This window comes from Paenibacillus sp. J31R98 (genome assembly GCF_056269245.1).
In genome coordinates this window covers 1-57671 of the sequence record NZ_JBWDNO010000014.1, presented here as the reverse complement: position 1 = coordinate 57671, position 57671 = coordinate 1, and the positions used below count along the sequence as shown (strand labels likewise).

Sequence of the window (57671 nt, the reverse complement as noted above, 5' to 3'; positions counted from 1 at the left end):
CCGAAATCGACGATAATAAGAGGCGCGCCATATTTCTCAATGCCCGCGATGGAGTTGACGATACGGTCCGCTCCTACTTCGCGAGGATTCTCATAACGAATGTTAAGGCCTGTCTTAATGCCAGGTCCCACGATAAGCGGTGATTTGCGCATATATTTCTGGCATAGCTGCTCCAGTGTCCGCATCAGCGGCGGTACAACGGAGGATATGATGACACCATCAATCTGATCCAGCCTCACGCCTGCAATTTGGAAAAGGTTATGAATCATAATGCCGTATTCATCTACGGTAGCCGAACGATTCGTGCTCAGCCGCCAATGATACAGCAGCTTCTTCGACTCATAGATCCCAAGCACAATGTTCGTGTTTCCAACGTCGACAACAACGATCATGGCTTAAGCGCCTCCTTTCTTGCCATTCAAGTCCAGACTAATGTCCAGCGACTGGAACGAGTAAGTTAGGCCGCCTACCGAGATTACGTCAACGCCGCACTCCGCAATGGAACGGATAGTCGTCAAATTCACGCCGCCGGAAGCTTCGACAATGACATGAGGCGAGTGAGCTTTAATCCGCTTCACTGCTTCGCGCATCAAGTCATTCGGCATATTGTCGAGCATAATGATGTCGCTGCCGCATGCGAGCGCTTCTTCCACTTGCTCCAGCGATTCCGTCTCCACCTCGATCTTCATCGTGTGCGGAATCACTTGGCGCGCTGCCTGCACGGCGCCGGTAATGCCGCCTGAGCCTTTAATATGGTTGTCCTTAATCATAACGGCGTCATACAAGCCGAAACGATGGTTATGTCCGCCACCCACACGAACGGCGTACTTCTCCAGCAGCCGATGGCCGGGCGTTGTCTTGCGCGTATCAACAAGGCGCGTAGGCTGCCCTTCAATCGCGCTCACGAAAGCCCGTGTCTTCGTGGCAATGCCAGACAGACGCTGCAGCAGGTTGAGCGCAAGACGCTCGCCCGTCAATATGCTATGCGTGCTGCCTTCAACCTCAGCCAGCACCGTTCCTTTATCTACGGCATCTCCGTCAGCAGCAAGCGGGCGGAATGTAAGCGATGGATCGACGACGTCGAACACGAGGGCTGCAATCGGCATGCCCGCGAGCACGCCCGCCTCTTTCACATGAATAACCGCCTTCGAGCGGCTGCCCGCTGGAATGGTCGCCCAGCTTGTAATGTCGCCTGTTCCGATATCCTCTGCGAGCCACGCTTTAATTTGCGCCCGCAACGTATCCGCGCTTCCGCCGCCTACTGCTGCAAGTGTAGCCTCATACATATTCAATTCGCTCCTCTGTTAAACCATACTCCCGGTGGAGTACCGTATGCTTGCGCCAATGCAGGTCATCCCGCTCTGGAAAATCTTCTCGACTGTGTGCACCGCGGCTCTCTTCGCGAGAAAGCGCCGATTGCGTCGTCAGCAGTGCACAGGTCAGCAAGTTGGCAAATTCATATTCTTCACGCTTCGTAATGACCGAGCTGAAGATCGAACGAAGCCGCTTCAGCTCGTCCAATCCTTTATTCAGCCCGGTAGCATTGCGGCGTAGCCCTACATAGCGCACCATAAGCTTCTGCAGCTTCAGTCGCTTCTCTACAACCGCTTGGATCGGAGCCTCGCTCCTGCCCTGCGATTCCAAGCGCACATGCTCATGGCCTTCCATCGGTGTGAGCGTATTAATTCGCTCCACGATGCGGCGGCCGAATACAATGGCTTCCGATAGCGAGTTGCTCGCGAGTCGGTTTGCACCGTGTACGCCTGTGGATGAACATTCGCCGCACGCGAATAGACGATCGAGATTCGTCTCACCGTTCAGATCGGTCTTCACCCCACCCATCATATAATGCGCCGCAGGCGCGACCGGAATCCAATCCGTTGTCAGATCAAGCCCATAATTGAGGCAGAACTCATATATATTCGGGAAGCGATGCCTCACCATATCCGCCGGCTCATGCGTGACATCCAGATAGACGAAGGTCGACTTCGTCGCTTCGATCTCGCTCAGTATCGCGCGCGCGACCACGTCACGCGGTGCAAGCTCAAGCTGCTCATGGTACTTCTCCATGAACCGCTCACCCTTGATATTGCGCAGTATTGCACCTTCTCCGCGAACCGCCTCCGAGATGAGGAAGCGCGGCGCGCCTGGATAGCACAGTGAGGTCGGGTGGAATTGAATAAACTCAACATCTTGTATGTAAGCACCAGCTCGGTATGCCATGGCAATGCCGTCAGCGGTAGCAATCTCCGGGTTTGTTGTATAACGGTACAACTGTCCAGCGCCACCGGAGCAAAGAATCGTCGCTTTGCCTCGCACGAACAACCGTTGTCCATCTGGCTTCTGCACAAGCGCACCGTAACAAACACCGTTATCCGTAATCAAATCAATGACAAAATGGTCGTCCCACACGGTGATCCGCGGATTCGCGATCGTCTTCTCTGATAGTGCCCGGACGATCTCGAAGCCCGTCGCGTCGCCGTTGGCATGCAGGATACGACGCTGGCTATGCGCCCCTTCCTTCGTCAGCGCGAACTCGCCGTTCTCTTGGTCGAATTGCGTGCCCATCCGAATGAGATCCTGTACACCCTGCGGTCCTTCGTGCACGAGCGCATCCACCGCTTCATGCGAACAAAGACCCGCACCGGCAATCAACGTATCTTGACGGTGATAGGCAGGCGAGTCATCCTCGGAGAACACTGCGGCAATGCCGCCTTGCGCGTAGCGTGTATTGCTGTCCATGAGGGACTTCTTCGTAATCATAAGGACATCATTGTTTTCACTTGCTTTGATCGCTGTAAAAAGACCGGCAATGCCGGCCCCGATCACAATGACGTCTTTATGAATGACTGGCAGCCCTTCCAAATCGGTATCAACTAAATAACGTGGAATCATAATGGCAGCTATCCTCTCTGCGGTTTGTGCGGAAAGAGAGTAGCGCATGCTACTTCACTTGTAACATGCGCTCCAGGGATAAACGGGCTTTGCTTGCGACTTCTTCCGGAACGTAAATTTGCGGTTGCATCGTTTCCAGACATTTAACAAGCTTCTTCAAATTGTTTACTTTCATGTTCGGGCAAACCAAATATTTCGTTGCAAAATGGAAGGTCTTGTTCGGGCTGTCGAGACGCAGCTGATAACCGGTTCCGTCTTCCGTACCGACAATGAATTCCTGACAATCGGATTCTTTGCAATATTTGATAATAGCGGTTGTACTGCCAACGAAATCGCCGAGCGCCACAACTTCTGGACGGCATTCCGGGTGAACGACGAACTGCGCGTTCGGATGCTTCGCTTTCATTTCTTCAACATCTTTGACGGTCAGCATGTCATGCGTGTTGCAATAGCCTTCCCAGAGAATCATCTTCTTGTCGGTCTTCTGTTGCACATAATGACCCAAGTTCTTATCCGGTACCCAGATGATCTCATCGGAATCGACCGAGTTCACGACACGAACAGCGTTCGCCGACGTACAGCAAATATCCGTCTCCGCTTTAACCTCAGCCGACGAGTTGATATACGTAACGACCTTCGCGTTCGGGTGCTGCGCCTTGAGCTTACGCAAGCCGTCAACATTGACCATATCCGCCATCGGACAGCCCGCACGCTCATCCGGAATGATGACCGTCTTGTTCGGTGCCAGAATCTTCGCGCTCTCGCCCATAAAATGAACGCCGCAGAACACGATGACATCTGCGTCCGTCTCCGCTGCCTTCTGAGCAAGCAGGAACGAGTCTCCGCGGAAGTCCGCCACTTCTTGAATTTCATCCCGCTGATAATAATGCGCGAGTATAATTGCGTTACGCTCTTTCTTCAGTTGCATCAAACGTTCCCGCAGTTCGCGGTTTTGCTCCGCTTTCCGCTCGAGAGCCAATGCTTCCATGGTTCATTTCCCCTCTTTTCACTAACTTTGTGAACAGATGCACAAACTTGGTTGTTCGTTCACCTTATTTATCGAGAATAACAGTAACCTTGCATGGCGTTCTTCTGTAGCATACCCATGCATTCTGCCGCTTGATTCGCGCTTACTTTATTAGTAATTAACATTTAATTTACACAAGGTATGGTATGCTGTCAACCAACTGTAAACGGCTTCTCGGCTGTCTCTAGCTGCAAAAGTCACCGTTTCTTAATGAATTGGAGGCCAAGGCTGACGATACCTTGCCTTTTCGTGAATTTTCGCACAAACATCGGTTTTCGATAAAAAAGGCTGCCCGCGCAGCAGTTTACCTGCAGCGGACAGCCTTTAAGGCGTTATTAAGCTTGTGGTGGTGTTCCCGTTCCGGATCCTGTTCCCGATCCATCATCGTCATTGCTTCCGTTATCCGAATCAAGCGGCGGTGGTGTAATCTCGCCAGCTTCCTTCGAACCGATGCGTACCTTCACGCCGCCGATTGTATCGATAATCGGTTCAGCCTTCGGCTCTGCCATCACAGCGGATGAAGTGCTCTCACCCTCGCCGCCTTCTGCAGTACCGCCCTCAATGAGGCGTTTGATCTGCTCAAGCTCGAGTGTTTCTTCCGTGAGAAGCGTCTGTGCAATAAGATGCATTTCTTTGCTCTTCTCCGTCAGAACCTGCTTCGCACGTGCATAGCAGGATTGGATAATGCTCTGCATCTCTTGATCAATCTCGTAAGCGATCGAATCGGAATAATTCTGCTCATGTCCGATATCGCGGCCGAGGAACACTTGACCTTGCGAGCTGCTTCCGAACTGCATCGGTCCAAGCTTGTCGCTCATACCGTATTCCATAATCATGGCACGAACGATGCTTGTTGCTTGTTTGAAGTCGCTATATGCACCCGTACCGATCTCGCCGATGAAAATTTCCTCGGCTACACGGCCAGCAAGGAGACCCGTTACTTTATCGAGCAACTCTTGCTTCGTCGTCAGCATACGGTCGCCATCCTTAGGAAGCATGATGACGTATCCGCCTGCGCGTCCGCGTGGGATAATCGTTACTTTGTGTACTTGGTCGGCGTGCTCCAGGAAGTAACCCGCAATCGTGTGGCCTGCTTCGTGGTAAGCAACGATACGCTTCTCACGGTCGCTGATCACGCGGCTGCGCTTCTCTGTACCAACGATTACGCGGTCGATCGCTTCGTCAACCTCGACCATCGCAATGTCTTTCTTGTTGCGACGAGCGGCAAGAAGCGCTGCTTCGTTCAGCAAGTTCTCGAGATCCGCTCCTGTGAAGCCTGTCGTACGCTTCGCAATGACATCAAGCTTAACGTCTTTGGCAAGCGGCTTGTTGCGTGAGTGTACTTTCAGTACCGCTTCGCGGCCTCTCACGTCTGGACGGTCAACCGTAATTTGACGGTCGAAACGGCCTGGACGGAGCAAAGCAGGGTCAAGAATATCAGGGCGGTTCGTAGCAGCAACGATGATGATACCTTCGTTCGCGCCGAAGCCGTCCATTTCAACGAGGAGCTGGTTGAGCGTTTGTTCCCGCTCATCGTGCCCGCCGCCTAGACCGGCGCCGCGCTGACGACCAACTGCGTCGATCTCATCGATAAAGATAATACAAGGCGCGTTCTTCTTCGCATTCTCGAACAAGTCACGAACACGGGAAGCACCGACACCGACGAACATCTCAACGAAGTCCGAACCGGAAATGCTGAAGAACGGAACGCCTGCTTCGCCTGCAACAGCACGCGCAAGCAAGGTTTTACCGGTACCTGGAGGTCCGTTAAGCAGTACGCCTTTCGGAATACGAGCGCCAACAGCCGCGAATTTGCGTGGATCCTTCAAGAACTCAACAACCTCAACGAGCTCTTGCTTCTCTTCGTCTGCACCCGCAACATCCTCGAATGTTACGCGTTTCTTCTCTTCATTATAGAGACGGGCACGGCTCTTGCCGAAGTTCATCACTTTGCCGCCGCCGCCCTGCGCCTGATTGATCAGGAAGAAGAACAGAATGAAGATAATGACAAACGGGATAATGGATGTCAAGAAGGTCAGCCAGATGCTTTGGCCTTCCATCGGCTTAACTTCCATCTTAAAGCCATTCTTCGTCTGTGCGTCAGTTATTTCCTTGACGACATATTCCTCAACGCTCGTATGTGTGTAGAATTGGGCTGAATCCGCCTTTTCCGGTTTGGTCTTGTATTCACCGGTAATTAGATAGGAGTAATTATCAAATTGCAGCTCCAGCTGCTGGATGTTGTCACTCGCCAGCTCTTTTCTAAATTGATCGTAACTGATTTCTGTGGTGGAGTCATTTTGGCTGCTAATAAATTGGAAGATCCCGACGGTCACCAAAAAAATAATTAAATAAAAGCCAGTATTACGGATGATCCGATTCATCCCCTACCTCCTCTCAAGACGCGAAAAAATAAGATGACCCCGCACGAGAGGCCCCCCACTTTAAGCGGGAGCCCGTCGTACACGGCGAGCCTGCTTGCTTGCGTTACTTCTCGTAAACCTCGGGCTTCAGAATGCCGATAATCGGCAAGTTGCGGTATCTCTCCGCATAATCCAGCCCGTAGCCGACGACGAATGCGTCTGGCAGTACAAACCCTTTATAGTCCGCTTCCAATTCCACTTTGCGGCCGGACGGCTTATCAAACAGCGTCACGAGCGTAATGGACTTGGAATTGCGGCGCTCCAGCACATCAATGAGATAGCTGAGTGTAAGTCCACTGTCGATAATGTCTTCGACAATGATCACATCTCTGCCCTGCACGGATGTGTCAAGGTCCTTAATGATCTTCACTACACCGCTTGTTTTGGTCGATGCGCCATAGCTCGACACCGCCATAAAGTCCATTTCCAGCGGGATCGTAATAGTCTTGACCAGATCAGCCATAAAAATAAATGCGCCTTTAAGCACGCAGATTACGAGCGGGTTGCGACCTTCAAACTCACGGCTGAGCGTCTCGCCAAGCTCTTGAACCTTCTGCTGAATTTGGTTTGCGTCGTAAAGCACTTCTTGAATGTCGTTCAGCAACTAAGGGACCTCCTAAATGTATCTTGCCTATACTATGAATGGATTGCAGCATCTTATTCAAGGCGCTATACGCTTACGGCAATGCCGACAATGTCCGCAGCGTCATGCGAATGACGCGGCTTGTTGAAGCTTGCACCTGCGCATGTCTTGATCTTCGAATGCCCGGTATCCAAAGCACGAAGCCATTGGCGTCGACAACGAGCGGCAGCACGTCACGTCGTGACGGAGCGATGCGTTCATCAACGAACATATCTTGTACCTTTTTGGTACCATTTAAACCAAGCACTTGCATTCGGTCACCCGGGATGCGATTTCGTACCGTGAGCGGGTATTGAAGAGCCTCGGCATCGAATACTGCTTCCAGCCGATTGCCTGGCATTGAAGCCTCTGATGCAGCCATCTCTTCAAGGGCAAGCTCGTACTCTGATTCAGGCAGAGGAAGTACGGCTGTGCCTTCCGGGACAACATATGCGTATCCGCCTGGCCGGGATGTCATCCCTGACTGATCTTGGCGGATAAAGACGAGATTGTCATACTCACGCAGAAACTTTGCACCGCTGCCAACATCGAAGCTCCACGTCGATGCTGCGCCATCTGCGGCCGCAAGCCTGATCGTCTCTACGCTTTCGAATGAAGTGGGTTCCGTTTCCAAGCCAATATAACTCAATATTAGTTTAATCAATCTCCTTTGTAAAGCGACATGCAAGCCAAGCAGCGCTTTGCGGTTTAATTGGCATCCATCGCGCCGCTTCGTCGTATAGCGCTCAAATACCGCCCTTGTTTCTTGCTCCAGCCAATCATCCTCGGCCGCTGCAAGCTCCGACAGCCGAACGAGCGACTGGGCGATCTGGGGGTTAAACGACGCCAAATACGGCAGTACCTCTAAACGGACGACGTTGCGAGTATAGTACTTCTGTCCGTTGCTGCTATCGTGGCTGTAAGGCACCGCCCACTGTTCACAGTAGCGCAGGATGTCTGCCTTGTATGTACGCAAAAGAGGGCGAATAAGTTCCACGTTTTTTTCGGATCGTTTCATTGCCATGCCGGCAAGGCCTCCAGGGCCCGTTCCGCGCAGCATGCGCATGAGCACCGTCTCCGCCTGGTCGTCGGCGTGATGGGCAAGCGCAATGCGCGCTGCCCCGTAATCGGCGGCCACTTGATGCAGGAACGCATAGCGCTTCTCCCGCGCCGCCGCCTGTGCGTTCATTCGTGTTTCTTCTATATAAGCAGGCAAATCCAGCAGCACCGTCTCGCAAGCAATGCCAAGCGTTGCCGCATACTGGCGGACGGACTCGGCTTCCCGCGCCGACTCCTCTCCACGGAAGCCGTGGTCGACATGCGCGGCCACCAAGGTGAGGCGCTCTTGTTCTGCGAGCCGGTAAAGCATATGGAGCAGCGCCATCGAATCCGGTCCCCCGGATACGGCGGCAACGACCGTATCGCCTGGTCGCCACAGCTGCTCCTGCCGGGCTAACGCTAGCAGACTGCTCAGCCAATCGTCCACGCTTAACCTCATCCTCTCTCTTCTCTCCCTTTATGAGCCTGTTCGCAGCAGCAAATAAATCGTCGTCGCCAGCACCGCGGCGGATACAGCGAACAAGCCCTTCAGCCAGCGCGGCGCAGGCGTCGACGCCTTGGACGGCGCGCCAGACCGATGCATCCAATGCTGCCAAGCGGCAGCTGCCTCGCGGGCGCTCGCGAACTCGCCATAGAGCGCCTTGCGCAGCCACCCGCTAAGCGGCTTCAGCGCACTGCTCGTCGCAGCGAGCTTCGCCAGCTCATCCGGCGTCCGCGTCTGCGGCAGCAGCCCGGACGACAGCTGCGCCAAGCGACGCCCCTCCTGCAGCTGCAGACAGAGGACGGCGAAGGAGAATAGGTCGTATTGCGCATCAGAAATGCGCGATCCAGCATTCCAGTAGCCACGGTCGTAAATCTCCGTAAACTGCCGCACTCCTTTGCCAAATGCCGTCGCGCCGCCATAATCGACAAGCTCCGGACGGCCATAATCGGCGACCAGTATGTTCTCGATCTTCAAGTCGCCGAACGACCAGCCCGCTTCATGCAGCTCCGCCAGCTTGCCGAGCAGATTATAGAGCACAACGGGAAACCACTCCTTGCCCTGCGACTGCAGGTAGTCCGAAAGTGTCTTCCCTTTAATATAACGCATGACATAGAAAGGATATTCCTTTCCGTCTGCAGCGCGGTAATCATCGACATCGACAAGGAACAAGCCTTGTCCCGCTCCAGCGCCTCGCTTCTGCTTCTGTTTATAGATGGACTGAAGCACATTGACCTCAGACTGCAAGTCGACTGCGTCAGACCCGAGCTTCAGCGCATAGTAATACTTCGCGCGCTCCACCAAGAACACTTTGCCATTGGCACCTTCGCCAAGCGGTCTTTCGACGCGGTAGCTGCCTTGCTTCCACTTCCCGCTAATGATCGAACCGCGAGGCAGGCTCCATTCAAACGACGTAGTCACTCATCATCCCGTCCGTTCCATCATTCTTCCTATTACCATAATCGGCTTTTTGGTAAAAATCAATGACATGCAGCAGCGCCGGACCGGTTGGCGTCGTTCCGCGCATCTGCAACCGAGGGAAGATCGAGTGGATACCGCTAATATTGCCCGTCCAATCGAGGTCCATCTGACAGTCCTCGCCATACGCCGAGCCTGGAAAATGGAACACAGCCAGCTCGCTGCTACCCTGCCGCGATTGCAGACTGAGCGCAAGGTCGCGAATCGCTTCCTCGACTGCTGCAAGCTTCGGCTTCATGCTGGCGCTCGCATCAATGAGCAGCGCCACTCGCAGCTTGCTCGTCTCGGTTAAGTCGTCGATGACGCGCACCACCTCGCCGCGCTTCTCCGGCGGCAGCTCCTCAATCGACGAGTGCCCGAGCACCTGCTTCAGCTCTCTGGAAACCGCATGCTGAATCGTCTGCACGACTGTCTTGCGCGTCATCATCTGCACGGTTTGCGACAATTGGCGCGTATGCGACAATCGGCTTAAACCGCCGCCTGCACGAGCAATCTCCTCGATCTCCGATGAGCCGAACTCACCAAGATCACCATGATCAATTACCCCGACAACGTTAACTGTAATCCCGACAGCATGCGCCTGCGCCGCGGCCACGACCGGACTTACTCCGACGTTGGAGCAGCCGTCCGTTATCAATAGAATTTGTCTCATCGTCATTCCTCCAAAAACTTGGAATCTACTGCTAGTACTAGCTCTATCAGCATTGCCATTTTTGAGAGGCGATAACCCTGAAATAAACGCAAAAAAGCCTGCCGCGCGCGCCGGGCAGGCCTATCACATGCTATCTATTATTGGTCATTCACAAGGGAGGGTCTTCGCTTAAACTGCTGGGAGCGCCTTATTCGCTTGCGAGCCTTACGGCGGGACATCGGCTCGCGGGCCACCAGCCTCTCTGCACGTTTCCGAGCATTTACCCTACGCGCACGTTTAGCTGTGCTCCGTCCTTTCGCAATTGACTTGTTTGCACCGTCACCGATCACGGCTCCACCTGCAACCCCGGCCACAGCTCCAACCCTAAATCCAGCTCCAGTTCCCGTTCGAGCACCAGCTTCCGCTTCAACTACAACGCTACCAATATGATATCTATTCATCAATCAGCTCACCGTCCTTGGACGCTCGACCGTAGGTCTCCCTGGCCAGCGGAATGTAGCCCACTCGGGCTGATGCTTGTCCACCTTCGCAACGACAACCGTCATATCATCCACAATGTCGCCTTTGTGGTATCGCACTACGGTATCCAGCAGCGCGTCTGCAATTTCCTGCGGCTGATCGGACCTGATCTCCTGGATCACCCGTTTCATCCACATTTCCTTATTCACCGCATGGCCCGGCGCGTCATAGATGCCATCGGTCATCATAATGAGCGTATCCCCCGGATGCAATTGCACGCGGATCAAGTCTATGTCAATGTCCTGCAAGATACCTACCGGCAAATTGTTGGCCGAGATCGGGATCACTTCGTTACCGCGCTTGATAAAGCTCGGCGTTGACCCGATTTTCATAAAAGTCGTCTTCGCACTGTACATGTCGATGAGCGCTACATCGACTGTCGCGAATATTTCGTCAGATGAACGAAGCAGCAGGACGGAATTCACCGACTTGATCGCCAGCTTCTCATCCATACCCGACTGCAGCAGCTGCTGCAGGATGGTCAGAGCGGTGCTGCTCTCCTGCTTGGCCCGCTCGCCATTGCCCATTCCATCGCTGATCGCGACAGCAAACTTGCCATTGCCCAGCTCCACGGTGCTGAAGCTGTCTCCCGACAGCAAATCACCGCCTTTGGCGAGACCGGCGACGCCAGTCTCCACCTCATACGCTTTGGCCGTACCGAAGATGACGGTGGCTGCGCCCTTCTCCGGGTACTTCTCCGACATAACGGCGATCGGTTCGCCGAGAATGTCGGTCAGCATCGGCGCTATGATTTTCCGGCATTCATCATAGCCCCGGCCGAACGTATGGTACACTTCGATTTCGACGTTTCCCTCCTCCAAATTAATAATTTCAATGCCTTGTATCGATAAACCGAGCCCCTCGAGCGCCTCCCGGATTTGTTCTTCCTGCATATGCAGCTGCTGCCCTTCCCGCTTGATCTCGCGGGCCAAGTCCTCCATGACTTGCGATACGCCAAAGAGCTGATCGGCAACGAGCTGCCGCGATTCGTTCAGCTGTTTCCTCCAATGCTGATCATGCTGGAACAGCTCATACTGCTGCTGCATGACATTCAGTACCTGCGGTGTCTTAATACAGTGCGTGCTCCATTCGCGAGGCACTTCTTTCGGCGTGGTGCGGCGTCCTTCCTGAACGGCGCTCATCATGCCTGTCATCATTTTGTACGTCTCATAGAATTTACCATCCCAGCAAAGCTCCCTCCGGTGACAAGAATCGCAGGTGCGGTCGGCAACCACGTTCATGAAGTGATTGACCGCTTCCTCCTGCTTCTCTTTCTCATCTGTGGTGGTGCCGGCGACTGTGCCGAACTGCCCGAAGCTTCGGGACAGCTGGCGGAACACCTCTGAGAACTGCGTGACACGCTGTGCCGTGACATCCCGCACCCTTCTTGCATATTCATGCTGTGATTTCACATGCTCCTGTGTGCCAGGCACGTATTTGGAGATAAGCCGTATCATCGATTTCGGTGTCAGCATCAGCATCGTTGCCGCAATGACCGACTCCCACGTCGAGGCCATCACATCGGTCTGATTGCCCACATAGATCGCAAGAATCGAAGAGCCTAGCAGCATCCCGAAGGCTACTGCAGCTTTGCCGCCTTCCCGCAGCAGTCCCGCTAACAGACCGGCGAAAGCGAGCAAGCTCATCTGTACGATTGCACTCGTATCCGCAAGGCTCAAGATTAGCCCTGCCACAACGCCGACCGATGCGCCAAGCGGTGCTCCGCCGACTAGCGCGAATAGCAGCAGCATGTAGCGTGAGAGGATATGCTCGATAGAAAGGCCATAAGCGAACCAGCCAACAGCACCAGTCATTATCGAGGCCAGCATAATCATGAGGCAAATAATCTCCTCATTCTTCAGCGCGGACGTCTTCTTCGTTAACGTCAGCACCGGAATCGCTTGAACGAAGACGAGCGTAAGCACGAATCCGAGCGACGCTTCTACGCCAACCATCATCAGCTCATACCAGCCCAGCTTGTCCGCAATGACATTGTCGAACAGCCTGACCAGCATCGTGGAGAGGAAGACGAGCAGCGGCGCATACGATAACTCGGCCCTTTCGTAAGCTTCGAGCCCCCGCATCAGAAGGTAGACGACCACGACCTCCATCGCGATCCACATCGGCTCCGGTGCGACAGCGAGCCAGCTGCCGGCGATAATGGACACTGCCACTGGCAGAATCATATCCCGCCTCAGAAAATAAATAACGGTAAAGTAAGCGACAGCGAAGGGAGTTAGCGACTCCAGAATAACAGCCCGGCCTAGCAGGAAGCCGACGGCCATTAACACGAAGGTCCACTTGCGTGAGGCAATCATTCCGGCTAAGCGAAGCAGTCCTGTACGCTCGAGCCCTTTATGAAGGGCTGATTGGACGAAGTTCTTGGGGCGTACACCCGGAAACATAACAACTTTAGGTTTGTCCACCATGCGTGAATGACACCAGCCTTTCTGAAAAATTAGTGTAGCCCCATTATAGAAGCACCTTCTTCGGAAAGTTTGTCAGAAAGCGTTGCCAATTCAAAAGTTTTTTCCGACAATTCGCGTACGGTGGGCGGCGCCTTGTCAATTGTGAAGCGCGCCAGTGCCAGCAAGGGAATGACTTCCTTTCGACAACTGACATGACGCCATCCATTCAACAAAATCTGTTGCGTGGGGTCGCGTATTCGATAGCGAATCGCCGTCCGAACCTGTCGGGATTGAGTGAGAACAGGAGAAAAGTTTTTTGCGTGGGCGGGTATAATAATGCGATGGGCTGCATAGAGTGCTTAAAACAACGGATATGCATAAAAAAAGACAGTGTCGTAAGAGACACTGCCTGAAATGACGTTCTATAAATTAATCGCGCTTAGCGCCACGGCCACCGCGTTTCGATTCCGTATTCTTCTTCAAGGAGGACATGCGCTCTTCGCTGTCCTTCAGGAAGCGTGACACTTTATCCTCAAAGGATGGTTTACCGAAAGCAGGTTTGCCGAATGCAGGTTTACCGCCGCCGCCTTTGTTGAATGGACGTCCGCCGCCACCACCGCCGCCGCCTTGACGATTAAAACCGCCGCCACCGCCTGGTCCACGATCTCCGCTTGGTCCACCAGTCCGGCCGCCAAAGCCACCTGGTCCGCGATCCGCACTGCGTTCACGCTGAGGAGGTGGTGCAGAGCCTTCAGGACGATCGACTGCCTGTTTAATGGAAAGTCCGATTTTTCCGTCTTTGTCCACGTTAATGACCTTTACTGTAACAACGTCTTCCAGCTTCAAATGGTCTTTAACGTCTTTGACGTAGTTATCGGCAATCTCTGAGATGTGAACTAGCCCTGTGACACCTCCCGACAAATCGACGAATGCTCCGAAATGCGTAATGCCTGTCACCTTGCCCTCTAACTTGGCGCCCACTTCAATTGCCATAGATAAAAATGTTCCTCCCTAACCGTTATGAGAAGCTGATCGCTTCGATTTCTCTCAGCCCCTTAGGCTGCGAGGTAAATATTATGACGGTAAGCCGTTAAAAATGCGGTTACTTAAGCTGATTATACCCGAATGAGAGATGCAAGGCAACAGACGTATACCCCGTGTGCGAAGCCCAACTATGGCTGTTTCACGCCTACGATTTGTTTCTCGCCTTTGCCTACCATGCCCTGCTCTTTCGTAGCAAGCTGGCCGATATACTCTTTATCGCTCAAACGCCTTACTTGAAGCTGCAAATCCTGGACCTGTTTCGTCGCTTCCTCGATTTGCTTCGTCGCGTTCGCAAGCTTCGTCTCCGCGTCGCCTTGACGCGCAAGCTGCATCAGCAATGTATACAACGCCCAGCCCATGAAGAGGGCGACGAAGATAAACCAAATTCTCAGCCGGCGTTTCGTGCCTGCATAGCTTGCAGCGGCGGGTGAATTGGGACCTGTATGCGCCATCGCCATTTCATGGACCTCCTGACGTAAGTAGAATCTATTCGTCTTTCTTATGATCTTCATCGGCATCCTGCTTCCGATTCTTAAGTCTCTCCCAGATGCGAACGATGCGATCCTTCACTGCCAGAGCACGTTCTTTCAATCGCCACTTCGCGATAATTGGATTTACCCGACTTGTCCAATAACGAACCACAGGCTTCCATATCGGCTTCGTCATCCAGGCGAACAACCGCCAAAAAGGACGAACCAATTGTAACACAATTTTGAATATGAAAATAGTAAATGCCCTCAAAAAAGCTAAAATTACCCTGCTAATCCGATAGAGCAATAGGAGCGGCTTTATGACCAGCAGTACGAATGCGCGTATGACAAAATGGATGATTGCCCGCACCGTTCCGATCAGCACATGCACAATCTTCATCGTAATCTTGCTGAACAGCCAATAGTAGAGACAGATGCCGATGAGCAGACCAAGAAATACATAAGCTCTCACTTCCCCCTCGTTGCTGGAAGAGAGCACCTGAAACACGATAATCGTCGCTGCGATCCAGTAGAGCAAGTCGAGCACAGGAATCCACAAGCGGTTAATCTTCAGCTCGTCCGATACGACCCGATAGCCGTCGAAGACGATGCCCATCCCGATCCCAGAGAGCAGCATCGTCATCATCGTCAACCATTGTACGCTGAGGCTCACTTGAATAACTTCCCGAACAAGCCGCCCTTCGACTTCGCCGCGGGCGTATTGCCATCCAGGTAGTTGAGCGAGTGGACGAGCCCCTCAATCGCTACCAGCCCTTGCTCAAGGCTAAGATGCTTCATATGCAGATTCTGCCCGCGAATGGCCAAGAAACCAAGCTCGGTCTCAAGCAGAAACTCTTCATTGTCGAAGCTCTCCACATTACTGACGCCGGTTATCTCAAGGATCTTGCGGTTAAGCATTTTGATTTCCTGGCGTTTCTGGCCTTTGCCTTGCTCGATCATTGCCCGTCCCCTCCTATAAGCGGTCCTATTAAGTGTAAACGGCTGTCGCCATCTTCACGGCAAAAGCTTACGTTTCACGGAGACATTACAGAATTTCATACAAGTGAAGCTTATAAATTCTATAATGTTAACTAAGACTAGCTTATGGGTATAGGACAGGTTTTAGAACTTCAAACAAAAAGGCTGCCCCGCACGCAGCGGAAGCAGCCATTGTTCATATTGCCAGTTACGGGAGCAGCCAAAACCCTCTTAGAATTCCAGCTTGTTCTCGGACTGACGCGCTTCTTCTTTCAACAAAGTATACATACCGCTAGCCTCGTCCTTCTTGGTCGTCTCCACAATCCGCTCAACACGAATGGTGACGATTTTCTGGCCGTATTGAATCTTCAGCTCGTCGCCGACTTTGACGGTGCTGCTTGCTTTGGCTTCGCGATCGTTAATCCAGACGCGCCCCTGCTCGGAGACATCCTTGGCGACGGTACGCCGCTTGATCAAACGCGATACTTTGAGAAATTTATCAAGACGCACTTACTTAATAGCGTCCTTAAGTTTATTGCCGGCTTTGAACGCTGGAACCTTGGATTCTGCGATGGTGATTGGGTTGCCTGTTTGCGGGTTGCGACCTGTACGGCCGGAACGCTTGCGCGTCTCGAACGTGCCGAAGCCGATCAGTTGTACTTTATCGCCGCTTGCAAGCGCGTCTGTTACTTCGCCCAGGAAGCCATTCAATACGGATTCCACGTCACGCTTAGTGAGTCCGCTCTTAGCTGCAATGTTGTTGACCAAATCAGTTTTGTTCATCCTTCAATTACCTCCTAAATGAATTATACTTTTAGGCAGCCGGAAAGCCGCCGTATAGCTGATTCCCTCAAGTGGTACTATTCTGCCTTCTAGCAAATAAATCCTGCTTTCTGGAAAATATTTTCGGAGTTTGTGAGGAAAAAAGCCGAATTTTGACGAATCTCTTTCTCTATTTACTAGGGTAGCCGTTTGGCTTCCTCCCAGTAACGATCCATCTCTGTTAAATCAGTTTGGTCAAAGGAACGGCCACTTATACGAAGCTGCTCCTCAATATATGAAAATCGTTTCTTAAATTTCTGATTCGTACGTGCTAGAGCTTCTTCCGGATCTGCTTTAATGAATCGCGCTGCGTTGACAGCCGCGAATAAGAGATCACCAAGCTCGCCTGCTTGCTCCTCCGCGTCCTTGCTCGCAATGGCTTCGCGCAGCTCGCCAAGCTCTTCTGCTATCTTGTCTAGCACTGGAGCGAGAGTATCCCAATCGAAGCCGACCTTCGCCGCTTTCTTCTGAAGCTTATAAGCTTTCATCAGCTCTGGCAGACCTGGCGGAACACCGTCCAGCTGCGATGCTTGCGAGGTGTCTATGCCTTTGCGCTGCTTCTCTTCAGCCTTCATCTGTTCCCAATTCGCAAGCGCCTCGGTCGCATTGCCTGCGCTCGTATCCCCGAACACATGCGGATGACGGAACAGCAGCTTCTCATTCAGGGATTGAATGACGTCATAGACGGAGAACGTGCCAACCTCTTCTTCCATCTGGCTGTGCAGCATCACTTGCAGAATAACATCGCCGAACTCTTCGCGCATGCCGTCCGGATCATCGTTGTCGATGGCCTCAATCGCTTCATACGTCTCTTCGATGAAGTTCTTGCGAATGGAGAGATGCGTCTGTTCACGATCCCACGGACACCCTTCGGGACTGCGCAAAATAGCGACGATCTCGTGCAGACGTTCAAAAGTGCGGTTACGCAGGTTCTCATCCGTGGAGCGCGGAAGGTAGATCAGCGATAGGTTTCCGTAACCAGGCGTGCGATCCAGCTCGTAGAGCGGCACCGTTAGAATCTGCTCTTCGCCGGGAACGCCAAGTGCGTGTCCAATAACGATCGGATAATCATCCGGCAGCAGCTCCATCAGCGACAGCTTCACGTCGGAAGCGGTGTACTCGTCGTACACTTGTCCAATGACAGTGTGCAGATCAGTACGGATCAGCGACGACTTCAGCTCCGCTGCGTCCAGCAGCTGGAACCCTTCGATCGGGTCAAAGCCGAGCCTTGTGAACGATTGGTCGAGGAAGCTCTCGCCACCGAGAATGTGCAGCTCGATATTATGCTCCGGGCAGCGCTCTCTCAGAAGCTGCACGGAACGCTCCGCCACCATCGGATGACCAGGGACCGCGTAGATAATATTCTGCTTGGTCTGAGCGTGCTCGATCAGCTGCGTTGTAATCGCATCGTAGACATCCGGGAACGAGTCCATCTGCTCGTAGATAACGTCGAACGACTCGTAGCTCAGCTCGTTGTCGTGAAACAGGCGCATCATCGGATGCTTGTCCGTTCGCACATAGCGATGCTCAGCCTGCTGCAGCCTGCGCCAGACGCCAAGCGTCAATTGGTCTTCGTCACCGGAGCCGAGTCCGACGACGGTTATGGTTGATTGCATATATGTACTCCTCCTTGGTTCGTGTAGAGATAAGGCTAGTCGCTCCAGTAAGCTTGATGGGCAAGACATTGGCTAGTCGCTCCAGTAAGCTTGACGGTCAAGACATTGGCTAGTCGCCGGAAGGGAGCAGCCGCCAGCCTTGCAGCTTGGCGGCGAGTGCGCCGCCGCCCGGAAGCGCGCGCAGCTCGCGCGCCGTGATGCCGCCGAAGCGAAGCACGGCGGCGAGGAAGAGCGCTCCGCCGAGGGCGACGCCGCCGAGCGCGAGCGCTGCAGCTGCCGCCCGCGGCGGCAGGGAGCCGAGCAGCGAGGCAGCGCCGCGCTCGGCCAGTACGAGCACCGCGGCCATGACCGCGAGTGCGAGTACGATGCCCGCGGCGCGCCGCGCGGGCATCGCCGCGCCGGCGGCGCGGCGAACGGCGCCCGCGCCGAGCAGAGCGGCGGCCGTGAGCGCCGCGATGCCGGCGCAAGCACTGCCGGCGATGCCGAACGCCGGCACGAGGGCGGCGTTGAGCGCCGCCTTCAGCGCTGCCGCGGCGAGCATGAACAGGGCGGGGGCGCGAACCGCCCCGAGCCCTTGCAGCACCGCCGCGGTGAGCGCACTAACGGTGCCCGCGAGCGCCGTGCACCCCACAAGCGCGAATGTACGCGTGCCCGCATCGTCCGCGTACAGCATCATATTGATGGGCTCGGCCAGCACCGCGAGCCCCAGAGCCGCGGCTGCGCCGATTGTCCAGGCGGCCCGCATAACGATGGCCGCCTGTTGCCGCACCGCAGCCTCGTCGCCGCGAAGGCGCGCAGCCGCAAGTGCGGGAATAAGCGCGGCGCCCATCGCGCCGGCAACCATGACGACCAGCTGCACAAGCGGCTGGCCCCGGCTGTAGAGGCCGAAGAGCGCCATCGCTTCGGCTTGTCCATCACCCGCTTCGCGAAGCAGCCGCGGCACGGTAAAAGCATCCACCGCGCCAAGCACCGGAACGGCAAGCGCCCCAAGCGTCACGGGCACAGCAAGCAGTGTAAGGCGCTTCATTAAAGCACCGATCGACTGCTGTCGGCTCTGATCTCGCTGCCCGCGCAGCTCGCTCCATTTCACTACCGTCGTCCGATAACCAGCTCGCTCACGCGCCCATATCAGGACGATGACCGCAAGCCCTGCCGTGCCGCCAATGGCCGAGCCGGCGTTAGCCCCAGCGGCAAGCTCCGCGTCCGCCCATCCGTAATGCCAGCCGAGCGCAAGCAGCGCAAGCATGCCGGCGACGCGAACTGTCTGTTCCGATAGCTGCGACACGGCAGAGGGCAGCATCTCGCTCCGTCCCTGATAATATCCGCGCAGCGCGGCCATGACGGGTACGACCCATAGCGCGAGCGCGGACATTCGCACGGCTTGCGCTGCTTCCGTATCGCCTATCCATGAGGAGATGACGTCGGCCCCGCCCCACATGAGTACAAAACAAACCGCGCCGTAGCCGAACAATAACAATGCGCTGGCGCGTAATATCCGATTCGAGCCGCCGCGAGTACCATGAACCTCCTGCTCGGCGACCAGAATGGAGATTGCGACCGGGAACCCGGCCGTCACCAGCGCCATCAGCAGCTGGTACAGCGGATATACCGCGTTATAGATGCCGAACACGCGGTCACCGGCTATATTTTGCAGCGGAATCTTCTGCAGTGTCCCGAGCGCTTTGCTGACGAGCATCGCCGCGCCCATAAGCGCAGCGCCTTTATATACAATCAGCTTTTTCCCATGAGCACTCGCTTGGCTGCCGGAACCCACTTGAATCCCCTTTACACTTTTCAACCACGTGCACCTGCCTATCTCTTCTCCTGCCCCCATTATACCCCAAAGTCAGTCCACACAGAAAAAAGCTCCCATGAAGACCTCTCTTCAAGGAAGCTTATCATTGTCTACTGCTCCATTTGCTTAGCGAGGAAACCAGCTGCCGTCTCCGCCATCTTCGTTTCCATCTGCGACATCTTTATATTCTCATCCTTGCTCAGCAGCACGACCGTACCGATTGGATCACCACCGGCCACGATAGGCGCCGCCACGAAGGAGCTGAATGCCTCACCGATATCCTTCACGACTTCATAGGAGCCGCCTCCGGACTCCATAACTGTCTTGCGGTTCTCCATACAATTCTCTAGCATGGAGCCGATCTGTTTCTCCAGATAGTCCTTCTTGGACGCTCCCGCTACTGCAATAATGTTATCTCTGTCCGTAATCAAGGTAATATGATTGGTGCTTTCCGAGAGAGATTCCGCATATTCCTTGGCAAAATCGCCAAGTTCCCCAATAGGAGAATACTTCTTCAAAATCACTTCTCCATCGCGATCAACGAATATTTCCAGCGGGTCGCCCTCGCGTATACGCAGTGTTCGGCGGATTTCCTTCGGGATAACGACCCGGCCGAGATCATCAATACGACGGACAATTCCAGTTGCTTTCATGTTCTAGTTGCCCCACTTTCCTTGAAGGTTTTGAATTGGACTGGACGCAAACGCGCTTGCTGCAATTTCTATGGTTCAAGAGGAGAGGATCCTTGAATAAGGTGATTATCGATCTGACCATAGTATTCATCCCCTCCCATTTTCTTATTCACGTGGAAAAGGGGCTAAAACCTTGATTCACCGCGGCTGGAGAGATCTACCACTTCAGTTTGCGGCTGGCGAGCGCGGGCCTCCATTACCAGCTAGCCTGCACTAATTAATTGGAAATATCCAAGAGCTAGTTGTAAACAAAAAAAACTGCCGCTCTAACGAAGAGCGGCAGGATGACGGAAAAACATGATTCTCACGATAGACCCAAGCAGTGCCAGCAGCCGATTGTTGAACCTTCTGGGCATATCTGCACCTTCACGATTTGTTGCACTCTTCTCTGGCATGGACCCGTCACCCCTTCGTGATTTGTGATTAATTAATGCTTCAGCAGCAGACCGAGCTCCCGCTTGAGCGCCAGAAACTCCGGCAGCTCTCGCACTTCAGGAGTCCGCTGTGCCCGCAGCTGTACATCGAATGTCTTCAATATTCGTCCAGGACCAGCACCCATAACAATGATCCGCTGCGATAGAAATACCGCCTCGTCAATGTCATGCGTGATGAAGAGAACGGTCGTCTTCTCCTTCTCCCACACCTCGAGCAGCATCTCCTGCATCTCGAGCTTCGTCTGCGCATCAAGCGCGCCGAACGGCTCATCCATAAGCAGTACCTTCGGGCGGTTCGCAAGCGCTCTTGCGATGGCGACCCTCTGCTTCATCCCGCCGGACAGCTGCTTCGGGTAGGCGTTCGCGAAGGCTTCAAGCTTGATCACCTTCAGAAAATGACTGCTGATCGCGCGCCGTTCAAGGGTAGAAATACCTTTCAGCTTCGGACCGTACTCAATGTTCTCGCGTACCGTCAGCCAGGGGAACAACGTATAGCCCTGAAACACCATGCCCCGCTCCGCACCCGGTCCGATGACTTCTTCGCCGTCCAGCGTCACCGAGCCTTCGCTCAGCTCATCGAGCCCCGCCACGATACGCAGCAGCGTAGACTTGCCGCAGCCGGACGGACCGACAATCGTCACGAACTCATTGGTCCGCACGTGCATGTCGATGCCGCGCAGCGCCTCGAACCGGCTTTTCTTCGTTTCGTACACTTTGCTAAGACCGTGGATCGCAATCTCGCCCCGCTGCGCTGCCGCTTTGTCTGTCTCTACCGCGTGCACGCTTCTTCCCGCCTTCTCCTGCATCGCAACAACTTCCGCCGTACGTTTTGCCGCTTCCATGGCTCTCACTCCTTATTCACTCGTTCGTGTGATGTCGAACTTCAGGGCACTACGCTACGCCCAAGGGAACAGCCTACGGTTCAAGAACGCGAAGATCCGGTCGCTGATAAGCCCTAGAAGTCCGATGACGATGATGCCGACGAAGATCTGATCCGTGTTCAGGAAGCGCTGTGCCTTCATGATGGCATAGCCGAGACCACTGTTGACGGCGACAAGCTCCGCGACGACGAGATACGTCCATGCCCAGCCGAGGATGAGTCTTAGCGTATTCATCAGCTGCGGCTGAATGGCCGGAATGAGCACGGTCTCAATCGCCTTCCACCGTCCTGCGCCGAGCGTGAACGACGCTTGCAGCAGGTCTTGGGAGACACGGCGCGTATTGTCGGCTACCATCAGCACGAGTTGGAAGAAGCAGCCGATGAAGATTAGCAAGATTTTCGCCCATTCCCCGATACCTGCCCAAACCATAATGAGCGGAATGAATGCGACCGCAGGCATATAACGGATAAATTCCATCGGAGGTTCAACGAACGCCTCGCCGTACTTGAACGTGCCGGCGAAGATACCAAGCGGAATGCCGATGACGCAGGCAAGCAGGAAGCCCGCCGAGACACGGAACACGCTGATGCCGATGTGATGCCAATACTCACTCGTGCCAAGCATATGGATCATCTCGACAAATACTTTATCTGGGGTCGGCAGGAAGATGGGATTGACCGATTCCGTATAGCTGAGCAGCGACCAGAGCGCTAACAGCAGGATGAAGGAGAAGCCTGCAGTGATTGCAAAAGGCTTGTTGCCGATATCTTTGAAGATTTGAAGCCGGTTCGGCTTTCTCTTTCTCTTTGTCGTTGTTGTTAGTGCCACTGCCGCCTTGCTCATAAGGCTCACTCCTTCGCTGCTTTTTCTACAAACGATGAATCGAAGAGGACATTGAAATCTTTAATCTCATCCACCATGTCGAGATTCTTCAGGAAGGCCGCTGTCTTCTCCGCCGTATATGGAAGCGATGTGTACTCATCCCGCTTGCCGAACGCCGCGACATTGTCTTCCTTCGTGAACAGCTTGATGCTCTCAAGTCCCAGCTTGAAGTCCTCCGGCGTTGTCTCTGCCTTCTCTGCCATGAGTTTGATTGATTCGTCCTCATGCGTCTTGAAGTACTCCAGTGCATCGAACCAAGCATCGACGATCTTCTGAATATCATCCGGACGATTCTTCACAACCTCGTCGCGGAAGACGAGCAGATCTGGTATAAGTCCCGGCGTATCCTTTGAGGAGAAGAGCACCTTACCCTTGCCTTCCTTTACCGCTTTCGTCTGGAATGGCTCCCAGAGCACGGATGCGTCTGTTTTGCCGGATATGAAAGCAGGTCCTGCATCGTTAACCGTCATATTCACGTAATTGACATCTTTCTCGGACAGCCCATTCTGAGCGAGCGCCGTCAGCAGGAGGAGATGATCAACTGTGCCAAGCTCGGTCGCAACCGTCTTGCCTTTCAGATCTTTAATCGACGCGATGTCAGGCTTACTTACAATTGCATCGCCGCCGAAGGAATTATCGTTAACAAGTACAGCCTTGAGCCCAATGCCCTTCGATGCCGGCGCAAGCGTGTCGCTCAGCGTCTGGCTGTTCGCATCCACCTTGCCTGTCGAGAGTGCCTGCAAGGAATCGCTGTAGACCGGGAACCATTTGAGATCGACTTTCACGCCATGCTTGTCGAAGAAGCCTTTCTCATCGACGAGATACCAGAAGAACCAGCCCGGCCAAGGACTTAGCGCAATCGTAATCGGTGATTCATCGCCACTTGTGGAAGCATCCTTCGAGCCCCCGCACCCTGCCAGCGTAATGAGCATTGCAGCGAGTACAGCTACCGTAACCGTTCGTTTCATTCTTCTCTTCATTCGTCCCCACTCCCATCGTTTCTCTAGGTCATGCACAATCGGCCTCGCATAACGAGAACCTTTATACAAGAATAGAAAAAGCCTAAGGAGATATCTCCCAGGCTTTTGTCCTTCCGTGTATATGAAGCGAATCGCTCCATACGCCATCTCTCGGACCAGCTGGCACATTGGAGTGCATGCCACGGAACCCTAGACAGCTTGTTGTTCCCAATCGGAATGCGGGGAACCGATATTTAGTTTGTTAGGTAATCTAACATCTATCTTTATATTAAAAGCCAGTTCATCAATGTGTCAACACTTATGTTAGGTTTTATTACATATTTACTTATACCGTCAAGTAATGGCGTATCACTTCATCGTTCAGATCCGATAGGCCGCCCTCCCAGGCTATAGAGCCTTTCTCGATAATGTAGAAGTAGTCGCCAACGCTCTTCACGAACTCCAGACTCTGCTCCGCGAGCAGGATCGACGTCTCTCCTCCTGCCTTGATCGAACGAATCACATCGCGGATATCATCTACGATGGAAGGCTGAATCCCCTCGCACGGCTCATCAAGCAGCAGCAGATCCGGCTCCGAGGCGAGCGCCCTGGCGAAAGCAAGCTGCTGCTGCTGCCCGCCGCTTAAATCCCCGCCTTTGCGGTCGTACATGGCAGGAAGCACCGGGAACTTGGCGACCGCGGACTCCGGTATAGCGCGCTGCTTCTTCCCTCCCGTCGCTTCAAGTCCGAGCAGCACGTTCTCGAACACCGTGAGCTGCGGGAAGATTTCGCGCCCCTGCGGCACGTAGCCGATCCCTTTCTTCGCCCGCTGCCCCGGCGGCAGCTTCGTCAAATCATCGCCTTTGTAAGTCACCGATCCCCGGCGCGCTTTGAGCACGCCCATAATGCTCTTCATGAGCGTTGTCTTGCCGACCCCGTTGCGCCCGAGCAGGCAGACCACCTGCCCCGGCTTCACTTGGAGCGTCACCTGCCTTAAGATGACGCTCTCCCCGTAACCCGCATCAAGCTGTTGAACGGCTAGCATCGGCATCCCGCCTTTTCCCTAAATACACTTCCGCCACGCGGTCATCGCGCTGCACATCCTCCATTGACCCTTCCTTCAACAGCCGGCCTTCATGCATGACGGTCACCTTGCTCGCGAAGCTGCGCACGAACTCCATATCGTGCTCCACGACGACAATCGACTGCGTCTTGCGAATATGCTGCAGCAGCTCGCCGGTTTTCTCTGTCTCCCGGTCGGTCATGCCAGCTACAGGCTCATCCAGCAGCAGAATCTCCGGCTCCTGCAGCAGCATCATGCCGATCTCGAGCCACTGCTTCTCGCCATGCGACAGCCCGCCGGCACGCCATGACGCCTTCCCTTGCAAGCCGACCATTTCGAGCTGCGCCGCAAGACGGTCCGCCTCCTCTGAGCGCAGCCTGGCGCGCAGCGAAGCGAAGACGCCACGGTTCTGTTTCATCGCGATCTCCAGATTGTCGTAAACAGTGAGCGATGGGAAGATCGACGGCGTCTGAAACTTCCGGCCGATGCCAAGCTCGGCAATCTGGTGCTCCCGCTTCCGCGTAATATCGACACCGCCGCGCAGCGTTACTTTGCCCGAGGCTGGCTTTACTTTGCCGCAGATGACATCCAGCATCGTTGTTTTGCCCGCCCCGTTCGGTCCAATGAGAAACCTCAGCTCGCCGCGCGTCAGCGTCAGGTCCATTCCTTGCACCGCCTTGAAGCCATCGAAATCGACCGTTACTCCATCACACTGCAGGATTACGGACTCCATTTGCTCGCTCATCCGATTCCTTCCTCCTTCCAACAAGCCCCTTCAAACTGCCGAACAGTCCCGCAGCACCCTTCGGTAGGAACACGACGACGACCACAAACAAAGCGCCCAGGAACAACGTCCACATGTCCGGATATGATTCACTGAACGTGCTCTTCGCCGAATTAAGCAGCACCGCTCCAAGTACAGCGCCGCCTAGCGTGCCCCGCCCGCCGATTGCTACCCAGAGCACCATCTCGATCGACGGCACAATGCCCATCATTGAAGGAGAAATAATGCCGACATGCAGCACGAACAGCATACCCGCAACACCTGCGAGGGCAGCTGAGATCGCGAAGGCAACCATCTGGTAGATCGCCGGATTGTAGCCGATGAAGCGCACCCGATTCTCGCCGTCTCTGATTGCGCGGAGCACCTTGCCGAAGCGGCTCTTCACAAGAAACCGGCAGAGCAGGAAAGCGCCAATGAGCACTGCTACCGTTGCAAAATACAACCATCGCTTCGTTTCCGGCGATGCGAGCGAGAACCCGAACAGCTTGCTGTAGCCGGTAACGCCGTTGGTTCCGCCCGTATACGCCTGCTGCCCCACGAACAGCGTGACCGTGATAATCACGAGCGCCTGCGTCAGAATCGTGAAGTAGACGCCGCGAATTCGATTGCGGAACGTCACATAGCCAAGCACGAGCGCCAGCAGCGCCGGGAGCAGTATGCCGGCTGCAATCGCGAAGCCAATCGACTCGAACGGCTTCCAGAACCAAGGCAGTGCAGAGAGCCCGCTCCAATCCATGAAGTCCGGCAGCTGCCCGCCGCTTGCTTCGAGCTTCAAATACATCGCCATCGCATAGCCGCCAAGGCCGAAGAATACTCCGTGGCCGAGACTGAGAATGCCTGTATAACCCCAGATCAGATCAAGCCCTAATGCCACGATGGCATACGCCAGAAATTTCGCCAGCAGGTTAAGTCGGAAATCGCTGAGCACAAGCGGCGCGCAGAACAACACGGCTGCCGATGCTACATAAACCGCCAAGAGCCATAACCGCCGGGAGGATAATATTCGCAGCTGCATGCCTTCACCACCTTTCGAAGTAGAAGCTTATGCTTAGTTATCGAGCGAACGGGAGCGCATCGCCACAAGACCGCTGGGCTTCCACTGCAAGAAGGCAACGATGCATACAAACACAAGCACCTTCCCGAGCGAGGCCGTCGTCCAATATTCAAACAGCGTATTCGACATGCCGATGCCAAGCGCGCCGAACACGGTGCCGACGAGCTTGCCGACGCCGCCAAGCACAACAACCATAAAGGCATCCACAATATAATAAGTGCCGATTGACGGCCCGATTGGTCCAATGAGTGTAAGCGCGCAGCCTGCTATGCCCGCAATGCCTGATCCGATCGCGAACGTCATCGCATCGACGCGGCGCGTCGAAATGCCAAGGCATGCCGCCATCTCCCGGTTCTGCATGACCGCCCTCATGCGACGTCCGGAATGGCTCCGGTATATATACACGTACATGAGGAACAAACAAACTAGCACCAGACCGAGAATGAACAGCCTCTTGTACGGAAACACGACGCCTCCAAGCGCGGTCACGCCGCCGTTCAGCCATGCCGGACTCGTTACGCCCACGTTAGGCGCACCGAATATGCTGCGTGCAATTTGTTGAAGCATGAGGCCGACGCCCCAAGTAGCGAGCAAGCTATCGAGCGGGCGCCCGTATAGAAAGCGGATGAGGCTCATTTCGAGGACGATACCGAGTAAGAAAGCAATGATGAAGCTCGCCGGAATGGCGAGAACGAAGTACCAGCCGAAGAGTGAGGCGGGCATGTAAGAGGTAAACAGATTTTGCACAACGTAGGCGGTGTACGCCCCTATCATAATGAGCTCGCCATGCGCCATATTAATGACTTTCATGAGCCCGAACGTAACCGATAGCCCTAGAGCGATCAGCAGCAGAATCGAGCTGACGCTAATTCCGTTAAACAGCTGCAGTACAACAACGTCCATGTACCCACCCCTTATACTAAGAGCAAACCGGCCGCGCCGCCGGCAGTAATAGAAGCGGCGGCGCAGCACGATTACTAAATTGCACTTTACGGGTTCTTACTTGCCTGCAGTTAAGCTAGCCGCCCATGAGTAGCCCTTCAGGAATGGATCCGGCTTCACCGGCTCACCGGAATTCCACACTTCCTTGAACTGACCATCCGGCTGCACTTCACCGATCCGAACGGTTTTGTACAAGTGCTGGGTCTCCCCGTCAATCTTCACTTTGCCCTCCGGCGCATCCCATTCGAGTTCCTTCGCCGCAGTTTTGACTTTCTCAACGTCGGCGGAGCCCGCTTTCTCGACGGCTGCTGCCCACAGGTAGACGGCATCGTAGCCTGCTTCGATCGGGTCGGCGGTTACACGGTCCTCGCCGTATTTTTTCTTATAGTTCTCTACGAAGGTTTTGTTAGCAGGGGTGTCTGTTGTTTGGTAGTAGTTCCATGCGGCGTATGTACCAGCGAGTACGTCTGTGCCGATACCGCGAATTTCTTCTTCTGCGACGGAGACAGACAATGTTGTGAGGTCTTTGGAGGTAATGCCGGCATCCTTCAACTGCTTGAAGAACGCGACGTTGCTGTCACCGTTCAGCGTGTTGAACACGACATCCGGCTTCGCTTCTTTGATCTTAGCAATAACGGTTGCATAGTCGGTATGACCGAGCGGCGTGTATTCTTCGCCCGCGAGCTCTCCGCCTTCAACCTTGAGTTGTTCTTTGATGATTTTGTTCGCTGTGCGCGGGAATACGTAGTCTGAACCAAGGAGGAAAAATTTCTTGCCGTGGTTTTGGAGGAGCCAGCTGACAGCAGGTACGATCTGTTGGTTCGTCGTAGCGCCGGTATACATGATGTTCGGTGATTGCTCTAACCCTTCATACTGTACCGGATACCAAAGCAGCCCCTTCAGCTCTTCGAATACCGGCAGCATCGCTTTACGGCTCGAGGACGTCCATCCGCCGAATACCGTCGCGACTTTATCTTCGGAGATCAGCTTCCGCGCCTTTTCCGCAAAGGTCGGCCAATCCGATGCGCCGTCCTCAACGACAGGCACTATCTTCTTCCCGAGCACGCCGCCTTTTGCGTTGATTTCGTCGATCGCCATCATTTCCGAATCTTTGACCGACACCTCGCTAATAGCCATTGTGCCGCTGAGAGAATGAAGAATACCAACTTTAATTTCCCCACCGCTGGTTGAATCTGTCGTCTGCGCGGCCTCATTCGTGGATGCAGCTTTATTATCGTTTGTACTGCATCCCGCGAGCGCCAAGCATAATGCAATGAGTACAGCCGCACTGCCTTTCGCCTTCCTGCTCCTCATTCTCCCACTCCCAATCCCTATTTTCTTTTTCTCTATTCCGAACGTTTTTCTGGATTTGGTTTCCATCGTTCGTGGTCTCATTATAAAATCCACTCTGGAGTGATGTCAATAAACTTTACATAAAAGAATCAAATTTTCTTTGTTCGAAACCAAAACGCTTGATTCGATCAAATTTATGTTACTTAAACTCACAAATTAAATGTGGAATGACGGTCGATCTTCAATATATTACATGTATATAACATATTGAAAGCAAAAAAAAACCGGACAAGCAGATTACCTGCTTATCCGGCGCTAAATCATCTTCCACTCTGCACATGGGACCTACTTCACGAATGCAATACAAACCGGCTTATTCGTCTCGATGCTATGCCCCGTTGGCTGTAATTCACCTGTCGCCTGGTCGATTCGGTAAGTGACGATGACGCTCGACTCCTGATTCGCAGACAGCAGATACTGACCGTCCGGCGATATCGCGAAGTTGCGCGGCGTCTTGCCGCCGCTTGGCGCGATCTGCACAAGCGTAAGCGAACCGTCCGCTTCCACGCGATAAACCGCAATGCTGTCATGCCCGCGATTCGACGCATACAAGAAGCGTCCGTCAGCGGACACATGAATGTCGGCACAGGTGGTCTCTTCAGCGAACGATTCCGGCAGCGTTGAAATCACCTGTTTCAATGTCAGCTGCGATCGTTCCCCTTCGTAGCTGTAGACTGCAACCGTGCTGTCCAGCTCGTTAATCACGTACAGGATTGGCTGCTCCGGATGGAACGCCATATGCCTTGGACCCGCTCCCGGAGCCGTAGCTGTCGCTCCCTGCTTAATCAGCTTCTTCGCCTCCGAATCAATCCGGTACGAGACGACTTCGTCAGTACCAAGATCGGCAACGAGCACGTAACGTCCTGACGGATCAACAATCGCGGAATGAGGATGCGGCGTTTCCTGGCGATCATCCCGCGGCCCGCGGCCTTCATGCGCGATATGATCTGCAAGTGTCACCGAGCCATCCTCGCCGAGCGCGTACAGACTAAAGTTGCCGCCTGTATAATTCGTCACGACAAGCAGCTGCTCACTCTTGTCGAATTCGACATGGCATGGCGAACCGCCAAGCGTGGATACATCATTAATCGCAGTCAGCCCGCCATTATCGCCTGTCAGCGCATAGCTCAGCACCGCACCGGGTTCCACGCCGGTTTCGCTTACCACATAGAGATGAGTGCCTGCATCATTCACACGCATGAAGGATGGATTATGAATGCCCGCTAAGCCGGACAACCGGCTGATTGCACCCGTCTCCGTGTCCAGAGCCATGGCCGATACGCCCTCTTGCTCCGCCGAAGAATAGGAACCTACAAAGAATAGCTGCTGTGTCACTTAATGACCTCCTAAGAATTAGTATGATGAAGTCAAAACAAGCTCAGCCCTTCATAGCGCAGGCTGAGCTTGTCTTGTTGTTACCGCACCTTCAACGATTGCTCTTGATTACTTCGTTTCCGTTTTCTTGTCGGCATTTGTATTCGTATTCGTGTCTTTGTTCGTATTCGTGCCAGAGTTCGTGCCGGAGTTCGTACCGCCAGTCGCCGGCGTTTCTGCCTTCGGCAGGTCAATCTTCGTAATGAGCTTCGGCAGCTCGTCCGTCATGAATTTGTTCAAATTCGCGGATGCCAACGTCGACTTGATCTCCGTCTTATCCGCATCCGTCAGCTTATCGAACGCAGTCGGCGTACGCTTCTCTACCAACATGACATGGTAGCCGTACTGTGTTTTCACCGGATCGCCGATTTTGCCGACTGGCTGCTTGTTCGCAGCATCTTTAAATTCCGCTACCCAAGTCTTCGCTTGTTGGTCTGCATAGAGGCCGCCGTTATCCTTGGAACCTGGATCCTCGGAATACTTCTTCGCAAGCGCTGTCCAGTCGCCGCCTGCATCTAGCTGAGCCTTCACTTCCTTGGCAATCTTCAGCGCATCCGCATCCTTACGCTTCTCCGCGCCTGTTGACGGATCCACAGTGCTAATCAGAATTTGACGAACCGACACGACATTATAATCGTCTTTCGTTGTGTCATATTGCTTCTTTACTTGATCATCCGTAATTTTGCTCTCTTGATTCTTCATGATTGTCGAAATCATCGAGAAGAAGTAACGAATGTCACTTTCCTTCAAGCCTGCATCGTCCACTTTCTTCTTCGTGGCCGCATCGGCATCGACCGACTGCTTCAGCTGCGTATAGAATGTGTCTTCATTCTTCTTCTCTTCATCCGTCAACTTCTTGTCGCCTAATTGCTTATACAGAATTTTGTACCCGATATATTCACGCAAGAATTGCTCCTGCAGCTGCGGAATGCTTAGATACATCTCTGTCTGCGGCTGAACAACGCCGAAGAACGTGGAGTAAAGCTTAAACTCCTTATCTGTGACGACACCGTCCTTATAGGTTGCAATCGTCTTGCCTTCTCCAGCTCCTGGTACGCCGCCGCTTTCCTCCTCTTTCTTGCCGCAGCCCGCCATCAGCGTGATGACGAGAACGCCTGCAAGGACAAGCAGGATCGCTTTTCTCCAATTGTTAGTGCGTAGCATTCTGTAGTTCCCCTTTCGATTGAATGGTGTCTTTATAGTGGGTCAAAAACCGTTCCAGCAGCTCAAGCTTCTCTTCCACCTTCAGCCCTTTTCCTCTTAATTGCATAATCGGATAAGGCTCTTGGCCGGTCGAGCGCTTGAATCTGTTCTCTAGCTGCAAGCAAATCATGTCCACCTTCTTGTTGTCGAAACGCTGCTTCTCCCGCTCAGCGAATTTCAAGGTGACATCATCGCTTTTTCCGCTAATTTGCTCGATTCCGCATGCGGCGCCGAACACTTTAAGACGGGCAACCGACAGCAAATTATCGACCGCCTGCGGCAAATCGCCGAACCGGTCAACGAGCTCCTCGCGCAAATCGTCAATTTCCTCAAATGCGCGTACCGTAGCGACTTTCTTATAAATCTCTATCTTCTGTATGCTATCGTAAATATAGGAAGACGGCAAGTAGGCATCAATGCTCATGTCGATCACCGTATTCACTTCTTTCACCGGCGCTTCCACTTCCCCATCCATGCCGGCTTTACGCTTCGCGATTTCATCGGCAAGCATTTGCGAATACAAGTCGAAGCCGACAGAGGCAATGAAGCCATGCTGCTCCGCGCCGAGCAGGTTGCCTGCTCCGCGAATCGACAAGTCGCGCATCGCAATCTTGAAGCCGGAGCCGAGCTCCGTGAACTCCTTAATCGATTGCAGCCGCTTCTCCGCTACCTCGGTCAGCACTTTATCCCGCTGGTACGTGAAATAAGCGTATGCGATTCGGTTCGAACGGCCAACCCGTCCCCGCAGCTGATACAGCTGTGAGAGGCCCATCTTGTCCGCATCATGAACGATGAGCGTATTGACGTTCGGAATATCGACGCCTGTCTCAATGATGCTCGTGCTGACAAGGACATCCGACTCCCCGTCCAGGAAGTCCAGAATCGTCTTCTCGAGCTCCTGCTCGGACATTTGGCCGTGGCCGACCGCCACGCGCGCATCCGGTACGAGCGCATTGATTTGCTCCGCAATCTGATGGATCCCTTGCACCCGGTTATAGAGATAGTACACCTGTCCGCCGCGCGCAAGCTCGCGCTCGATAGATTCGCGCACGAGTGACGGGCTGTACTCGACGACATACGTCTGTACCGGGAACCGATTCTCAGGCGGCGTCTCAATAACCGACAGATCGCGCACGCCCAGCATCGACATATGAAGCGTCCGCGGAATCGGCGTTGCCGTCAGCGTCAGCACGTCGACGTTCGTCTTCAGCCGCTTCAGCTTCTCCTTATGCGATACGCCAAAGCGCTGCTCTTCATCGACAATAAGCAAGCCGAGATCTTTAAAAATAATATCCTGCGACAGCAGACGGTGCGTTCCAATAACCACATCGACTGTTCCCGCCTTCAGCCCTTTCATCGTTGCGGTCTGATCCTTCTTCGAACGGAACCGGCTCAGCACCTGCACGTTGAACGGGAAGCCCGAGAAGCGCTCGCGGAACGTCTCGTAGTGCTGCTGCGCGAGAATCGTCGTCGGCACGAGAATGGCCACCTGCTTGCCCTCGATTGCCGACTTGAATGCCGCCCGTACCGCAACTTCTGTCTTGCCGTAGCCTACGTCGCCGCAGAGCAGACGGTCCATCGGACGCGCGATCTGCATATCCTTCTTGATCTCGCTGATGGCACGCAGCTGATCCTGCGTCTCGTCATACGGGAACATCGCTTCGAAATCCTGCTGGTACGACGTATCCTGCCCGAATGCAAAGCCTGTCGTCGCCTGACGCTCCGCATAGAGCTTAATAAGCTCGTCAGCGATGTCCTTAACGGACGACTGCGCCTTGCTCTTCACCCGCGTCCATTCGCTGCCGCCAAGTTTATACACCTTCGGCTCTTTCTCTTCGGAGCCGACATATTTCTGAATCAGGTCAATCTGTTCAATCGGAACGGACAGCTTGTCGCCGCCCGCATATAGAATATGCATGTAGTCCTTATGGATACCGGCAATTTCAAGCGTGCCGATTCCCATATACTTACCGATGCCGTGGTTCTGATGAACGACATAATCGCCGACCTTCAGCTCCGTATAGCTCTTAATGCGCTCGGCATTGTCTATCTTCTTATCGAGGCGGCGCGCCTTGCGCTGCTTCTGCGAGAACATCTCACCTTCGGTGATGACAATAAGATGAATGGAAGGCAGCTCAAAGCCGCTCTGGAGGTTGCCCTCAATGAGCGTAGGCGGTTCGATACCGTAATCGTGCAGCACACGGCGCATCCGGTCCATCCGCTCTGCATTGCCTGCAAGCATGATAACCGTTGCACCTGTTTTGCGCCAGCGTTCCATCTCTGCCTTCAGCACGTTCATTTGCCCGTGGAAGTTCTGCATCGAACGGCAGACGACATTCAGAATATTCTGCGGCTGCGTGTGTGGGATTTGTCTTAAAAATAACGATAAGAACAGCGTTTGGAACGGACGGTGGAACAACACATCATCCGATGGGCGCGCCAAAGCAAGCGCAGGCAGCGCTTTGCCATGCGTCATCAGATGCGTCGCCCACTCTGCCTCATCTCGCTCGAGCTGGCGGCCCGTCTCAATGAGACGCGTAGGCTCGTCGTAGATGAGCAGCGTTTCCTTCGGCATATAATCGAACAAGGTTTGCCGCTCCGGGTAGAGCAGCGAAATATATTTATAAATTTCCGGAAAATAATGATGCTCCCGCAGCTTCTCGATTTCCGAGCCGATCTCCGAGCGCAGCCGATCCTTCGCCGTACGGTCCGTCATCTTCGCAAGCTGCTGTTCCAGCAGCGACACAGCATGCTCCGCTGCATTCTCGAAGCGGCGCTTATCCGCCATCAACTCCTGGCACGGCGGCACGCTGTAATGCTGCAGCTTCTCAATCGACCGCTGATCAGCCGGGTCGAATGTACGAATGGAGTCGATCTCGTCGTCGAACCATTCAATTCGGTACGGGTGGGCAGAAGTCAGCGGGAAGAGGTCGACAATTCCGCCTCTGACGCTCATTTCGCCTTTGCCCTCTACCTTGTCGACACGCTCATAGCCGAGCTCTACCATTTGCCGTAAGAACGCTTCCAATGATAGCGTCTCGCCGACACGCAGCTCCGCCCGAGCAGATGCCATCACACTGCTAAGCGGCAGGTAGCGTCGGACGCCGGAGAACGGCACGACAACAATCCCGCGAAACCCTTGGGACAGCCGGATCAATACATCCATCCGCTGAGCCAACGTTTCCGGGCTCGATATAGCTGCTTCCGCAGCGACTAATTCATTGGCCGGGTAGAGCAGCACCTCGTCCTCGGACAAGCACTCCACCAAGTCCTCTGCGATCTTCTGCGCCGCGAACATGTTATGGGTGACAACGAGCATCGGGCGATCGAACTCCCGCTTCAGCGCCGCGATCATCACTTGCCTTGATGAGCCTGCGAGCCCCGAAATCAGCTGCTCCTGCATCCCTTTCTTAATCCCGGATACGACGGAACCAAAGTCCGTATCCGCAGTGTAAGCTTCCAGTAATGCTTTCAACTTCAGCGGCACCTCGTTTCTTTCACAACAAACCAATCCCATGAAACTTATTCATTCCTACTGAATGGTTAAAAAAAGAAGCCCCAGCCATGCGCCAAGGCTCTCTTGTCCATACAATTTCATCCCATGCCAACCCGCTATTGCAATGGATTGGATACAAGCAGCAGCTCGGGATTGCTATCAATCGCCTCGCGACAATAATCGCAAACGACATTGACCGTAACGTCGCCATTTGGATTATAGGCTATTATATCGCTGCGCTCTTCGGGGGTCAAGAAATGGAAACCGAGCTGGATTTCCGATACATGCTCACTGTTGATCGACCCCATGGCAGATTTACAGTGCCGGCAAACATAATTTACAGCCATATTTATGCCTCCTGAGTAGTTGTTATACCCTGGCCTTCGAACTTTCTCTGATATCCGTGAGCCTCTCTCACGGTTCAGTTATACTTCCAAGTTCGCTGCTCGGGTCTGCATCCTACCCTCAGTATGCCCTCATACGGTGAAATTTAACGGTTATATTTGGCCATCGTCCGCTCGAACGAATTCGTTAATCCGAACTCAATTGCATCGCAAGACTCTTCCACCATGCTTTTCAGCAGGTCGCCCTCGCTCTTCGGGAAGTTCGAGAGGACGTAGTCCGATATGCTCATCCCCGGCTGCGGGCGCGAGATACCAAGGCGAATCCGGTTGAAGTTCTGCGTGCCGGTATGCTGAATGATAGATTTGATGCCGTTGTGGCCGCCTGCGCTGCCCTGGTAACGAAGACGGATCTTGCCCGTTGCTGTATCCAAGTCATCATAAACAATAATCGCATCCTCGAGATCGGCTTTATAATAATCCATGAAGCCCCTTACTGTCTCTCCGGATAGATTCATATACGTCATCGGTTTAATAAGCGCGACTTTCGTCCCGCCCACATTGCCTTCGCCGATTAAGCCTTTGCATTTGCTCTGTGTAACATTGATGCCCCAGCGCTTCGCGAGCATATCCACGACCATAAACCCAACGTTATGCCGTGTGCCTTGATAGGCGGTGCCGGGGTTGCCGAGTCCGACAATCCATTTCATGCTGAACCTTCACTCCTGCTCTACTACTCATATTCATGCTGCCTGCGCAGCGAAACCCGTTGTCCCATTATTTTCTACAGCGCTAGTCCAATTACCTGCGAGCGTTTAAGAAAATAAAACAAAAGGGCTGCTTCTTGCCCGCAGCCCTTGATTATTATTTTTCGAATCTGACTGCGTGCATCTCTGCTTCATGCGCACGCTGCTCGGCTTCGTGTGCTTCCACGGCTGCATCTTGCGCTTCCTCGGCCGACAGCTCAAGCTGTGGCGCCAGAATCGTCACGATCACCTGATCGCCATCCAGCTTCGTCGTCACACCCGCTGGCAGCTGAAGGTCTGATATCAGCAAATTCTCGCCAATGCCGAGGCTTGCCACATTCACTTCAATCAGCTCCGGTATGCGATCTGGCAAGCATTGAATCTCCAGCTCATGCAGCATCGGTTGCAGAATGCCGCCTTCGCGAACACCGACAGAATCGCCGATAATTTCAAGCCGTACCGGCGTCTTGATCGTCTCGTTCATATTCACTTGATGGAAGTCGACGTGAATGACTTGACGCGACAGCGGTTCCCGCTGCACTTCATTCAGCATCACAGGTTGCTTGCCTGCGCCTGGAATGTCCAGCTCCAGCAAGGAATGCGGATGTGAGCGCAGCAGCGCTGCCAGATCCTTCTCATTCACCGATACATTAATCGGTTTGCTTAGCTTTGTTCCATATACGACGCCTGGCACGCTGCCCTGCTGTCTCATCGTTCTCAATTGGCCGCTGGTCGATAACGTCCGTTCTTCTGCACGAAATGGTATAGCCATGTGGAACCCTCCTCGCGAAATAGATTCCATATATTCATACCCATTCCTGTGCTGAAATAAACGAACAATTCCTCTCCGCGATCCTTTACCTTATCCTTTGGACTTGCTGTCCTTCCGTGCCTTCGCCCGTCCGCGCAGCTTCTCTGCATAGCCTGGCTTATTCACTTGACGCTCGCGCGCAATCGCCACGTCATTCTCCGGTACGTCCTGCGTAATCGTCGAACCTGCCACCACATAAGCACCGTCGCCGATCTTCACAGGTGCGATTAGGTTCACGTTGCTGCCGACGAACGCACGGTCGCCGATCTCGGTCAGCGACTTGTTATAGCCGTCATAATTGACGGTGATCGCGCCGCAGCCGATGTTAACGTCCTTGCCGACCTTCGCATCGCCTACATAGCTCAGATGGGACACCTTCGTGCCTTCGCCAAGCTCAGCATTTTTGATCTCTACGAAATCACCAATCTTCACGCCTGTGCCGAGCTTCGCGCCCGGACGCAAATAAGCGAACGGTCCTACCGCGCACTCGTCGCCGATAACCGCTTCAGTCGTTACCGACTGCTTAATAGTCACTCCGTTACCAACCTTCGTATCCGTCAAATCCGCATTCGGTCCGATGACGCAATCTTCCCCGATCACTGTGCTGCCGCGCAGGATGGAGCCTGGGTAGATAACCGTATCCGCGCCGATCACAACGTCTGCTTCAATATAAGTCGCCGCTGAATCTACAACGGTTACCCCGTTGATTTGATGCTTCCGAACGATACGCGCGCGCATGAGCGCTTCCGCTTCGCCAAGGCCCACGCGGTCATTAACGCCGATACCTTCTGCGAAATCCGGTGTGCAGTACGCTCCGACAATCTCGCCTGCTTCACGCAGAATCTCCATGACATCTGTCAGGTAGTACTCGCCTTGTGCGTTCTGATTCGTTACCTTCGCGAGCGCCTGGAAGAGCTTCTTATTATCAAAGCAGTACATGCCCGTGTTGATCTCCGTAATTGCCGCCTGCTCCGGCGAGCAATCCTTCTGCTCCACGATGCGCAGCACATTGCCCGCTTCATCGCGGATAATGCGACCAAGGCCCTGCGGATTCGGCACAACCGCCGTCAGCACTGTAGCTGCCGCTTCATTCTTCGTATGGATATCGAGCAGTGACTTGATCGTCTCTGATGTAACAAGTGGCGTATCGCCATATAGAATAACCGTCGTGCCGGACTCTTCGCCAATCAGCGGCTCTGCCATCTGCACCGCATGTCCTGTACCTAGCTGCTGCGCTTGAAGAACAAACTCCGCGCCTTCGCCCAAGTACGATTGCACGGCTTCCGCACCGTGGCCGACCACAACAACCGTCCGCTCGCAGTTTGCGTCTCTCACTGTCTGCAGCACGTGACCGACCATCGGTTTGCCGCATACGGGATGAAGTACTTTATATAGTTTCGATTTCATTCGTTTTCCTTGACCTGCTGCTAGAACAACCGCCATAACTTTCAAAGAGAATCCCTCACTCTCACCTTATACAATCACGTATCGTTAGTTAAAGCCTCACCTTAATTGGCTATTATATGCTCATTCAATAAATGCTCTACTGAATATAGCGTATTACAAGACAAAAGAAAAGAGAGCCCCAAAGGGCTCTCTTCGCTTTATTCTAAGTACTCTGTTGCTTACGCGCCTTCTTCAATTACTTCCTCTTCCGTTGCAGCACGCTCGTATTCAGCGAGTACGGCAGCTTGAATCTTCTCCCGCGTCGTCGAAGAAATTGGGTGTGCGATATCGCGGAATTCCCCATCAGGAGTACGCTTGCTTGGCATTGCCACAAACATTCCATTGTTCCCGTCTATCACGCGAATATCGTGAACGACAAATTCATTGTCAATGGTAATCGAGGCGATTGCCTTCATCCGGCCTTCGGAATTTACTCGGCGGAGTCTAACATCGGTTATTTGCATCTGTGTTCACCACCTTTATCCATCTAAGACTTGGTGTAGTACATTCCACATTTCAATGCAAAATCCTTCACAAGTTTGGAAAATAAATGATAAGTTTTAAATTTTTTTTAAAGTCTGAATATTATCTCCGAAGATTCGACTTATATCGATACGATAAGCTCGATTTCGACAAGTACGTCCTTGGGAAGCCGCGCCACTTCTACAGTTGAACGAGCTGGCTTATGATCGCCAAAGTACGAAGCATAGATGCTGTTCAGCGCAGCGAACTGATTCATATCTTTAATGAACACGGTTGCCTTCACAACATCTGCGAATGCAGCGCCCGCTTCCGCGAGAACAGCTTCCAGGTTGCGAAACACTTGATGCGTCTGTTCTTCGATACCGCCCTCAACGAGCACGCCTTCCGCCGTCAGCGGAATTTGACCGGATGTGAACAACAAATTTCCAAGCTTCATCGCTTGGGAGTAAGGACCGATCGCGGCTGGCGCTTTATCGGTTGCAATCATTTGCGGCTGTGCTTTCATGTGCAAGAAATCCTCCTCTAGTTTGCGTTACCTGTAAAATAGTTCCCCGGTACAACCGTCGTCTGCTTCGACTTCATATCAACGGCAGTCAGCTTCGCCAGCGACACGTAGTCTTCCAGCAGCCTCTCTTCGCTCTCAAGCTCACCGGTCTCGACGAAGACGCCGACTCCCGCTACCTTCGCGTTAAATTCATAGAGCAGATCCATCATGCCTTGAATCGTGCCGCCTGCTTTCATGAAATCATCAATTATAAGCACGCGAGCATGCTCCTTCAGCGCGCGCCTTGTAAGCGACATCGTCTGAATCCGTTTATTTGATCCGGAGACGTAGTTAATGCTCACTGCGGAGCCTTCTGTTACCTTGTTATCCCGGCGCACGATGACGACCGGCAAGTTCATGCAAGCCGCCGTAGCATGTGCAAGCGGAATACCCTTCGTCTCAACGGTCATAATAACATCAATATCGAGATGGGCAAAAGCAGTTGCAAACATCCGTCCGACATCCGATAGCAAGCCCGGCTGTCCGAGCATATCAGTCATGTACAAATATCCGCCTGCGAGCACCCGTTCCGGCTGCTCCAGCTGCCTGCAGATGCCATTCATGATCGTGAGCGCCTCAGCGCTGCTCATCTTCGGAATATACTTTACGCCGCCTGCGGCGCCTGCCAGCGTATGAAGCTCACCCAGTCCCTCTTCCTCAAACACTTCTTTAATAATCGCCAAATCTTCACTAATCGACGACTTGGCGGACTGATAGCGATCAGCAAATGCTGTTAGAGAAATTAACGTATGGGGGCGAGTAAGAAGGTATTGCGTCATTTCTACTAACCTTGCACTTCGTTTCAGTTTCTTCAAAACGTACTCCCCCCTTGCTAAACCCGAATATTATAATGATAATATACCATTTTCATACGGATTTAATCAAGACACACGTAGGCTTCATGTCAGCATTCTTACCACGTATACTTCTTTGCAGAAACCTCGGAGCCCATTATAGATCCTTGAGACCTTCGCTTCCTTGCTCACAAGGCCGAATACAGTCGGTCCGCTTCCTGACATAAGAACGCCATCAGCACCAAGACGGTGCATGATTTCCTTCATCTGAAGGACCTCCGGATGAAGCTGTAGCGTTACCGTCTCAAGCACATTGCCGAGATAGGTGCAGACGCCTGCGAACGAGCCGCTCGATATCGCCGAGAGCATGTCCGAAGTCGAAGGATGCTGCTTCAGTTCATTCGCGCGCAGCTTCCCATACACGTCCGCCGTCGATACGTTAATCGGCGGCTTCGCAAGAATGACCCAGCATTGCGGCGGGTTGCTGATCCGCTCGAGCTTCTCGCCCCGTCCGCGGGCAATCGCCGTGCCCCCCGTCACGCAGAACGGCACATCCGAGCCTAGCTCCGCGCCAAGGACACACAGCTCCTCTTCCGAAATGCCGAGCTCCCACAATCGGTTCAGCCCGCGCAGCGTCGCTGCCGCATCACTGCTTCCTCCAGCGAGACCTGCTGCTACGGGTATCTTCTTGTCCAAATGAATGTAGACGCCTTTACGGACGTTATAGCGGTCCTTAATGAGTCTTGCAGCTTGGAACGCCAAGTTCTTCTCGTCCAGCGGTATGTACCCTGCCTGGCTCGATATGATGATCGTATCCCGCGGCAGCTCCTCCATCTCGAGCCGATCCGCCAAGTCGACCATCGTCATAATCATCTCCACCTCGTGAAAGCCATCCTCGCGCTTGCGCTTCACGTCCAGCAGGAGGTTGATCTTCGCCGGCGCTTTCTCATAAATCTTCATATATGATCACCCGTTCATTATCGTTAGAAAACTTATACATCTTTATATTTTATCAAAAGGTCATAAGAAAAGCTAAGATGCGTTTTTGCGCTCATCTTAGCTTCTGTGGAATAGCCTATTAATGCGGGTACTGTCCCGTTTGCTGCTGTGCCGCTTGCACCGCTTGATGCATATAAGCCGGAACGGTTACCCGGCTAGCGGTTGATTGTGTGCGGGAAGATGCGGCATACGATTGCTGCTGCTGTGGTATATACGTGGTCCTGCCAGCCGTCTGCTGAGGCTGATAGGCGTTCGTGTACGCTGCAGGCTGCTGCTGCTGTGCCTGGTATTGCTTCGCCACGGCCTGCTCGGCGAGCTGAATAGCGCGCTTCACCATATTGCCGGCATCCTTCGATTTAATGGCTCCCCAGCCTTCCTTCTGGACGGTATCATAGAAGCCCAGCTCCTTAGCCAGCTGATTCTTCATTTCCTCACTCATCATACTGCGGTTTCTGCGGGACACTGCTCGTCGCCTCCTAATTCTCGGATCGTACGGTTAGTATGTGTTCCCGCAAGACGTTCTCATACAGTAATGGAAGCATAAAAAAAAGTGCAGATGCTGCCAATTAGAGCAAGTTCGCTCCACTAGCATCATCTGCACATGTACTGCAATTGCATTTCTCTTTCCTGCAACTCATTGTATATACGTAATGCGAACTTGACCGTCATCGCTATCAACCGTCACTTCAACGGATTCCGTCAAAATATCAGCGTAGCTGTAGGAAACACGCTTGAACGCATGCTGATCCTGATCAAGCCTGACAATAAATACAGAAGGGTAGATTTCTTCTAACACACCGGTCCGTTCAATAGTCTTTCGACGACCACCGTTTGCACGAAGACGTATTTTGGATCCGACATGGGTTTCCAAACTGCGTTTGATCTCCAATAGCGCATTTTTTGCCATTGTGCACTACCACCTCTTTCCTTGTCCATTATAACCAAAAGGAGGTGGTTTGTCAAAAAATAATAATTATAACAGCGGTCTTCATTCCGTGTCAACAATTATTAAGATTGTTTTAGGAACTCATGTATATTTTATCCGAGCCTTGCCATATTATACGGTTGGCTTCACGCCGACAAGCGCTTTCGGCTTCGGCATGCCCACTCGGAATTTGCCAAGCGTCTCAATGCCGCCAACGCCGTCAATGCCGCTAATCGTGCCATGAATGACATCCGACAGGTTAATGGTCTCCTTGATGGACGTGTAGCTTGCTTTTATCGCGACATAGACCGGATCGAGCGCATGAATGAGCACGCGGCCAGGGGAGCTTGCAAAGTTCGAGCCCGACTGCAGCAGCGCCTCATAGTGGGACTGGCAAGCGCCTGCAATAACGATGAGATTGTCTCTGCTCTTCTCATACTGGCGCGCAATGCGCACGGAGTCGACAAAGTTCTGCGAGTTCTTATAGCTGGCGAGATTGTGCAGCTCATCGCGATTGCTTGTTTTGAGCACGCCGTCATGGCCTGTAATTACGATGATGTCCGGCTTGATTTGCGGAAGCAGGCGATATACGACATCAGCCATCTGCGACTCATGCACATAAACACCGTAAGCAGGCACGCGCATCTGCGTATACAGCTGCATGCTCTTCTTCATATAATTGCTGTCCCCATCCAGATGAAGGACTTTTCCTGGCACCTCAAAATAAGGCTGGTTATCGCTCTGCGCTCGCGCAAGCTCACGCTCCAGCGCCTGCTGCTCACGCTGCTCCTGCATCCGCATGGTAGACTCGCTTGCTTTAATGCGGGCCTGCCTGGCGGCACCTGTCGATTCCGGATCGTTCACTACCGATAAATCGACGATAGGCGCGTCTGCAAGCAGCCGATAGTCGGTTCCCTTTAAGATGACCGTTTCTTCTAACATCGTCGCAACACGAAAAAGGACGTCCCCGCCATAGGATTTGCGGACGACCAGGTCCCCTTGCTTCATGGGCAAATCACCTCTTCGTCTATCCTATGGGGAGACGCCCCGGATGGTGCGCTTCCGATTTATGATTTTTAGGCTTAGAATCCAGCCGCCAACAGCGCTTTGCTGAGCGCCGCAAACTCCGCAAGCGACAGTGTCTCGCCACGGCGCGTAGGGTCAATATTGCAGCTTTCCAGCAGCGGTCCCAGCTGCTCGCGGTTTGCCTTGCCGACGAAAGCGGTCAGGTTGTTCGTCAGTGTCTTGCGGCGCTGTGCGAAGCTTGCCTGCACCGTGCGGAAGAAATGATCCTCATCCTCCACATCGACAGCCGGCTCCTTGCGAAGGGACAGCTTAATAACAGCCGAATCGACGTTCGGCTGCGGAATAAACACCGTATGCGGCACGATGCAGACGAGCTCAGGCACGCAGTAGTATTGAACCGCAACGCTGAGACTGCCGTACTCCTTGCCCCCTGGCTTCGCCGCCATCCGCTGAGCCACTTCCTTCTGAATCATAACGACGATATTCTCAAGAGGCAGCTTCTCTTCCAGCAGCTTCATTAGAATCGGAGTCGTAACATAGTATGGCAAATTCGCCACTACGCTGACACCGGACAACCCTGCGAATTGCTTCTCCATCAGCTCGGGCAGGTTCATCTTCAGTACATCGCCATGCTCGACTTGCACGTTAGGCGTGTCCGCGAAGACATCCTGCAGGATCGGGATCAGCCGATTATCGATCTCGATTGCCGTCACGCGTCCCGCTTCCTGGGCAAGCTGCTGCGTGAGCGCACCAATGCCTGGGCCGATCTCAAGTGCGCCTTTCGTCTCATCCAGCTCAGCTGCACCGACAATTTTGCGCAAAATATTTTGATCGATCAGGAAGTTCTGACCGAGGCTCTTCTTAAATGTAAACCCGTACTTATTAATGATGTCTTTCGTCCGCTTCGGCGATCCGACATCAACGTTCGTTCTTGTTCCTTCTGTCATGGCTGGTCTCCTTCATTAGACTGCTCCATTGCTGCAAGTGCTTGGTCGAACTCCTGGCGCGTAATTCGGAACGTCTGGCAGCGTTTGAAGAACTGCTTCCCGTTCGCATATCCGATGCCTAGCGAGTTGCCCATCGCAAGTCGCCGTTCCGCCGCCTGCGGATGTACAAGCAGCCCTGCACGCATCAGATCGTCCATCGTTACTTCAGCGAGCGTGCCGCTTCCTTCCGCCGCTTCCGTGCGCAGATTCGCCAGAGCGCGGCGAATCGCTTCAGGCGAAGCATTCTCAACGCCGATATCGCCCTTGTAAAGCGCCTCCTCCTGCGGGAGGAACGCGTGCTTGCAGCCTGGCACTTGCTGCGCAACGATCTTGCGGATCCGCTCGCCTGCATGGTCGGGATCCGTAAAGATAATGACGCCGCGACGCTCCATCGCGAGCTTCACGCGCTTCAACACCGCTTCGCCAATCGCGGAGCCGCCCGTCTCTATCGTCTCTGCCTCAACGGCACGTTTAATCGCGACCGTATCGTCTTTTCCCTCTACGACAATGATTTCTTTAATCATGGGACGTTCATTCCTTCCCTTCAGACGAACATACAAAAAGAAGAGGCAATCGCCTCTTCTTATGATGGCATATTTACGTGCAAAATACGATATGAATGAAGAAGAAATACCCATGCATGTGCAAGCTTTATCTCTTCCTACAGCGATTCTGGCTTCTTAGGTCCTAGTATGTAGACCGTAAACCCACGCTTCAAACCGAATTTATCGGCATACGATTCGCTATCAAAGTAAACATCGATCTTGTTTCCTTTAACCGCGCTGCCCGTATCTTCCGCACGACGGAAGCCAATGCCCTCGATATAGACCCACCAGCCGATCGGAATAACCTTCGGATCAACGGCAATTGTCCGGCCTTCCTGCACACGTGCTCCTGATGCGGTAATACCGTATTGCGGGTGATTCTTGCCTTTGCCTGTCGATTCAACGCCGGCTGAATACGCCGTCAGCGTGACATTGCGCAGCACTTTCTTCGAGCTGAACGTTACGCCCCGCTTCGTAAGTGTCGTTACCGCTGGCGATTTGGCAGACAGCACCATCACCTTCGGCTCAGGCTTCTTCGTACCTACTGCAACGACTTGGTCAACAGCAGAGGCCTTCGTCATTTTTTCCACGAGCGTTTGCGATACGAGGATACCGTTCTGGAATACCTTCTCGAACCTCTTCACAATCGTGCCTTTTTTGCCCGTCTGGACAAGTTTTTCTTTCCCCAATGCGAGCTTCGGATCTTCCTTCTTCACGATCGTGAACGGAACCGGATACGCACTCTCAGAGTACTTCTTATCGATCCGAGTAACCGTAATAATCATGTTAGGCTCAAGCGAAGACGTTAAAGGGGGTACGACTTTATCTTGACCACGTACCGATATGTCAGCCTGATTAATCGCTGCCGCTACCGTTTTTTCTGTCGTATACATCGTCTTTGCTTTGCCGTCTGCCTTTACAACTAAAGACACCGCTTGATCGATTACAATGCGGTCGCCATCTTTAATTCCGCCATCTAGCGGCATCGACACTTTGTCAAAAGCGCCGACAGTAATGGCTTGTTCATCCAGTAGGCGTTGAAGGGACCATTGTTTTGTTGAAACAATCGTTTCTCGTCCATTCACTACTACGGACACGTGCTTGTCAGCCGTTCCGTGCAACAACACCAAAAACATGAAAGTCATAGCGATTGAGATCAGAGCGCTTAGAATAATTAAACGCACGTTCTCATGCTTCCATCGCAATGCGAAAGACATGCTGGATGATCGTTTACCATGGGTGGTGTCCTTCATCTGGAGTGCTCCCATTTCTTCGGTCCTCCTTACATAGCCCCGCCGCCTTGTTACGCATGATACTTAGACGCGACTATTGAGATTTAGCGTGCGATATCGCACGCATTTCCAATCTATCTTCACCTCCGTGCCCGTTCCATGATACGCCCTGTGTCGTCACATTATGCTTCATTCAAACAAAAAAGAAGCCCGACGACAGAGGATCTGTTTCGTGGCTTCCCAATTCGACAAAGGGTAAGCATGGATTGCATGCACGAGGTTGATCTCTCTTATTACGCTGGCGAGGTTAGCTGTCGGATTCGGGCGTGAGAGTCGCCCTATTCGCTCGTGACGTTGAGTAGCGTTCAATGGTACTCATAATGCACGTCAGTCGCAAAATTCACCCCAAGAAGAATCTCCATGTTTACTTCTGTTTGTCACGTCACGCAAATCAATTCGATGAACCATCGAAAATTGATTTCGTGTGAACGCAAACCAATTTCGTCGATTGCCAATCGAAATTGATTTCGTTTGATACAAACAGTTTCAACAATTGGTTCCCCCGCTCTCCAAAACTTCGGAGATTAAGCGTTTATTGGAAAAGGAATACAAGTTTTGTTGCTCTGAAATGAATCATACAGTCTAGCGCTGCACATTGTAAAGAACTGATTAATGACGATTTTAACGAATTTTAAGGATAATCCAGTGAATTTAACTTGATTTCAGGGGATAAAGTTAGTTTTTTCAAAGGAATGGTCCCAAATACTTGCTTTCACTTCCATTTTCACTACATTCCAAAACATTTCAGTGCATTTTCGGTCGTGATTTTTGATATTTCTTCCACGGACTTGCCCGTTAACTCCGCCATCGTATTTGCTACAAGACGGACGAAGGCCGACTCATTTCGTTTGCCTCTATGGGGGTGAGGAGTCAAATATGGGGCGTCTGTTTCAATCAAAAGCCGGTCGAGCGGGACATGCGCAAGCACCTCTTTGGGCACACGAGCATTTTGGAATGTAAGCGGTCCCCCGAACGAGATATAGAAGTTCATATCAAGGCACTGTTTCGCCGTTTCCCAGCTTCCGGAGAAGCAGTGCATAACGCCGCCAACTTCCTTCGCTCCCTCTTCACGAAGCAGCCTGACGACATCCTCATGTGCGTCCCGGTTATGGATTACAATCGGCTTCCTCTTCTGTTTCGCAAGCTGTATTTGCTCTCTGAATACGCGCTGCTGCACATCTTTAGGTGAAGTGTCCCAGTGGTAATCGAGCCCGATCTCCCCGATCGCAACAACCTTTGGATGATCGCATAAGGATGCAATCCATTCCAGATCTCCTGGCCGCATATCAATGCTGTCTACGGGATGCCAGCCCACAGCCGCATAGATGAACGAATATTGCTCCGCGAGCGCCATTGTGGTCGGTATCGTTTCCCGGTTAAAGCCGATATTGATAAGCTTATGTACGCCTGCTTCCTGCGCTCTTTCGATAACTTCTGCACGGTCCTCGTCGAATTTCGGCGAGTCCAAATGGGTATGCGTGTCGATTAACATAGGTGCGAAAGTAACTCCTTTCTACATTAAAGCGAATAATTCGCGCAAATTTGCCGGGAGCTTCGACACTGATTCGCGAAGCGGTTCTTCCGGGTAATATAGATGGTACTTGCCTTGGCGAATACCTGTGATGGATCTGATGATATCGGATCGCTCCGAAATCTCCGACAGCTGTTCGTCACGACCCAGCAGCAGAATAGGCGGTTTTTCTTCCTTGCCTGCAGAAGCCGGTGCATCAGGTCGATAAACATCGTAGGGCATGTCATACGGAAAGTCAATTTCCAGATGGTAGTCGGGGTGGAGCCCAATTGCCTTGAAGTGCTCGCGTATCTCTTGCCAAAGCATCTCATCTGCATGGTCCATCGTTACGTATTTATACAGCTTCCGGTTTAAGAATCGGCGGCATAGGTCAGCAAGCACCTCATCCTGCTCATTCACCCATAGGCTGAACGCGGTCTGAACGAGCGCCTCATCAAGTGCCAGATAACCTTCAATATCAATCGTTCCCGCTAATAGCTGTTCCAACGGGCCAACCATCCAATTGAATATGTACCCGGATGCATACAGTTCCTTCGCCCTGCGGAAGATTTGCCGGAGAATAATCTCCGAGCTTCGTGTCACGGGATGAAAATATACCTGCCAGTACATTTGGTAACGCGACATGAGGTAGTCCTCTACCGCGTGCATGCCGCTCTCTTTCACTACAATTCTTCCCTGGTAAGGCCGAAGTACTCGCAGTATTCGCTCCAGGTCGAAAGTGCCGTAGTTTACACCTGTAAAATACGCATCCCGCAGCAGATAATCCATCCGGTCTGCATCCATTTGACTGGAGACCAGACTAACGACAATCGGCTCATAATAAGTCTTGCAGATGACAGCTGCAATCCGCTCTGGATAGGATGAATCATAGGCTTTCAGCACAGCGTTAATTTCTGTTTCTTCTAATAATAGGCTGCATGTCCACTCTTCATGATGCGTGTCAAAAACATCTTCAATGGAATGGGAGAAAGGGCCGTGTCCGATGTCATGAAGCAGCGCCGCGCACAGCGCAATCAGCTTCTCCCCGGCAGGCCAATCCGTGTATCCGCCTCGCTCGAACTGGGAAATGATTTTGCGGGTAATCTCATAGACGCCGAGTGAGTGGGAGAATCGGCTGTGCTCTGCACCATGGAAGGTCAAATAGGAGGTGCCAAGCTGGCGAATACGCCGAAGCCGCTGAAATTCCCTCGTATTAATCAAGTCCCAGATCAAGTGATCCTGTACGTAAATGTACTTATGAACCGGATCCTTAAACACTTTCTCCTCCGCCAATCGTTCCTTGCGCTTACGAGCTGCCATTTCCATCTCACTCCTTCTATCGTTCATCGTTTCGACACAAAAGTCGATCGATTGTCGAATGTTGTCGCAATTTCATTTCCAATCTGATTACAAATATTGTACGATACTAGTAGATGATTTGCTGTTTAATAAAGCAAACCTGACGTCACTGGTCATAATTACCGTCAAATCGTCGTTGACTATTATGGGAAACGTTGGTATTATTAAAGCATAAATTGATGGATTTTGTCGAATCGTGACGATGTAATCTAGTACGAGAGGAAATGATAGATCATGATGAAATCGACAGGCATTGTACGTAAAGTAGATGAGCTCGGACGTGTTGTTATTCCTATCGAGCTGCGCCGTACGCTTGGAATTGGCGAGAAGGACGCACTCGAAATTTATGTAGATGGCGAACGCATTATGTTGAAGAAATATGAGCCTGCTTGCATCTTCTGTGGCAATGCAGAGAACGTAGCTTACTTCAAAGGTAAAATCGTTTGCAACGCTTGTTTGACCGAAATGCCAACTCCTGTTACAAAATAAGAGACAAACTGAGAATTATAGGTTATAATATGTTTATCCATTATGTTAATTCTAACCTTTTTATACTCCTTGATGCCCCCCACGGCCTATATGGCTAGGGGGGTCTTTTTTTTGTCTCCACTTCTTTACTTCTTCATAACTTCATTATATACGTCCCGCTTCTGCATCCCGCGATCTTGCGCCGTTCGCTTGATGGCTTCCTTGCGATCTTCGCCTTGCTCCTCATAGCGGCTCACATGCTCCTCCAGGCTTAGCGCTTCCCACCAGTTCTGCTCGCTTTGTCTCAGCTCTGCCGCTTCTTCCTTGCTTACGCCCGCAATAACGAGACAATACTCGCCGAGCGGTGGATGCTCCTCCAGCCAGCTGATGCATTCCGAGATCGTTCCGCGGGCGACTTCTTCATGACGCTTCGTCAGCTCGCGCACCATCGCTATTCGGCGATCGCCCCACTGCTCGAGCATCACCGGAAGCGTCTTCGTAATCCGATGAGGCGATTCATAGCATAGAATCGTCCCTTCCTGCTTCTGCAGCTGCTTCAGCCAGTTCGTCAGCGGCTTGCGGTCGCGCGGAGGGAAACCGGCGAAGAAGAAGTTATCCGTCGACAGCCCGGATACGATAAGCGCCGATAGCGCCGCGTTGGCGCCGGGAATCGGCACGACCGCTATTCCCCGCTCCGCAGCCGCGGCAGCGAGGTCGGCTCCAGGGTCAGAGATTGCAGGCAGTCCGGCATCACTGACCAGCGCAATTGACTGACCAGTTTCCAGCAACCGGATCAGCTCCGGGCCGCTGGCATCCTTGTTATGCTCGTGATAGCTGACCAGGCGCGTTGAAATTTCAAAATGCGCGAGCAGCTTACGCGTCTGCCGCGTATCCTCTGCTGCAATTAGATCGACTTCCTTCAGCGTCCGAATCGCCCGGAACGTCATATCCTCCAAGTTCCCAATCGGCGTACCGACCAAGTATAAGCTGCCGCTCTCGCCGCGCTCTCCCTCTTTGCTGCTAAAACTCCGTTGTACAATCATTTCCCTGTATTCCTCGCTTCCGCCATAGCAGCCTCTGCAGCTTTATCACCATAATAGATCCGCATCAATTCTTCATTATATTGCCGCTGTTCATTGTATACGATAAGCGGCGGCAGCAGCTTAATGTCTGGCTTCCCGTCACGCAATGCTTCTATAAGCACCATATTCGCTTCCGCATCCTTATGCGGATGAACGAAACGGATGCGCTTCGGCTCCAGCTTCCATTTTCGCATCGTCTCCATAATTTCAACGAGACGGGACGGACGATGGACCATGGCGACACGACCGCCTGTACGAACGAGCCTTGCGCAAGCAGCCACGATATCATCAAGCGTCCCATTACGCTCATGTCTCGCCATTGCGAAATGCTCATTCTCGTTCTGGTCGCCGGACCCTGCCGGCATATAAGGAGGGTTCACGGTCACGACATCATACATGCCTTGGCGCTGTTTGTAAAACTCCCGCAAATCACCTTCATAAATCTTAATTTGCTCAGTCAGTCCGTTAGCCTCTACACTCCGCCTTGCCATATCTGCCAATCGGGGCTGAATTTCCACGGCGTCAATCGATGCTTTAGTCCGTGTGGTTAAGAGCAGCGGTATAACGCCATTGCCCGTGCATAGATCAATAATCTTCCCGCGGGGCGGAACCGCGGCGAAACGCGCAAGCAGCACCGCATCCATCGAGAAGCTGAATACCTCGCGGCTTTGTATAATATATAATTCATGCGTTAATAGATCATCCAGCCGCTCATTCGGCTCTAATTTCACTTCATTGACCACTACTTCTGCTCCTTCACCAGTTGTATCTGCATCGCCTTCTATATGCAAACAAGACCCTAGCAATAAGGGTCTTGTTGTTCAATCTTTATTGAGAAAGGAAAGGCAGAACAAGCAGTCGCCTTCCGTACGCAAATGGCCGTAATACAGATTGCATATATGAAATCCTTCATGATACAGTCTTGCCAAATTGTCATAGCCTTGTCCAACACCAGCTGTATCAGCAGTACCGCTCGGCTCTTCAACTGGCAACGTAATGATCTCCTCATCGACGACAACCGGTGCCGTCACAGCTTTCTTCGGCGTATGGACCGCTGTCTCGCGCTTTAATACTTTGCGCAGCTGCCCATTTTCTATACTGAGCCGGTTGTTGTCTTCGAGGAGCGATTTGATTTTCTCTTTCATTGCACCGATTTCTTGATGCAAGCTTCCCAAGTGGGATTCAAATTCGCTTATTTGACTAAAGATATCTCTTTTCAAGTCTTCACCCCAAGGCTGTGCAGCTTCGGATTTAAGTTAGGCGCGCTTTTCTTACTTTATGACGACATCATCTAGCGGTAGCTCCTTCGGCTTGCCGCCATCGAAGAGCTGTACATACACTGTTTTGGAACCCGCATTGATGCCGGTTACTTTACCTTCTCCATACGATGTGACGACATGTTTGCCAACTGCCGGCAATTCTTCGCGAACACTCTCATAGTTGTCGTGCTCATACTTAAGGCAGCACATGAGGCGTCCGCATAGTCCGGAGATCTTCGTCGGATTAAGCGATAAGTTCTGATCCTTCGCCATCTTGATGGACACGGGCTCGAAATCGCCAAGCCATGTGGAGCAGCACAAGATGCGTCCGCAAGGTCCGATGCCGCCAAGCATCTTCGCTTCGTCGCGCACACCGATTTGTCTTAGCTCGATCCGCGTGCGGAACACGCTGGCCAGATCCTTAACGAGTTCACGGAAGTCAACCCGTCCCTCAGCTGTGAAATAAAAAATGATTTTGTTGCGATCGAACGTAAACTCTACGTCGACCAGCTTCATTTTCAGCTGATGGTCTCTTATTTTATCAAGACAAGTGGTAAAAGCGTTACGCGCCGCCGTCTTGTTCTCTTCGACTATTCTCGCGTCGTTGTCACCGGCTATCCGTATGACTTTTTTCAGCGGTAGGACAACATCCGATTCACCGACTTGCTTCTGTCCAACCACTACTTTTCCGTACTCGATCCCTCTTGCCGTCTCTACGATAACATGCTGCTCTTTATCGATGGAGAACTCGACTGGATCAAAGTAATAGATTTTGCCCGCCTTCTTGAAGCGGACACCAACGACGTTATACAATTCTCACCCCTCCTGTACACGGATTAGGAGCTGCTCAAGCGCAAGCTGCGGCGATACGTTCGCACGCATCCGTTTACCGGCCTCAAGCGTATACTCCATGCAGCTCACCCAGCCTTCTGCCGAGCGCGCGTATGCATGTTTGCCAATCCAATCAAGCTGATCTATAAAAACAATTGCTTCATGTCTTCCTGCCTGAAAATGAATCATATCTTTATACCATAGCACTAATAAAGATAATAGAAGCTGCGGCTGCTCACCGAGCTCTGTCTTAAAAATATGCTGCTGTGCAGACATCATCGCCGCGGTGAACCGGGTCAGACTGTCCTTTCCTAATTGTATCACTACGTTTCTCATTTCTGCAAACCCATTCTGCTGGATAAGCGCCCGGCATGCATCGACGCCAGAGGCAAGTTGAACGGCAGCACGGGCAGACAGCTGAGGAACGCCTTCGTCTGATAGCGTCTGCAGCATCTCCTGCGGTGCGAGCGGAATGAATGGCACGAGCTGTGTGCGTGAACGAATCGTTGGCAGTACAGCTTGTCCATTCTCCGTTAACAGGATTGCAACGACCGGAGATTGCGGTTCCTCCAGAAACTTCAGCAGGCTGTTTGCCGCTTGAAGCGTCATCGTCTCGGCACGCTGCACGATATAAACTTTACGGTCTACATTTATATTTCGATAAGCAAGCTCCCGCCTAAGCTCGCGAATTTGGTCGATTTTGATGGAATTGCCGTCAGGCTCAACCAGATGGAGATCCGGTTGATTGCCATGCTCGAATTTGCGGCATTCCAGGCAGTGACCACAAGCGTCGTCTCCTCCGCTTTGGCAGAATAGCGCCTTGGCAAAAGCCATCGCCATTTGCATTCGCCCACTACCTGAAGGACCGCTGAATAGATAGGCATGCGACACTTTGCCGCTAGCCAGCGCATATTGCAAAATGCGTTTCGCTTTCGGTTGCCCCGCAAGCTCAGCAATGCTCATACTCGTTAATCCTCTCTAGAAAAACAGGTTAATCAATATTCCGCGGATATCTCCGATCTTCTGAAGCAGCTCAAGTCTGCCTTCCTCCGATTCCAGCAGCTCTTCGCCCATCTGAATCAGATTCGTATCCAGCTCCTCAAGCAGCTTATACCGCTTCGTACGTCCGCGACGATCGAATCCACGCGTTTCTTTCATCCCAACGCCGCGACGAACCGTATCTTCAAGAAACTGCTTTATCATCTGACGGTATAAGCGCAACTCCCTCACCGTCATTGAACGAGTCAAACGCTCGCCTTGATTATGAATATCTTGCAGCTTCATTTGAAGCTCTTCAATCGTTCTTTGCTCATCCTGAAAATTCATCACATCAGCAAAGTTCTTAGGCACAATCGGCTTTGCACCTAGATCCGGCCGCGTACGATCCTGACCTAGTGGCCGCCAGCCCGGATTAATCTTCATTATGCTTCACGCCCAATCAGAAATGTTCGAAACGTTCTACTGGTACGACGAATACGGCTGCGCCGCCCACTTGTACCTCGACCGGGAAAGGAATATATGCATCAGTCGTGCTGCCCATCGGGGATACTGGAGAAACCAGCTGATCGCGGACTTTACAATTGGATCGAATGACCGTGAGCACCTCATGTACTCGTTCATCTTCGATACCGATCATGAATGTTGTATTTCCTGCTCGCAGGAAACCGCCTGTACTGGCCAGCTTAGTGGCACGGAAGCCCTCTCTTACTAGTGCATTCGATAACCGGTTGCTATCCTTATCTTGTACAATCGCAATAACTAATTTCATTCGAATCCCTCCCAATTATAGTTCCTTTCTGCGGAAGACATTTCTTGCACTTTAATTATTTTGACATCGAGTGCAATTAATCCTTTAAATTCGTGTATTTATTATCTCAATCACGTCACGAAGCACGTTTTCCACCGTTTGTTCGGCATTTACGCGTATAATGCGATTCGGCTCATTCGCCATCAGCAGCTGATAGCCTTCGCGCACCCGTTCGTGAAATGCGAGTTCCTCCAGATCAAGCCGATTTACTTCACGACCCTTTGTACTATTAATTCGAGCAAGGCCGGCTTCCGGCGATATATCCATCCATATTGTCAAATCCGGCATCACACCATCGATGGCAAAATCATTAATAGAACGTACCTCTGCAATGCCAAGCCCGCGCGAGTGCCCCTGATATGCAAGGCTGCTGTCGACAAAACGGTCACAGATGACGATGTCACCTCTATTCAGTGCCGGTATGACGATCTCGACAAGATGCTGCCGTCTTGCTGCCGCATATAACAGCGCTTCTGTTCGCGCATCCATCGCTGTATTGTTCTTATCGAGAATGACGCTGCGGATCTGCTCCGCAATTGGACTGCCGCCTGGCTCTCTCGTAGAGAGCACGTTTCTTCCCCGGTGCTGAAGCGCTTCAACAACCCCGTTGATCAGTGTCGTTTTTCCTGCTCCTTCTCCGCCTTCAAACGTCAAAAACATTCCTTTTTCCACCAAAAGTAACTCCTCTTATCCGTTAATACCCTTATCATATCAAAGCCAATCAGGTGCGTAAACGATTAGCCCGTCCGCAGCACCGTGATCGTCTGCATCGTCGGATCAGTAGCCCCTTGGCATCTGGCTCCATGCTGGACAAGCCGCTTGATCATAGCAATGGCGTCAGCCGTAATACGCTCACCCTCATAGAGAAGCGGTATGCCTGGCGGGTAGGGTATGACGGCTTCTGCTGCGAGCATGCCCTCAGCACTTGATAGCTCCACGACTTCTACTGCACTCGATTGCGCTCCAGCCCCTCTTCGCGAGAATAGCACAGGCTCCGACACCGAATGACTGAAAGCAATGGTTTCGTCAGTCTGCCATGGTAGATCAGCTGGAAGTCCCTCTCCCTCTGCAGCGGCAATCGCCACAAACGCTTGCTTCAACCGCTCCACATCGGATATTTCCGCTCCCATACCGAATAACAAGACCACATATTGAATGTCAGCCATCTCCGCATAGCAACCGTAGCTCTCTAATTGTCGCAACAGCTCGAAACCAGAGTGCTTCCCTGTCTTGCTTCGCAGTACAATACGCAGGGGATCGACGTGCACATGAAGACCGTTGCCTTTACTCACTAAGGATGAAGCAAGCTCATAATGAGCCGATTCCTCCATAACCCATTGTCGAAAAGCATCCGCTGCCGCAATTCCTCGCTCGAATAACCGCTCGCCAGCACTATCGATTACTGCTCTCGCAATATCAAGAGATGCCATGATTGGATAGGATGGGCTCGAGCTTTGCACCATTCTCAGAGCTTCCGCTAGTGCTCTACGGTCGATCTGAGGCCCTTGCACATGCAGCATGGCTCCCATTGTGAGAGCAGTTAACGTCTTATGCGTAGACTGTACAACCGCATCAGCCCCTGCCTGAATCGCCGAACGAGGAAACCTCTCATGCAAGCCGTAATGCGCCCCGTGGGCCTCATCAACAAGAAGCATTTTGCCATAACGATGAACGAGCTGGGCATACGGCTCTAGATCCACGCTTAGCCCATAATAACTTGGATTGGTCAGGAACACAGCCTTTGCTTCCGGATAGCGCACAAGCGCCTCCTCAACTTGTTCCAGGCTCGGCACGACATCTAGTCCGCTGCCAAGCTCCTTATGCGGCATGATGAATACCGCTCTAGCTTCAGCTAGCTTTAGTCCATTTAGAACCGACTTATGGGCATTGCGTTGTACAATAATGAGGTCTCCCACATCACATACCGCAAGCACCATTGCCAGATTGCCTGCTGTGCTGCCCCCAACTAAGAAAAAGGTTTGTTCTGCTCCAAACGTTGCAGCAGCTAATTGCTGAGCCTCTTCTATAACGCCGGACGGCCCATGCAGATCGTCCGTCATCGACAATTCCGTTACATCCAGCTGCATAATCGCTTGATAGACTTGCAGCGCTTGCTCATCACTCGTGCCTTCCAGTAAGGACAACGATGTGCCATATTTATGTCCAGGTACATGATAACTGCTCGGATTAGTCGTATATAAAGAAACTAGCTGTTCGAATAATGGCGCTCGCAAAAAGTAATCCTCCCTAACTGCTCATTCCTTCCATCATAATCGATCTTGAAGGAGACTTGGAGAAAATGTTACACGTGAAACAAAATAACCCCTAACCTTCTCGGTTATTAATCTTGGTCCGAGACGATATAGGGATTAATTCGGCTGCGTGTTCTGAGGCATGGTTCTATGCATTATTTTGCATCCATATCCGCTTCAGTTGATGAATAAAGAAAGGATACTTCGCATCCTGCACTTCGGTTCCCACCATCTCAATCTCGCAGCTTTCGCAAATGAACCCGTCGATGATGCGAATGCCCTCCTGCTTCTCATGCCCGCAAATAATACATGCCTTTCCTGCATGTTCTTCCATACGTTTCACCTCATCCAAGTGAGCTACTGCATCTTACTAGTATGCCACAAACTCTAGCAACTTATACGACTTTCATAGCCCATTTCAAATAGTAATACAGTTTATGTCGAAGCGCCCAGATTGGTGACGAACAGCTTGCACTTCTTTGGAAGGGAAGTCTACACAATAGATGGAAAATAACCGATACAATGAGGGAGAAGAACGAAAGGCGTGGAGCACCTATGAGGGGAAAGCTCTCCGAACAGGAGAAAGCAACAATCTATCAGTACCAGCTTATTCAAAAAATAACCGTGCGCGAAGAGCTGCTTCGCAGCCATCTCTGCGTATTTGCCATTCTAGCCATCTTCCTGCTGCTTATGTACCGAATAGATGGCGCCAAAGCGTTAGGCGTCGGACTACTCGGCACGCAGATCATTCATTTCATTATTACTCGACTCACCCTTATTCGTGTCGATGAACCGGATTACAGGCGCTGGGGATGGCGCGTAATGACACCATGGATTGGCTACATACCGACCGCCAATATACAGCTCGGATTGTTCCGTAAGCTTCATCGCCATTTATTCTGGCTCGGCTTATGCGCAATCGGTGTCTTCTATCCGTGGGCGAACGAAGGCACGATGATCAGTCTTATTATGTGTCATCTCTGGTTCCTCGTTCCGCGAATGCTCCTGATCCGTCGGCTGCGTAAAGCCAAACGTGACGGTGTCATTCGCATCACTGCAGCAGATGTCAGCTTCTATCATCGGTAACCTGCTTCCTCGTGAGGCAGGTCTTTTTAATTCTAAAACCAACAAAAAACCGACCATATCGGATATGGTCGGTTATCTGTGCTTGGCGACGTCCTACTCTTCCAGGACCCTGCGGTCCAAGTACCATCGGCGCTGGAGGGCTTAACGGTCGTGTTCGGGATGGGTACGCGTGG

General features: G+C 52.6%; 59 protein-coding genes, 1 rRNA gene, 1 pseudogene and 2 riboswitches (1 of these 63 running past the window's edge). Of the genes and pseudogenes, 2 read left to right on the top strand and 59 right to left on the bottom strand.

All coding sequences use genetic code 11. The features are described from left to right. The 48 genes and pseudogenes from AC0YNX_RS30255 to AC0YNX_RS30020 all read right to left on the bottom strand — a co-directional run. On the bottom strand, nt 1-392 hold the 5' portion of the coding sequence (locus AC0YNX_RS30255) for a type III pantothenate kinase (protein ID WP_475819394.1). Its footprint begins 376 nt before the window's first position; only the first 392 of its 768 coding nucleotides appear in the window; the start codon lies at nt 390-392; the stop codon falls past the left edge of the window. Nucleotides 393-395: 3 nt separating this feature from the next. Next, on the bottom strand, nt 396-1286 hold the full coding sequence (gene nadC, locus AC0YNX_RS30250) for a carboxylating nicotinate-nucleotide diphosphorylase (protein WP_475819393.1): 891 nt from the start codon (nt 1284-1286) through the stop codon (nt 396-398). Further along, complete coding sequence (nadB, locus tag AC0YNX_RS30245) at nt 1279-2895, bottom strand: L-aspartate oxidase (protein WP_475819392.1); 1617 nt, start codon at nt 2893-2895, stop codon at nt 1279-1281. Before nadB ends, nadC begins: the two co-directional genes overlap by 8 nt. 49 nt (nt 2896-2944) lie before the next feature. Further along, a complete protein-coding gene (gene nadA, locus AC0YNX_RS30240; RefSeq protein WP_475819391.1) occupies nt 2945-3883 on the bottom strand; it encodes a quinolinate synthase NadA in 939 nt (312 codons plus the stop codon). A 374-nt stretch (nt 3884-4257) separates the two neighbouring features. Then, complete coding sequence (gene ftsH / locus AC0YNX_RS30235; protein ID WP_475819390.1) at nt 4258-6306, bottom strand: ATP-dependent zinc metalloprotease FtsH; 2049 nt, start codon at nt 6304-6306, stop codon at nt 4258-4260. A 103-nt stretch (nt 6307-6409) separates the two neighbouring features. Continuing rightward, nucleotides 6410-6949 (bottom strand): hypoxanthine phosphoribosyltransferase, encoded by a 540-nt coding sequence (gene hpt / locus AC0YNX_RS30230; RefSeq protein WP_475819389.1) that lies wholly within the window; start codon nt 6947-6949, stop codon nt 6410-6412. 73 nt (nt 6950-7022) lie between these two features. After that, the gene (tilS, locus tag AC0YNX_RS30225; RefSeq protein WP_475819388.1) at nt 7023-8465 is read right to left on the bottom strand and encodes a tRNA lysidine(34) synthetase TilS; all 1443 of its coding nucleotides are present in this window, start codon (nt 8463-8465) and stop codon (nt 7023-7025) included. An 18-nt stretch (nt 8466-8483) separates the two neighbouring features. Further along, nucleotides 8484-9428, bottom strand: a complete 945-nt coding sequence (locus AC0YNX_RS30220) for a protein kinase domain-containing protein (protein WP_475819387.1) — start codon at nt 9426-9428, stop codon at nt 8484-8486. Further along, complete coding sequence (locus AC0YNX_RS30215; RefSeq protein WP_475819386.1) at nt 9412-10137, bottom strand: vWA domain-containing protein; 726 nt, start codon at nt 10135-10137, stop codon at nt 9412-9414. The genes AC0YNX_RS30220 and AC0YNX_RS30215 overlap by 17 nt, the downstream gene beginning before the upstream one ends. A 443-nt stretch (nt 10138-10580) precedes the next feature. After that, the gene (spoIIE, locus tag AC0YNX_RS30210) at nt 10581-13085 is read right to left on the bottom strand and encodes a stage II sporulation protein E (RefSeq protein WP_475819385.1); all 2505 of its coding nucleotides are present in this window, start codon (nt 13083-13085) and stop codon (nt 10581-10583) included. 29 nt (nt 13086-13114) lie between these two features. Then, nucleotides 13115-13249, bottom strand: a complete 135-nt coding sequence (locus AC0YNX_RS30205; protein ID WP_475819384.1) for a hypothetical protein — start codon at nt 13247-13249, stop codon at nt 13115-13117. Nucleotides 13250-13493: 244 nt separating this feature from the next. Then, a complete protein-coding gene (locus AC0YNX_RS30200) occupies nt 13494-14057 on the bottom strand; it encodes a S1 domain-containing RNA-binding protein (protein WP_475819383.1) in 564 nt (187 codons plus the stop codon). A 179-nt stretch (nt 14058-14236) separates the two neighbouring features. Next, entirely contained in the window at nt 14237-14566 is a 330-nt protein-coding gene (locus AC0YNX_RS30195) for an FtsB family cell division protein (RefSeq protein WP_475819382.1), read from the bottom strand. A 28-nt stretch (nt 14567-14594) separates the two neighbouring features. Beyond that, the gene (gene yabQ, locus AC0YNX_RS30190; RefSeq protein WP_475819381.1) at nt 14595-15251 is read right to left on the bottom strand and encodes a spore cortex biosynthesis protein YabQ; all 657 of its coding nucleotides are present in this window, start codon (nt 15249-15251) and stop codon (nt 14595-14597) included. Beyond that, on the bottom strand, nt 15248-15538 hold the full coding sequence (gene yabP, locus AC0YNX_RS30185) for a sporulation protein YabP (protein WP_475819380.1): 291 nt from the start codon (nt 15536-15538) through the stop codon (nt 15248-15250). The genes yabQ and yabP overlap by 4 nt, the downstream gene beginning before the upstream one ends. 249 nt (nt 15539-15787) lie before the next feature. Continuing rightward, nucleotides 15788-16066, bottom strand: coding sequence for an RNA-binding S4 domain-containing protein (locus tag AC0YNX_RS30180; RefSeq protein WP_475819379.1), 279 nt, complete (start codon nt 16064-16066; stop codon nt 15788-15790). Continuing rightward, nucleotides 16067-16339, bottom strand: coding sequence for an HU family DNA-binding protein (locus AC0YNX_RS30175; RefSeq protein WP_126012633.1), 273 nt, complete (start codon nt 16337-16339; stop codon nt 16067-16069). Between the two features lie 176 nt (nt 16340-16515). Next, on the bottom strand, nt 16516-17994 hold the full coding sequence (yabN, locus tag AC0YNX_RS30170) for a bifunctional methyltransferase/pyrophosphohydrolase YabN (protein ID WP_475819378.1): 1479 nt from the start codon (nt 17992-17994) through the stop codon (nt 16516-16518). A 109-nt stretch (nt 17995-18103) separates the two neighbouring features. After that, complete coding sequence (locus AC0YNX_RS30165) at nt 18104-19828, bottom strand: putative polysaccharide biosynthesis protein (protein ID WP_475819377.1); 1725 nt, start codon at nt 19826-19828, stop codon at nt 18104-18106. A gap of 71 nt (nt 19829-19899) precedes the next feature. Then, nucleotides 19900-20442 carry a stage V sporulation protein T gene (gene spoVT / locus AC0YNX_RS30160; protein WP_475819376.1) on the bottom strand — a complete coding sequence of 181 codons (543 nt, stop codon included), beginning with the start codon at nt 20440-20442 and terminating at the stop codon, nt 19900-19902. A 305-nt stretch (nt 20443-20747) separates the two neighbouring features. Continuing rightward, entirely contained in the window at nt 20748-20876 is a 129-nt protein-coding gene (locus AC0YNX_RS30155; protein WP_475819375.1) for a hypothetical protein, read from the bottom strand. Nucleotides 20877-20908: 32 nt separating this feature from the next. Further along, entirely contained in the window at nt 20909-21757 is an 849-nt protein-coding gene (locus AC0YNX_RS30150) for an ABC transporter ATP-binding protein (RefSeq protein ID WP_475819374.1), read from the bottom strand. A gap of 54 nt (nt 21758-21811) precedes the next feature. Continuing rightward, complete coding sequence (locus AC0YNX_RS30145; protein WP_475819373.1) at nt 21812-22639, bottom strand: ABC transporter permease; 828 nt, start codon at nt 22637-22639, stop codon at nt 21812-21814. Between the two features lie 5 nt (nt 22640-22644). Beyond that, entirely contained in the window at nt 22645-23658 is a 1014-nt protein-coding gene (locus tag AC0YNX_RS30140) for an ABC transporter substrate-binding protein (RefSeq protein ID WP_475819372.1), read from the bottom strand. 92 nt (nt 23659-23750) lie between these two features. Then, nucleotides 23751-23862: riboswitch (guanidine-I (ykkC/yxkD leader) on the bottom strand. Nucleotides 23863-23983: 121 nt separating this feature from the next. Further along, on the bottom strand, nt 23984-24682 hold the full coding sequence (urtE, locus tag AC0YNX_RS30135) for an urea ABC transporter ATP-binding subunit UrtE (protein ID WP_475819371.1): 699 nt from the start codon (nt 24680-24682) through the stop codon (nt 23984-23986). Next, nucleotides 24660-25445: an urea ABC transporter ATP-binding protein UrtD gene (urtD, locus tag AC0YNX_RS30130; protein WP_475819370.1), complete on the bottom strand. Its 786-nt coding sequence runs from the start codon at nt 25443-25445 to the stop codon at nt 24660-24662. The genes urtE and urtD overlap by 23 nt, the downstream gene beginning before the upstream one ends. Continuing rightward, entirely contained in the window at nt 25408-26499 is a 1092-nt protein-coding gene (gene urtC / locus AC0YNX_RS30125) for an urea ABC transporter permease subunit UrtC (protein ID WP_475819369.1), read from the bottom strand. The genes urtD and urtC overlap by 38 nt, the downstream gene beginning before the upstream one ends. A 33-nt stretch (nt 26500-26532) precedes the next feature. Then, nucleotides 26533-27441 carry an urea ABC transporter permease subunit UrtB gene (urtB, locus tag AC0YNX_RS30120; RefSeq protein WP_475819368.1) on the bottom strand — a complete coding sequence of 303 codons (909 nt, stop codon included), beginning with the start codon at nt 27439-27441 and terminating at the stop codon, nt 26533-26535. Between the two features lie 96 nt (nt 27442-27537). Further along, complete coding sequence (gene urtA / locus AC0YNX_RS30115) at nt 27538-28794, bottom strand: urea ABC transporter substrate-binding protein (RefSeq protein ID WP_475819367.1); 1257 nt, start codon at nt 28792-28794, stop codon at nt 27538-27540. Nucleotides 28795-29118: 324 nt separating this feature from the next. Then, nucleotides 29119-30168, bottom strand: coding sequence for a lactonase family protein (locus AC0YNX_RS30110; protein ID WP_475819366.1), 1050 nt, complete (start codon nt 30166-30168; stop codon nt 29119-29121). Between the two features lie 108 nt (nt 30169-30276). Next, nucleotides 30277-31371, bottom strand: a complete 1095-nt coding sequence (locus AC0YNX_RS30105; RefSeq protein WP_475819365.1) for a peptidylprolyl isomerase — start codon at nt 31369-31371, stop codon at nt 30277-30279. Further along, nucleotides 31358-34927 carry a transcription-repair coupling factor gene (gene mfd, locus AC0YNX_RS30100; protein WP_475819364.1) on the bottom strand — a complete coding sequence of 1190 codons (3570 nt, stop codon included), beginning with the start codon at nt 34925-34927 and terminating at the stop codon, nt 31358-31360. Before mfd ends, AC0YNX_RS30105 begins: the two co-directional genes overlap by 14 nt. A gap of 95 nt (nt 34928-35022) precedes the next feature. Further along, the gene (locus tag AC0YNX_RS30095) at nt 35023-35253 is read right to left on the bottom strand and encodes an anti-sigma-F factor Fin (protein WP_475819363.1); all 231 of its coding nucleotides are present in this window, start codon (nt 35251-35253) and stop codon (nt 35023-35025) included. A 143-nt stretch (nt 35254-35396) separates the two neighbouring features. Then, nucleotides 35397-35957: an aminoacyl-tRNA hydrolase gene (gene pth / locus AC0YNX_RS30090; protein ID WP_475819362.1), complete on the bottom strand. Its 561-nt coding sequence runs from the start codon at nt 35955-35957 to the stop codon at nt 35397-35399. 154 nt (nt 35958-36111) lie between these two features. Then, entirely contained in the window at nt 36112-36765 is a 654-nt protein-coding gene (locus AC0YNX_RS30085) for a 50S ribosomal protein L25 (RefSeq protein ID WP_475819361.1), read from the bottom strand. Nucleotides 36766-36855: 90 nt separating this feature from the next. Then, the gene (gene glmU / locus AC0YNX_RS30080; protein ID WP_475819360.1) at nt 36856-38256 is read right to left on the bottom strand and encodes a bifunctional UDP-N-acetylglucosamine diphosphorylase/glucosamine-1-phosphate N-acetyltransferase GlmU; all 1401 of its coding nucleotides are present in this window, start codon (nt 38254-38256) and stop codon (nt 36856-36858) included. Nucleotides 38257-38429: 173 nt separating this feature from the next. Beyond that, the gene (gene spoVG, locus AC0YNX_RS30075; protein ID WP_018759486.1) at nt 38430-38714 is read right to left on the bottom strand and encodes a septation regulator SpoVG; all 285 of its coding nucleotides are present in this window, start codon (nt 38712-38714) and stop codon (nt 38430-38432) included. A gap of 140 nt (nt 38715-38854) precedes the next feature. After that, on the bottom strand, nt 38855-39238 hold the full coding sequence (locus AC0YNX_RS30070; RefSeq protein WP_475819359.1) for a RidA family protein: 384 nt from the start codon (nt 39236-39238) through the stop codon (nt 38855-38857). Nucleotides 39239-39255: 17 nt separating this feature from the next. Then, complete coding sequence (purR, locus tag AC0YNX_RS30065; protein ID WP_475819358.1) at nt 39256-40092, bottom strand: pur operon repressor; 837 nt, start codon at nt 40090-40092, stop codon at nt 39256-39258. A gap of 84 nt (nt 40093-40176) precedes the next feature. Next, a complete protein-coding gene (gene ispE, locus AC0YNX_RS30060; RefSeq protein ID WP_475819357.1) occupies nt 40177-41031 on the bottom strand; it encodes a 4-(cytidine 5'-diphospho)-2-C-methyl-D-erythritol kinase in 855 nt (284 codons plus the stop codon). A gap of 328 nt (nt 41032-41359) precedes the next feature. Continuing rightward, nucleotides 41360-41533: pseudogene (locus AC0YNX_RS30055) on the bottom strand (small, acid-soluble spore protein, alpha/beta type); the annotation flags it as partial. 171 nt (nt 41534-41704) lie between these two features. Further along, entirely contained in the window at nt 41705-41977 is a 273-nt protein-coding gene (gene veg, locus AC0YNX_RS30050) for a biofilm formation stimulator Veg (RefSeq protein ID WP_090583107.1), read from the bottom strand. Nucleotides 41978-42127: 150 nt separating this feature from the next. Continuing rightward, nucleotides 42128-43003, bottom strand: coding sequence for a sporulation peptidase YabG (gene yabG, locus AC0YNX_RS30045; protein ID WP_475819356.1), 876 nt, complete (start codon nt 43001-43003; stop codon nt 42128-42130). A gap of 74 nt (nt 43004-43077) precedes the next feature. After that, nucleotides 43078-43968, bottom strand: a complete 891-nt coding sequence (gene rsmA, locus AC0YNX_RS30040) for a 16S rRNA (adenine(1518)-N(6)/adenine(1519)-N(6))-dimethyltransferase RsmA (RefSeq protein ID WP_475819355.1) — start codon at nt 43966-43968, stop codon at nt 43078-43080. Further along, nucleotides 43965-44531, bottom strand: a complete 567-nt coding sequence (gene rnmV, locus AC0YNX_RS30035) for a ribonuclease M5 (RefSeq protein WP_475819354.1) — start codon at nt 44529-44531, stop codon at nt 43965-43967. Before rnmV ends, rsmA begins: the two co-directional genes overlap by 4 nt. 137 nt (nt 44532-44668) lie before the next feature. Further along, a complete protein-coding gene (locus AC0YNX_RS30030; RefSeq protein WP_475819353.1) occupies nt 44669-45820 on the bottom strand; it encodes a ubiquitin-like domain-containing protein in 1152 nt (383 codons plus the stop codon). A 244-nt stretch (nt 45821-46064) separates the two neighbouring features. Beyond that, nucleotides 46065-46385, bottom strand: a riboswitch (cyclic di-AMP (ydaO/yuaA leader). A gap of 186 nt (nt 46386-46571) precedes the next feature. Continuing rightward, complete coding sequence (locus AC0YNX_RS30025; protein WP_475819352.1) at nt 46572-47336, bottom strand: TatD family hydrolase; 765 nt, start codon at nt 47334-47336, stop codon at nt 46572-46574. Nucleotides 47337-47357: 21 nt separating this feature from the next. After that, complete coding sequence (locus AC0YNX_RS30020; RefSeq protein ID WP_475819351.1) at nt 47358-48674, bottom strand: HD domain-containing protein; 1317 nt, start codon at nt 48672-48674, stop codon at nt 47358-47360. Between the two features lie 273 nt (nt 48675-48947). Between AC0YNX_RS30020 and AC0YNX_RS30015 the strand changes: the two genes are divergently transcribed. Then, nucleotides 48948-49202 (top strand): AbrB/MazE/SpoVT family DNA-binding domain-containing protein, encoded by a 255-nt coding sequence (locus AC0YNX_RS30015; protein WP_090583121.1) that lies wholly within the window; start codon nt 48948-48950, stop codon nt 49200-49202. A 125-nt stretch (nt 49203-49327) separates the two neighbouring features. Here the strand turns inward: AC0YNX_RS30015 and rsmI are convergent, their stop codons facing one another. The 10 genes from rsmI to AC0YNX_RS29965 all read right to left on the bottom strand — a co-directional run bounded on the left by rsmI (nt 49328) and on the right by AC0YNX_RS29965 (nt 56746). Then, entirely contained in the window at nt 49328-50224 is an 897-nt protein-coding gene (gene rsmI, locus AC0YNX_RS30010; RefSeq protein WP_475819350.1) for a 16S rRNA (cytidine(1402)-2'-O)-methyltransferase, read from the bottom strand. Continuing rightward, nucleotides 50221-51006 carry a tRNA1(Val) (adenine(37)-N6)-methyltransferase gene (locus AC0YNX_RS30005; protein ID WP_475819349.1) on the bottom strand — a complete coding sequence of 262 codons (786 nt, stop codon included), beginning with the start codon at nt 51004-51006 and terminating at the stop codon, nt 50221-50223. The genes rsmI and AC0YNX_RS30005 overlap by 4 nt, the downstream gene beginning before the upstream one ends. Before the next feature lie 78 nt (nt 51007-51084). After that, complete coding sequence (locus AC0YNX_RS30000) at nt 51085-51429, bottom strand: initiation-control protein YabA (protein WP_475819348.1); 345 nt, start codon at nt 51427-51429, stop codon at nt 51085-51087. A gap of 105 nt (nt 51430-51534) precedes the next feature. Beyond that, complete coding sequence (locus tag AC0YNX_RS29995; protein WP_475819347.1) at nt 51535-52335, bottom strand: PSP1 domain-containing protein; 801 nt, start codon at nt 52333-52335, stop codon at nt 51535-51537. A gap of 3 nt (nt 52336-52338) precedes the next feature. Then, a complete protein-coding gene (gene holB, locus AC0YNX_RS29990; RefSeq protein WP_475819346.1) occupies nt 52339-53316 on the bottom strand; it encodes a DNA polymerase III subunit delta' in 978 nt (325 codons plus the stop codon). Between the two features lie 15 nt (nt 53317-53331). Further along, complete coding sequence (locus tag AC0YNX_RS29985; RefSeq protein WP_475819345.1) at nt 53332-53775, bottom strand: YaaR family protein; 444 nt, start codon at nt 53773-53775, stop codon at nt 53332-53334. 16 nt (nt 53776-53791) lie between these two features. After that, complete coding sequence (locus AC0YNX_RS29980; RefSeq protein ID WP_090583132.1) at nt 53792-54121, bottom strand: cyclic-di-AMP receptor; 330 nt, start codon at nt 54119-54121, stop codon at nt 53792-53794. Nucleotides 54122-54205: 84 nt separating this feature from the next. Continuing rightward, nucleotides 54206-54832: a dTMP kinase gene (tmk, locus tag AC0YNX_RS29975; protein ID WP_475819344.1), complete on the bottom strand. Its 627-nt coding sequence runs from the start codon at nt 54830-54832 to the stop codon at nt 54206-54208. Nucleotides 54833-54897: 65 nt separating this feature from the next. Further along, entirely contained in the window at nt 54898-56394 is a 1497-nt protein-coding gene (locus AC0YNX_RS29970; protein WP_475819343.1) for an aminotransferase class I/II-fold pyridoxal phosphate-dependent enzyme, read from the bottom strand. 166 nt (nt 56395-56560) lie between these two features. After that, complete coding sequence (locus AC0YNX_RS29965) at nt 56561-56746, bottom strand: sigma factor G inhibitor Gin (protein ID WP_475819342.1); 186 nt, start codon at nt 56744-56746, stop codon at nt 56561-56563. A 221-nt stretch (nt 56747-56967) separates the two neighbouring features. Between AC0YNX_RS29965 and AC0YNX_RS29960 the strand changes: the two genes are divergently transcribed. Next, a complete protein-coding gene (locus AC0YNX_RS29960; protein ID WP_475819341.1) occupies nt 56968-57498 on the top strand; it encodes a transposase in 531 nt (176 codons plus the stop codon). Between the two features lie 80 nt (nt 57499-57578). Here AC0YNX_RS29960 and rrf read toward each other — a convergent pair. Beyond that, nucleotides 57579-57671, bottom strand: a 5S ribosomal RNA gene (gene rrf, locus AC0YNX_RS29955); the annotation flags it as partial.

What these genes read in the sequence shown, in the direction of transcription:
- nadC (WP_475819393.1), bottom strand. Translation starts at nt 1,286, where the DNA reads ATGTATGAGGCTACACTTGCAGCAGTAGGCGGCGGAAGCGCGGATACG.
- nadB (WP_475819392.1), bottom strand. Translation starts at nt 2,895, where the DNA reads ATGATTCCACGTTATTTAGTTGATACCGATTTGGAAGGGCTGCCAGTC.
- nadA (WP_475819391.1), bottom strand. Translation starts at nt 3,883, where the DNA reads ATGGAAGCATTGGCTCTCGAGCGGAAAGCGGAGCAAAACCGCGAACTG.
- ftsH (WP_475819390.1), bottom strand. Translation starts at nt 6,306, where the DNA reads ATGAATCGGATCATCCGTAATACTGGCTTTTATTTAATTATTTTTTTG.
- tilS (WP_475819388.1), bottom strand. Translation starts at nt 8,465, where the DNA reads ATGAGGTTAAGCGTGGACGATTGGCTGAGCAGTCTGCTAGCGTTAGCC.
- AC0YNX_RS30215 (WP_475819386.1), bottom strand. Translation starts at nt 10,137, where the DNA reads ATGAGACAAATTCTATTGATAACGGACGGCTGCTCCAACGTCGGAGTA.
- spoIIE (WP_475819385.1), bottom strand. Translation starts at nt 13,085, where the DNA reads ATGGTGGACAAACCTAAAGTTGTTATGTTTCCGGGTGTACGCCCCAAG.
- AC0YNX_RS30200 (WP_475819383.1), bottom strand. Translation starts at nt 14,057, where the DNA reads ATGGCAATTGAAGTGGGCGCCAAGTTAGAGGGCAAGGTGACAGGCATT.
- AC0YNX_RS30195 (WP_475819382.1), bottom strand. Translation starts at nt 14,566, where the DNA reads ATGGCGATGGCGCATACAGGTCCCAATTCACCCGCCGCTGCAAGCTAT.
- yabP (WP_475819380.1), bottom strand. Translation starts at nt 15,538, where the DNA reads ATGATCGAGCAAGGCAAAGGCCAGAAACGCCAGGAAATCAAAATGCTT.
- AC0YNX_RS30175 (WP_126012633.1), bottom strand. Translation starts at nt 16,339, where the DNA reads ATGAACAAAACTGATTTGGTCAACAACATTGCAGCTAAGAGCGGACTC.
- yabN (WP_475819378.1), bottom strand. Translation starts at nt 17,994, where the DNA reads ATGCAATCAACCATAACCGTCGTCGGACTCGGCTCCGGTGACGAAGAC.
- AC0YNX_RS30165 (WP_475819377.1), bottom strand. Translation starts at nt 19,828, where the DNA reads ATGGGGGCAGGAGAAGAGATAGGCAGGTGCACGTGGTTGAAAAGTGTA.
- spoVT (WP_475819376.1), bottom strand. Translation starts at nt 20,442, where the DNA reads ATGAAAGCAACTGGAATTGTCCGTCGTATTGATGATCTCGGCCGGGTC.
- AC0YNX_RS30155 (WP_475819375.1), bottom strand. Translation starts at nt 20,876, where the DNA reads ATGCCAGAGAAGAGTGCAACAAATCGTGAAGGTGCAGATATGCCCAGA.
- AC0YNX_RS30150 (WP_475819374.1), bottom strand. Translation starts at nt 21,757, where the DNA reads ATGGAAGCGGCAAAACGTACGGCGGAAGTTGTTGCGATGCAGGAGAAG.
- AC0YNX_RS30145 (WP_475819373.1), bottom strand. Translation starts at nt 22,639, where the DNA reads ATGAGCAAGGCGGCAGTGGCACTAACAACAACGACAAAGAGAAAGAGA.
- AC0YNX_RS30140 (WP_475819372.1), bottom strand. Translation starts at nt 23,658, where the DNA reads ATGAAGAGAAGAATGAAACGAACGGTTACGGTAGCTGTACTCGCTGCA.
- urtE (WP_475819371.1), bottom strand. Translation starts at nt 24,682, where the DNA reads ATGCTAGCCGTTCAACAGCTTGATGCGGGTTACGGGGAGAGCGTCATC.
- urtD (WP_475819370.1), bottom strand. Translation starts at nt 25,445, where the DNA reads ATGAGCGAGCAAATGGAGTCCGTAATCCTGCAGTGTGATGGAGTAACG.
- urtC (WP_475819369.1), bottom strand. Translation starts at nt 26,499, where the DNA reads ATGCAGCTGCGAATATTATCCTCCCGGCGGTTATGGCTCTTGGCGGTT.
- urtB (WP_475819368.1), bottom strand. Translation starts at nt 27,441, where the DNA reads ATGGACGTTGTTGTACTGCAGCTGTTTAACGGAATTAGCGTCAGCTCG.
- urtA (WP_475819367.1), bottom strand. Translation starts at nt 28,794, where the DNA reads ATGAGGAGCAGGAAGGCGAAAGGCAGTGCGGCTGTACTCATTGCATTA.
- AC0YNX_RS30105 (WP_475819365.1), bottom strand. Translation starts at nt 31,371, where the DNA reads ATGCTACGCACTAACAATTGGAGAAAAGCGATCCTGCTTGTCCTTGCA.
- mfd (WP_475819364.1), bottom strand. Translation starts at nt 34,927, where the DNA reads ATGGGATTGGTTTGTTGTGAAAGAAACGAGGTGCCGCTGAAGTTGAAA.
- AC0YNX_RS30095 (WP_475819363.1), bottom strand. Translation starts at nt 35,253, where the DNA reads ATGGCTGTAAATTATGTTTGCCGGCACTGTAAATCTGCCATGGGGTCG.
- pth (WP_475819362.1), bottom strand. Translation starts at nt 35,957, where the DNA reads ATGAAATGGATTGTCGGACTCGGCAACCCCGGCACCGCCTATCAAGGC.
- AC0YNX_RS30085 (WP_475819361.1), bottom strand. Translation starts at nt 36,765, where the DNA reads ATGGCTATACCATTTCGTGCAGAAGAACGGACGTTATCGACCAGCGGC.
- spoVG (WP_018759486.1), bottom strand. Translation starts at nt 38,714, where the DNA reads ATGCAAATAACCGATGTTAGACTCCGCCGAGTAAATTCCGAAGGCCGG.
- AC0YNX_RS30070 (WP_475819359.1), bottom strand. Translation starts at nt 39,238, where the DNA reads ATGAAAGCACAGCCGCAAATGATTGCAACCGATAAAGCGCCAGCCGCG.
- ispE (WP_475819357.1), bottom strand. Translation starts at nt 41,031, where the DNA reads ATGAAGATTTATGAGAAAGCGCCGGCGAAGATCAACCTCCTGCTGGAC.
- veg (WP_090583107.1), bottom strand. Translation starts at nt 41,977, where the DNA reads ATGGCAAAAAATGCGCTATTGGAGATCAAACGCAGTTTGGAAACCCAT.
- yabG (WP_475819356.1), bottom strand. Translation starts at nt 43,003, where the DNA reads ATGAAGCAAGGGGACCTGGTCGTCCGCAAATCCTATGGCGGGGACGTC.
- rsmA (WP_475819355.1), bottom strand. Translation starts at nt 43,968, where the DNA reads ATGACAGAAGGAACAAGAACGAACGTTGATGTCGGATCGCCGAAGCGG.
- rnmV (WP_475819354.1), bottom strand. Translation starts at nt 44,531, where the DNA reads ATGATTAAAGAAATCATTGTCGTAGAGGGAAAAGACGATACGGTCGCG.
- AC0YNX_RS30030 (WP_475819353.1), bottom strand. Translation starts at nt 45,820, where the DNA reads ATGGGAGCACTCCAGATGAAGGACACCACCCATGGTAAACGATCATCC.
- AC0YNX_RS30025 (WP_475819352.1), bottom strand. Translation starts at nt 47,336, where the DNA reads ATGTTAATCGACACGCATACCCATTTGGACTCGCCGAAATTCGACGAG.
- AC0YNX_RS30020 (WP_475819351.1), bottom strand. Translation starts at nt 48,674, where the DNA reads ATGGCAGCTCGTAAGCGCAAGGAACGATTGGCGGAGGAGAAAGTGTTT.
- AC0YNX_RS30015 (WP_090583121.1), top strand. Translation starts at nt 48,948, where the DNA reads ATGATGAAATCGACAGGCATTGTACGTAAAGTAGATGAGCTCGGACGT.
- rsmI (WP_475819350.1), bottom strand. Translation starts at nt 50,224, where the DNA reads ATGATTGTACAACGGAGTTTTAGCAGCAAAGAGGGAGAGCGCGGCGAG.
- holB (WP_475819346.1), bottom strand. Translation starts at nt 53,316, where the DNA reads ATGAGCATTGCTGAGCTTGCGGGGCAACCGAAAGCGAAACGCATTTTG.
- AC0YNX_RS29985 (WP_475819345.1), bottom strand. Translation starts at nt 53,775, where the DNA reads ATGAAGATTAATCCGGGCTGGCGGCCACTAGGTCAGGATCGTACGCGG.
- AC0YNX_RS29980 (WP_090583132.1), bottom strand. Translation starts at nt 54,121, where the DNA reads ATGAAATTAGTTATTGCGATTGTACAAGATAAGGATAGCAACCGGTTA.
- AC0YNX_RS29965 (WP_475819342.1), bottom strand. Translation starts at nt 56,746, where the DNA reads ATGGAAGAACATGCAGGAAAGGCATGTATTATTTGCGGGCATGAGAAG.
- AC0YNX_RS29960 (WP_475819341.1), top strand. Translation starts at nt 56,968, where the DNA reads ATGAGGGGAAAGCTCTCCGAACAGGAGAAAGCAACAATCTATCAGTAC.